The sequence below is a fragment of the Sodalis ligni genome, assembly GCF_016865525.2.
In the GTDB taxonomy this organism is placed as follows: domain Bacteria; phylum Pseudomonadota; class Gammaproteobacteria; order Enterobacterales; family Enterobacteriaceae; genus Acerihabitans; species Acerihabitans ligni.
The window spans coordinates 6,051,245-6,108,915 of sequence record NZ_CP075169.1; the positions used below are offsets into that span (position 1 = coordinate 6,051,245).

39 protein-coding genes, 5 tRNA genes, 5 rRNA genes, 2 other RNA genes, 2 pseudogenes and 1 riboswitch (2 of these 54 running past the window's edge) are annotated in these 57,671 nt (G+C 54.2%); of the genes and pseudogenes, 18 read left to right on the forward strand and 35 right to left on the reverse strand.

All coding sequences use genetic code 11. From position 1 onward, the window contains the following. Both GTU79_RS28100 and GTU79_RS28105 read left to right on the forward strand, forming a co-directional pair. Nucleotides 1–176, forward strand: partial view of an Ldh family oxidoreductase gene (locus GTU79_RS28100; protein ID WP_203523756.1) — the 3' portion only. The gene continues 916 nt to the left of window position 1, outside the view; the window shows 176 of its 1,092 coding nt (coding positions 917–1,092); its start codon lies beyond the left edge, outside the window; it ends in the stop codon at nucleotides 174–176. Nucleotides 177–190: 14 nt separating this feature from the next. Further along, the gene (locus tag GTU79_RS28105) at nucleotides 191–1,459 is read left to right on the forward strand and encodes a hydantoinase/carbamoylase family amidase (RefSeq protein ID WP_203523757.1); all 1,269 of its coding nucleotides are present in this window, start codon (nucleotides 191–193) and stop codon (nucleotides 1,457–1,459) included. Between the two features lie 100 nt (nucleotides 1,460–1,559). On the opposite strand, the gene GTU79_RS28110 is transcribed toward GTU79_RS28105, so the two are convergent. Further along, a complete protein-coding gene (locus GTU79_RS28110; protein WP_203523758.1) occupies nucleotides 1,560–2,144 on the reverse strand; it encodes a CGNR zinc finger domain-containing protein in 585 nt (194 codons plus the stop codon). 138 nt (nucleotides 2,145–2,282) lie between these two features. Between GTU79_RS28110 and GTU79_RS28115 the strand changes: the two genes are divergently transcribed. Further along, a complete protein-coding gene (locus tag GTU79_RS28115) occupies nucleotides 2,283–3,164 on the forward strand; it encodes an alpha/beta fold hydrolase (protein ID WP_203523759.1) in 882 nt (293 codons plus the stop codon). Between the two features lie 62 nt (nucleotides 3,165–3,226). Here the strand turns inward: GTU79_RS28115 and rrf (GTU79_RS28120) are convergent. From rrf (GTU79_RS28120) to GTU79_RS28135, 4 genes are all read right to left on the reverse strand, one after another. Beyond that, nucleotides 3,227–3,342: ribosomal RNA gene (gene rrf, locus GTU79_RS28120) — 5S ribosomal RNA — on the reverse strand. A gap of 124 nt (nucleotides 3,343–3,466) precedes the next feature. Next, nucleotides 3,467–6,556: ribosomal RNA gene (locus tag GTU79_RS28125) — 23S ribosomal RNA — on the reverse strand. A gap of 363 nt (nucleotides 6,557–6,919) precedes the next feature. Further along, nucleotides 6,920–6,995: transfer RNA gene (locus tag GTU79_RS28130), tRNA-Glu, on the reverse strand. Nucleotides 6,996–7,107: 112 nt separating this feature from the next. Continuing rightward, nucleotides 7,108–8,651: ribosomal RNA gene (locus tag GTU79_RS28135) — 16S ribosomal RNA — on the reverse strand. Together the 16S, 23S and 5S rRNA genes with 1 tRNA gene alongside form the textbook arrangement of a ribosomal RNA operon. A 551-nt stretch (nucleotides 8,652–9,202) precedes the next feature. Between GTU79_RS28135 and purH the strand changes: the two genes are divergently transcribed. Both purH and purD read left to right on the forward strand, forming a co-directional pair. After that, nucleotides 9,203–10,792, forward strand: coding sequence for a bifunctional phosphoribosylaminoimidazolecarboxamide formyltransferase/IMP cyclohydrolase (gene purH, locus GTU79_RS28140; protein ID WP_203523760.1), 1,590 nt, complete (start codon nucleotides 9,203–9,205; stop codon nucleotides 10,790–10,792). Between the two features lie 15 nt (nucleotides 10,793–10,807). Continuing rightward, the gene (gene purD, locus GTU79_RS28145) at nucleotides 10,808–12,097 is read left to right on the forward strand and encodes a phosphoribosylamine--glycine ligase (protein WP_203523761.1); all 1,290 of its coding nucleotides are present in this window, start codon (nucleotides 10,808–10,810) and stop codon (nucleotides 12,095–12,097) included. Nucleotides 12,098–12,162: 65 nt separating this feature from the next. Here the strand turns inward: purD and GTU79_RS28150 are convergent, their stop codons facing one another. The 6 genes from GTU79_RS28150 to nudC all read right to left on the reverse strand — a co-directional run bounded on the left by GTU79_RS28150 (nucleotide 12,163) and on the right by nudC (nucleotide 16,646). After that, the gene (locus GTU79_RS28150; protein WP_253073448.1) at nucleotides 12,163–12,834 is read right to left on the reverse strand and encodes a DUF1481 domain-containing protein; all 672 of its coding nucleotides are present in this window, start codon (nucleotides 12,832–12,834) and stop codon (nucleotides 12,163–12,165) included. 40 nt (nucleotides 12,835–12,874) lie between these two features. Next, the gene (hupA, locus tag GTU79_RS28155; protein ID WP_025246531.1) at nucleotides 12,875–13,147 is read right to left on the reverse strand and encodes a nucleoid-associated protein HU-alpha; all 273 of its coding nucleotides are present in this window, start codon (nucleotides 13,145–13,147) and stop codon (nucleotides 12,875–12,877) included. Between the two features lie 186 nt (nucleotides 13,148–13,333). Then, entirely contained in the window at nucleotides 13,334–13,924 is a 591-nt protein-coding gene (locus GTU79_RS28160) for a YjaG family protein (RefSeq protein ID WP_203523762.1), read from the reverse strand. 59 nt (nucleotides 13,925–13,983) lie between these two features. After that, nucleotides 13,984–14,679 (reverse strand): deoxyribonuclease V, encoded by a 696-nt coding sequence (nfi, locus tag GTU79_RS28165; protein WP_203523807.1) that lies wholly within the window; start codon nucleotides 14,677–14,679, stop codon nucleotides 13,984–13,986. Nucleotides 14,680–14,762: 83 nt separating this feature from the next. After that, a complete protein-coding gene (gene hemE / locus GTU79_RS28170) occupies nucleotides 14,763–15,827 on the reverse strand; it encodes a uroporphyrinogen decarboxylase (protein WP_203523763.1) in 1,065 nt (354 codons plus the stop codon). Nucleotides 15,828–15,845: 18 nt separating this feature from the next. Then, a complete protein-coding gene (nudC, locus tag GTU79_RS28175; RefSeq protein ID WP_203523764.1) occupies nucleotides 15,846–16,646 on the reverse strand; it encodes an NAD(+) diphosphatase in 801 nt (266 codons plus the stop codon). A gap of 94 nt (nucleotides 16,647–16,740) precedes the next feature. Here nudC and rsd point away from each other — a divergent pair, with 94 nt between their 5' ends. From rsd to thiH, 7 genes are all read left to right on the forward strand, one after another. After that, complete coding sequence (gene rsd / locus GTU79_RS28180) at nucleotides 16,741–17,262, forward strand: sigma D regulator (RefSeq protein WP_132924456.1); 522 nt, start codon at nucleotides 16,741–16,743, stop codon at nucleotides 17,260–17,262. Between the two features lie 110 nt (nucleotides 17,263–17,372). Then, nucleotides 17,373–17,486, forward strand: a riboswitch (TPP riboswitch). Nucleotides 17,487–17,588: 102 nt separating this feature from the next. Then, nucleotides 17,589–19,508: a phosphomethylpyrimidine synthase ThiC gene (thiC, locus tag GTU79_RS28185; protein WP_203523765.1), complete on the forward strand. Its 1,920-nt coding sequence runs from the start codon at nucleotides 17,589–17,591 to the stop codon at nucleotides 19,506–19,508. Further along, on the forward strand, nucleotides 19,505–20,158 hold the full coding sequence (thiE, locus tag GTU79_RS28190) for a thiamine phosphate synthase (protein WP_203523766.1): 654 nt from the start codon (nucleotides 19,505–19,507) through the stop codon (nucleotides 20,156–20,158). Before thiC ends, thiE begins: the two co-directional genes overlap by 4 nt. Next, the gene (locus GTU79_RS28195; RefSeq protein WP_203523767.1) at nucleotides 20,148–20,915 is read left to right on the forward strand and encodes a HesA/MoeB/ThiF family protein; all 768 of its coding nucleotides are present in this window, start codon (nucleotides 20,148–20,150) and stop codon (nucleotides 20,913–20,915) included. The genes thiE and GTU79_RS28195 overlap by 11 nt, the downstream gene beginning before the upstream one ends. After that, nucleotides 20,915–21,115: a sulfur carrier protein ThiS gene (gene thiS / locus GTU79_RS28200; RefSeq protein WP_132924449.1), complete on the forward strand. Its 201-nt coding sequence runs from the start codon at nucleotides 20,915–20,917 to the stop codon at nucleotides 21,113–21,115. Before GTU79_RS28195 ends, thiS begins: the two co-directional genes overlap by 1 nt. A 2-nt stretch (nucleotides 21,116–21,117) precedes the next feature. After that, the gene (locus GTU79_RS28205) at nucleotides 21,118–21,909 is read left to right on the forward strand and encodes a thiazole synthase (protein ID WP_132924447.1); all 792 of its coding nucleotides are present in this window, start codon (nucleotides 21,118–21,120) and stop codon (nucleotides 21,907–21,909) included. Continuing rightward, entirely contained in the window at nucleotides 21,909–23,045 is a 1,137-nt protein-coding gene (thiH, locus tag GTU79_RS28210; RefSeq protein ID WP_203523768.1) for a 2-iminoacetate synthase ThiH, read from the forward strand. Before GTU79_RS28205 ends, thiH begins: the two co-directional genes overlap by 1 nt. A 118-nt stretch (nucleotides 23,046–23,163) precedes the next feature. Here thiH and GTU79_RS28215 read toward each other — a convergent pair whose 3' ends face one another. The 17 genes from GTU79_RS28215 to GTU79_RS28295 form a co-directional block, all read right to left on the reverse strand. After that, nucleotides 23,164–26,775: an inverse autotransporter beta domain-containing protein gene (locus GTU79_RS28215; RefSeq protein ID WP_214513576.1), complete on the reverse strand. Its 3,612-nt coding sequence runs from the start codon at nucleotides 26,773–26,775 to the stop codon at nucleotides 23,164–23,166. Between the two features lie 539 nt (nucleotides 26,776–27,314). After that, nucleotides 27,315–28,709: a group II intron reverse transcriptase/maturase gene (ltrA, locus tag GTU79_RS28220; protein WP_203523770.1), complete on the reverse strand. Its 1,395-nt coding sequence runs from the start codon at nucleotides 28,707–28,709 to the stop codon at nucleotides 27,315–27,317. 508 nt (nucleotides 28,710–29,217) lie between these two features. After that, a complete protein-coding gene (rpoC, locus tag GTU79_RS28225) occupies nucleotides 29,218–33,441 on the reverse strand; it encodes a DNA-directed RNA polymerase subunit beta' (protein ID WP_132924442.1) in 4,224 nt (1,407 codons plus the stop codon). A gap of 213 nt (nucleotides 33,442–33,654) precedes the next feature. Beyond that, nucleotides 33,655–37,683: a DNA-directed RNA polymerase subunit beta gene (gene rpoB, locus GTU79_RS28230; RefSeq protein ID WP_203523771.1), complete on the reverse strand. Its 4,029-nt coding sequence runs from the start codon at nucleotides 37,681–37,683 to the stop codon at nucleotides 33,655–33,657. A gap of 355 nt (nucleotides 37,684–38,038) precedes the next feature. Then, entirely contained in the window at nucleotides 38,039–38,404 is a 366-nt protein-coding gene (gene rplL, locus GTU79_RS28235; protein ID WP_132924438.1) for a 50S ribosomal protein L7/L12, read from the reverse strand. A gap of 66 nt (nucleotides 38,405–38,470) precedes the next feature. Beyond that, nucleotides 38,471–38,968 carry a 50S ribosomal protein L10 gene (gene rplJ, locus GTU79_RS28240; RefSeq protein WP_132924436.1) on the reverse strand — a complete coding sequence of 166 codons (498 nt, stop codon included), beginning with the start codon at nucleotides 38,966–38,968 and terminating at the stop codon, nucleotides 38,471–38,473. 324 nt (nucleotides 38,969–39,292) lie between these two features. Continuing rightward, nucleotides 39,293–39,997, reverse strand: a complete 705-nt coding sequence (gene rplA, locus GTU79_RS28245; protein WP_132924434.1) for a 50S ribosomal protein L1 — start codon at nucleotides 39,995–39,997, stop codon at nucleotides 39,293–39,295. A gap of 3 nt (nucleotides 39,998–40,000) precedes the next feature. After that, on the reverse strand, nucleotides 40,001–40,429 hold the full coding sequence (gene rplK / locus GTU79_RS28250; RefSeq protein ID WP_132924433.1) for a 50S ribosomal protein L11: 429 nt from the start codon (nucleotides 40,427–40,429) through the stop codon (nucleotides 40,001–40,003). Nucleotides 40,430–40,596: 167 nt separating this feature from the next. Continuing rightward, a complete protein-coding gene (nusG, locus tag GTU79_RS28255) occupies nucleotides 40,597–41,142 on the reverse strand; it encodes a transcription termination/antitermination protein NusG (RefSeq protein WP_132924431.1) in 546 nt (181 codons plus the stop codon). A 1-nt stretch (nucleotide 41,143) separates the two neighbouring features. Beyond that, nucleotides 41,144–41,527, reverse strand: coding sequence for a preprotein translocase subunit SecE (gene secE, locus GTU79_RS28260; protein ID WP_132924429.1), 384 nt, complete (start codon nucleotides 41,525–41,527; stop codon nucleotides 41,144–41,146). Between the two features lie 265 nt (nucleotides 41,528–41,792). Then, complete coding sequence (tuf, locus tag GTU79_RS28265) at nucleotides 41,793–42,977, reverse strand: elongation factor Tu (protein WP_132923667.1); 1,185 nt, start codon at nucleotides 42,975–42,977, stop codon at nucleotides 41,793–41,795. A gap of 110 nt (nucleotides 42,978–43,087) precedes the next feature. Then, nucleotides 43,088–43,163, reverse strand: a tRNA-Thr gene (locus GTU79_RS28270). A gap of 4 nt (nucleotides 43,164–43,167) precedes the next feature. After that, nucleotides 43,168–43,242 (reverse strand) — tRNA-Gly (locus GTU79_RS28275). Between the two features lie 141 nt (nucleotides 43,243–43,383). After that, nucleotides 43,384–43,510, reverse strand: a non-coding RNA gene (locus GTU79_RS28280) — RtT sRNA. Nucleotides 43,511–43,552: 42 nt separating this feature from the next. Next, nucleotides 43,553–43,679: non-coding RNA, RtT sRNA (locus tag GTU79_RS28285), on the reverse strand. Nucleotides 43,680–43,721: 42 nt separating this feature from the next. Beyond that, a tRNA-Tyr gene (locus tag GTU79_RS28290) sits at nucleotides 43,722–43,806 on the reverse strand. Nucleotides 43,807–43,817: 11 nt separating this feature from the next. After that, nucleotides 43,818–43,893 (reverse strand) — tRNA-Thr (locus GTU79_RS28295). Nucleotides 43,894–44,353: 460 nt separating this feature from the next. Here GTU79_RS28295 and GTU79_RS28300 point away from each other — a divergent pair. Together GTU79_RS28300 and coaA are read left to right on the forward strand one after the other, a co-directional pair. Next, entirely contained in the window at nucleotides 44,354–44,902 is a 549-nt protein-coding gene (locus GTU79_RS28300) for a GNAT family N-acetyltransferase (protein WP_132924427.1), read from the forward strand. Between the two features lie 296 nt (nucleotides 44,903–45,198). Then, a pseudogene (coaA, locus tag GTU79_RS28305) lies at nucleotides 45,199–46,148 on the forward strand (type I pantothenate kinase). Between the two features lie 133 nt (nucleotides 46,149–46,281). Here coaA and birA read toward each other — a convergent pair. The 5 genes from birA to istA (GTU79_RS28330) form a co-directional block, all read right to left on the reverse strand. Continuing rightward, a complete protein-coding gene (birA, locus tag GTU79_RS28310) occupies nucleotides 46,282–47,241 on the reverse strand; it encodes a bifunctional biotin--[acetyl-CoA-carboxylase] ligase/biotin operon repressor BirA (RefSeq protein ID WP_132924424.1) in 960 nt (319 codons plus the stop codon). Further along, nucleotides 47,238–48,275: a UDP-N-acetylmuramate dehydrogenase gene (gene murB / locus GTU79_RS28315; RefSeq protein ID WP_203523772.1), complete on the reverse strand. Its 1,038-nt coding sequence runs from the start codon at nucleotides 48,273–48,275 to the stop codon at nucleotides 47,238–47,240. Before murB ends, birA begins: the two co-directional genes overlap by 4 nt. A gap of 151 nt (nucleotides 48,276–48,426) precedes the next feature. Next, on the reverse strand, nucleotides 48,427–49,245 hold the full coding sequence (locus GTU79_RS28320) for a hypothetical protein (protein ID WP_203523773.1): 819 nt from the start codon (nucleotides 49,243–49,245) through the stop codon (nucleotides 48,427–48,429). A gap of 270 nt (nucleotides 49,246–49,515) precedes the next feature. After that, nucleotides 49,516–50,298, reverse strand: coding sequence for an IS21-like element helper ATPase IstB (gene istB, locus GTU79_RS28325; RefSeq protein WP_162368808.1), 783 nt, complete (start codon nucleotides 50,296–50,298; stop codon nucleotides 49,516–49,518). Continuing rightward, entirely contained in the window at nucleotides 50,298–51,476 is a 1,179-nt protein-coding gene (istA, locus tag GTU79_RS28330) for an IS21 family transposase (protein ID WP_203522050.1), read from the reverse strand. The genes istB (GTU79_RS28325) and istA (GTU79_RS28330) overlap by 1 nt, the downstream gene beginning before the upstream one ends. Nucleotides 51,477–51,548: 72 nt before the next feature. Between istA (GTU79_RS28330) and GTU79_RS28335 the strand changes: the two genes are divergently transcribed. The 4 genes and pseudogenes from GTU79_RS28335 to istB (GTU79_RS28350) all read left to right on the forward strand — a co-directional run bounded on the left by GTU79_RS28335 (nucleotide 51,549) and on the right by istB (GTU79_RS28350) (nucleotide 54,669). After that, nucleotides 51,549–51,884, forward strand: a complete 336-nt coding sequence (locus GTU79_RS28335; RefSeq protein WP_275956942.1) for a helix-turn-helix domain-containing protein — start codon at nucleotides 51,549–51,551, stop codon at nucleotides 51,882–51,884. 58 nt (nucleotides 51,885–51,942) lie between these two features. After that, a complete protein-coding gene (locus GTU79_RS28340; protein ID WP_203520630.1) occupies nucleotides 51,943–53,151 on the forward strand; it encodes an IS256 family transposase in 1,209 nt (402 codons plus the stop codon). A gap of 38 nt (nucleotides 53,152–53,189) precedes the next feature. Further along, a pseudogene (gene istA / locus GTU79_RS28345) lies at nucleotides 53,190–53,917 on the forward strand (IS21 family transposase); the annotation flags it as partial. Further along, entirely contained in the window at nucleotides 53,914–54,669 is a 756-nt protein-coding gene (gene istB, locus GTU79_RS28350) for an IS21-like element helper ATPase IstB (protein ID WP_214513577.1), read from the forward strand. The pseudogene istA (GTU79_RS28345) and the gene istB (GTU79_RS28350), both read left to right, overlap by 4 nt. Before the next feature lie 440 nt (nucleotides 54,670–55,109). On the opposite strand, the gene rrf (GTU79_RS28355) is transcribed toward istB (GTU79_RS28350), so the two are convergent. Together rrf (GTU79_RS28355) and GTU79_RS28360 are read right to left on the reverse strand one after the other, a co-directional pair. After that, nucleotides 55,110–55,225 (reverse strand): 5S ribosomal RNA (gene rrf, locus GTU79_RS28355). A gap of 235 nt (nucleotides 55,226–55,460) precedes the next feature. Continuing rightward, nucleotides 55,461–57,671, reverse strand: a 23S ribosomal RNA gene (locus GTU79_RS28360); it runs 872 nt beyond the window's last position.

The following is a 57,671-nucleotide window of genomic DNA, read 5'->3' on the forward strand; positions in this document are numbered from 1 at the left end:
CGGGCAGAAGGATGCCTGGCGTCGATGAGATATTGATGCCGGGTGAACGCTCGGCCAGGGCCCGCACATACAATCTCAGGCAGGGAGTACCAATTCTGGCGGAGGTCTGGGACAGGATCTGCCGTTTCGCCGCGGATGCGGACGTGGCAATCCCCTCGGTAACAGGTGAACGATGATGAGTCAGCGCGAAATGAAATCCTTACAAGAGAGGGTGGATGCTATCACCCAAACCATCAAGTCCGGCAGATTATGGGACTCTATTATGGAAATGGCGAAATACGGCGCCACGGCCAACGGCGGAGTGAACCGGCTGGCCCTGACTGAAACGGACAATGCTGTGCGCATCATCCTCATGGAATGGATAAATCGGCCGAATTATCATTTTTTTGTCGATGCGATAGGTAACCTGTTTATCCGCCGCGACGGCGCCACGCCTTCCCTGGACCCGGTAATGACCGGCTCTCATCTGGATACCCAGCCCTCCGGGGGGAAATTTGACGGTATTTACGGCGTCCTGGCAGGCCTGGAGGTATTCCGTACCCTGGATGACCTGGATATGGCCACCGTCCGCCCGCTTGAATTAGCGGTTTGGGCCAATGAAGAAGGCTGCCGTTTTGTTCCGGGATGCATGGGGTCGGCCTGCTTTGCAAAGCCTGATGATTTGCCACACTGGCTGGCCATCACCGACGATGAGAGCATTACCGTCGCACAGGCGGTGGCGCGCTATCATAAGACACTGTCGGGGATCCCGCATCGTCCGCTGGGTACCCCTGTGCATGCCTATGTAGAAGCCCATATTGAGCAGGGACCGGTACTGGAAAATACATCAGCCACCATCGGCATCGTAAGCGGTATTCAGGGATGCAGGGATTTTCAGGTCACTATCAGCGGTATGGAGGCCCATGCCGGCACCACGCCGGCATCATCCCGCCAGGATGCCATGAAGACGGCGGTATTGCTGTTGCGCGATCTTTATACCGTTATGGATTCGGCCGGTGATGAGTGCCGTTTCACCGTCGGCGCTTTCCAGGTGTATCCCAACAGCAGCTCTGTCGTACCGGGCCAAGTTGTCTTTAACATCGATTTACGACACCCCTTGCAATCTTCATTGACGGCATTGGGCAATAAAGTCATAGAGTTATGCGATAAGCATACGGGCCGGTGCAGCATCCGGGCGAAAGAGCTCAGATGGCGTAAGCCCGTTGAATTCAGTAAAGTCCTGCCCGATTTGATTCAAAACGCCGCCCATCGTCTTAAGCTTCCGAATCGGGTATTACCCTCCGGTGCCAGCCATGATGCCGTCAATCTGCATTTGTGCTGTCCCACGGGAATGATCTTTGTCCCCTGCGAAAGAGGCATCAGTCATAATGAAAAGGAAAACGCTGCCCTTGCCGATCTGCACGCCGGCACACAGGTACTGGCGGAGGTGTTATATCGCCTGGCCGAAAATATCCCATGAAGCAAAGCTATTGAAAACGGAGCACAGCATGTGGGCTTTGCCGCTGTGCCTCCTGTTTTCCGTTTTCTTTTTGGGAGCAATTGGGCGGGATAATTGTTATTTATTCAGCGTCTTTCTGATTTTGGCGGAATTTGGCCACCTTATGCCGGTTTCCACAAACCGCCATGCTGCACCAACGACGCCGGTGGGACTTGGTTTTATCATAAAACCAAAGGCAGCATTCATGATTTTCGCATTCACGCACCAGGCCGAAATCAACATTGGCCAGTAAATCCGCCGCCTGTTCCGCCAACGGACCGAGCAGTTGTCCAGCGGTTTGAGGTTGATAAATACGCGCGGTGCTTAATACCCCTTCCTCACTTATCTTAAGCGCAGGATAGCTGCATGACTGCGCCAGATAATCATTCAATTTACTGATTGTTAAGGGTCGCCCGGCCTTTTTGCTTGCAACCAGTTCCCGTACCGTCTCGCGCAGAGTTCTGGCCTCATATAACAGGCTGTCCTGGATATCCATTTTTTCCGCATCAAGCAACAGACCGGCCTTTGACAACCAGAGTTTAACGTCATCACTGGTATGCCAAAGGTCGCATTGCTTTCCGTCAATCATCTCTACCGTATTGAGCAGATCCAGCGCCGTATGATCGGCGAGAAAACGCGGGATAGCGTTCGGCATGGCATTTTGCATAGTGATGTTGATCTCCGAAACTGACTCCCCACCATTGTAACCAATAAAAATCAACTTGACTAGTTACATAATGCAGGCATACTGCTTTCAGATAACTAGTAATAATACATTTTAACGGTTACAAAAAAGAGGTGCCATATGACTGTCAATACCCATTTCCCCGTTCATTATCAATTTATAAATGCCGATGGTGTCCGCGTTTTTTATCGTGAAGCAGGCAATGCCGATTCGCCAACCCTCCTGCTGCTGCATGGCTTTCCCAGTTCGTCCCACCAGTTTCGTGAGCTGATTCCCTTATTGGCGGATAAATTTCATCTTATTGCTCCCGACCTTCCCGGCTTTGGTTTCACCGAGGTTCCTGCCGAACGCAACTATGCCTATAGCTTCGATGCCCTGGGTAAAACGCTGGTCCATTTTGTAGATGCGCTTGGCTTAAAGAGCTATGCCTTGTATGTGTTCGATTACGGCGCGCCAGCGGGTTTGCGCCTGGCCTTGGCTTATCCCGAACGCGTGACGGGACTTGTTTCGCAGAATGGCAATGCCTACCTTGAAGGACTTGGGGATGCCTGGGCGCCGATTCAGGCTTATTGGGCCGATCCTTCTCAAGAGAACCGGCAGACTGTTCATGATGCGGCGTTGAACTTTGATGGGATTCGCTGGCAATATATTCACGGTGTGCCGGAGAAGACATTAAACCGTATTGCCCCGGAGTCCTATTTTTTCGATAACTTTCTGCTATCACGCCCCGGCAACACAACCATCCAGCTCGATCTGTTCCTGGACTACGCCAACAATCTGAAGCTGTATCCTGATTTCCAGGCGTTCTTTCGTAAAACCAAGCTGCCGACGCTGGTAATCTGGGGAAAACACGATCCTTTCTTTATTCCGCCAGGTGCCCATGCCTATAAATCAGACAATCCGAATGCGGTCGTCGAATTGCTGGATACCGGCCATTTCGCGTTGGAAACCCATGTGGAATATATTGCACAACGAATCCGTGAAACGATCGGTGGTGAGTAAGCCCGAAGGATTTAGCAGGCAGAAAGCCCTCTGTTTTCACAGAGGGCTTCGTTCAATTGGATGCCTGGCAGTTCCCTACTCTCGCATGGGGAGACCCCACACTACCATCGGCGCTACGGCGTTTCACTGCTGAGTTCGGCATGGGGTCAGGTGGGACCACCGCGCTAGTGCCGCCAGGCAAATTCGTTATCCAACCGTCATCTTTCAACGATGACCATTGGCCTTTATCCGGAACTTCGCTGAAAATTCTCTCATCGCCCTTGCGGACAACGCTCTCATCGCCCAAACACCTTAGGTGTTGTAAGGTTAAGTCTCACGGGTCATTAGTATCGGTTAGCTCAACGCATCGCTGCGCTTACACACCCGACCTATCAACGTCATCGTCTTTAACGTCCCTTCAGGTGGCCTTAAGCCACAGGGAAGACTCATCTCGAGGCAAGTTTCCCGCTTAGATGCTTTCAGCGGTTATCTCTTCCGCACGTAGCTACCGGGCAATGCCATTGGCATGACAACCCGAACACCAGTGGTGCGTCCACTCCGGTCCTCTCGTACTAGGAGCAGCCCCTCTCAATCTTCCAACGCCCACGGCAGATAGGGACCGAACTGTCTCACGACGTTCTAAACCCAGCTCGCGTACCACTTTAAATGGCGAACAGCCATACCCTTGGGACCTACTTCAGCCCCAGGATGTGATGAGCCGACATCGAGGTGCCAAACACCGCCGTCGATATGAACTCTTGGGCGGTATCAGCCTGTTATCCCCGGAGTACCTTTTATCCGTTGAGCGATGGCCCTTCCATTCAGAACCACCGGATCACTAAGACCTGCTTTCGCACCTGCTCGAGCCGTCACTCTCGCAGTCAAGCTAGCTTATGCCTTTGCACTAACCTCACGATGTCCGACCGTGATTAGCTAACCTTCGTGCTCCTCCGTTACTCTTTAGGAGGAGACCGCCCCAGTCAAACTACCCACCAGACACTGTCCTCGACCCCGATTAGGGGCCGGAGTTAGAACATCAAACATTAAAGGGTGGTATTTCAAGGTTGGCTCCATAAGGACTGGCGTCCCTACTTCACTGCCTCCCACCTATCCTACACATCAAGGCTCAATGTTCAGTGTCAAGCTATAGTAAAGGTTCACGGGGTCTTTCCGTCTTGCCGCGGGTACACTGCATCTTCACAGCGAGTTCAATTTCACTGAGTCTCGGGTGGAGACAGCCTGGCCATCATTACGCCATTCGTGCAGGTCGGAACTTACCCGACAAGGAATTTCGCTACCTTAGGACCGTTATAGTTACGGCCGCCGTTTACCGGGGCTTCGATCAAGAGCTTCTCCTTACGGATAACCCCATCAATTAACCTTCCGGCACCGGGCAGGCGTCACACCGTATACGTCCACTTTCGTGTTTGCACAGTGCTGTGTTTTTAATAAACAGTTGCAGCCAGCTGGTATCTGCGACTGGCTTCAGCTCGGGAAGCAAGTTCCTCCACCTAATGCCAGCGTGCCTTCTCCCGAAGTTACGGCACCATTTTGCCTAGTTCCTTCACCCGAGTTCTCTCAAGCGCCTCGGTATTCTCTACCTGACCACCTGTGTCGGTTTGGGGTACGATTCGATGTGACCTGGTGCTTAGAGGCTTTTCCTGGAAGCGTAGCATCAACCCTTCGCCACCGTGGTGGCTCGTCATCACGCCTCAGTGTTATAAGAGAACGGATTTTCCTGTCCTCTCCACCTGCACGCTTGAACCGGGACAACCGTCGCCCGGCCGGTCTAGCTTTCTCCGTCCCCCCTTCGCAGTCACACCCAGTACAGGAATATTAACCTGTTTCCCATCGACTACGCCTTTCGGCCTCGCCTTAGGGGTCGACTCACCCTGCTCCGATTAACGTTGAACAGGAACCCTTGGTCTTCCGGCGAGCGGGCTTTTCACCCGCTTTATCGTTACTTATGTCAGCATTCGCACTTCTGATACCTCCAGCAACCCTCACAGGCCACCTTCTCAGGCTTACAGAACGCTCCCCTACCCAACGGGCGTATCCTTAAGTCAACTCGACGTCATGAACGCATTGACGTCGCTGCGCTCCGTCAATCGTCTTTACCGCACAATTGTCTTAAGTGATACGCCCGCTGCCGCGGCTTCGGTGCATGGTTTAGCCCCGTTACATCTTCCGCGCAGGCCGACTCGACCAGTGAGCTATTACGCTTTCTTTAAATGATGGCTGCTTCTAAGCCAACATCCTGGCTGTCTATGCCTTCCCACATCGTTTCCCACTTAACCATGACTTTGGGACCTTAGCCGGCGGTCTGGGTTGTTTCCCTCTTCACGACGGACGTTAGCACCCGCCGTGTGTCTCCCGTGATAACATTCTTCGGTATTCGCAGTTTGCATCGGGTTGGTAATCCGGGGTGGACCCCTAGCCGAAACAGTGCTCTACCCCCGAAGATGAATTCACGAGGCGCTACCTAAATAGCTTTCGGGAGAACCAGCTATCTCCCGGTTTGATTGGCCTTTCACCCCCAGCCACAAGTCATCCGCTAATTTTTCAACATTAGTCGGTTCGGTCCTCCAGTTAGTGTTACCCAACCTTCAACCTGCCCATGGCTAGATCACCGGGTTTCGGGTCTATACCCTGCAACTATACGCCCAGTTAAGACTCGGTTTCCCTACGGCTCCCCTATGCGGTTAACCTTGCTACAGAATATAAGTCGCTGACCCATTATACAAAAGGTACGCAGTCACCCCATCACTAAGCCCCCTCTGCTTATTTTGTCGGTTGGGCGTCGCTTTCGCTCCGCCTACCGCACCTTTAGCAAAGGATGCATATGCAGCTTCACCACTGGCTTAGTGATGGGGCTCCCACTGCTTGTACGTACACGGTTTCAGGTTCTGTTTCACTCCCCTCGCCGGGGTTCTTTTCGCCTTTCCCTCACGGTACTGGTTCACTATCGGTCAGTCAGGAGTATTTAGCCTTGGAGGATGGTCCCCCCATCTTCAGACAGGATATCACGTGTCCCGCCCTACTCATCGAACCCACAACCTCTGCACCTTCGGATACGGGGCTATCACCCTCTGTCGCCGGACTTTCCAGACCGTTCTCCTGATGCAAAAGCTGATGGTGGTTCTGGGCTGTTCCCCGTTCGCTCGCCGCTACTGGGGGAATCTCGGTTGATTTCTTTTCCTCGGGGTACTGAGATGTTTCAGTTCCCCCGGTTCGCCTCATTGCGCTATGGATTCACGCAATGATAGTGCAACGAATTGCACTGGGTTTCCCCATTCGGACATCGCCGGCTAATAACGCTTCATATCAGCTTACCGACGCTTTTCGCAGATTAGCACGTCCTTCATCGCCTCTGACTGCCTAGGCATCCACCGTGTACGCTTAGTCACTTAACCTCACAACCCTAAAGTGTTTGTTCTGTCCGACCGGCTGCACGACTACATGGCCGCGTTGCTCCGGTACTCGAAATCCTCATGGACATACAGTCCACTCCGGTTTCTCCGTGCCGGGCGCCTTGCCCTGCAGTCGTTCGCTCAGTCTTGCTTCGGCGCGGCCTGTTACGGACATCGCCAGCGTTGGACAGAGGCTGTTATCGACATAACAGCATTCTAGGTTTGCTTGCTTTGAGAGACTCGCATACTGATTTTGCTCAGCATGTTTTTTTCAAATTTTCAGCTTGTTCCGGATTGTTAAAGAGCAGTATTTCGCAGCGCACTCTTTCAAATGCGCTCTGAAATTTATCAGACACGTAGGCTGTTTGGCGTCCCCTAGGGGGTTCGAACCCCTGTTACCGCCGTGAAAGGGCAGTGTCCTAGGCCACTAGACGAAGGGGACAAAAATACGCGTTCGCGAAGCTGCGCTTCACAAACAAAACCATACGAGCTGTTTGCTCATCACTTCTATCAGACAATCTGTGTGGACACGTCACTTGACGCGTATCTTTCGGTAAGGAGGTGATCCAACCGCAGGTTCCCCTACGGTTACCTTGTTACGACTTCACCCCAGTCATGAATCACAAAGTGGTAAGCGCCCTCCCGAAGGTTAAGCTACCTACTTCTTTTGCAACCCACTCCCATGGTGTGACGGGCGGTGTGTACAAGGCCCGGGAACGTATTCACCGTGGCATTCTGATCCACGATTACTAGCGATTCCGACTTCATGGAGTCGAGTTGCAGACTCCAATCCGGACTACGACGCACTTTGTGAGGTCCGCTGGCTCTCGCGAGTTCGCTTCTCTTTGTATGCGCCATTGTAGCACGTGTGTAGCCCTACTCGTAAGGGCCATGATGACTTGACGTCATCCCCACCTTCCTCCGGTTTGTCACCGGCAGTCTCCTTTGAGTTCCCACCATTACGTGCTGGCAACAAAGGATAAGGGTTGCGCTCGTTGCGGGACTTAACCCAACATTTCACAACACGAGCTGACGACAGCCATGCAGCACCTGTCTCACAGTTCCCGAAGGCACATTCGCATCTCTGCAAATTCCTGTGGATGTCAAGAGTAGGTAAGGTTCTTCGCGTTGCATCGAATTAAACCACATGCTCCACCGCTTGTGCGGGCCCCCGTCAATTCATTTGAGTTTTAACCTTGCGGCCGTACTCCCCAGGCGGTCGATTTAACGCGTTAGCTCCGAAAGCCACGGCTCAAGGCCACAACCTTCAAATCGACATCGTTTACAGCGTGGACTACCAGGGTATCTAATCCTGTTTGCTCCCCACGCTTTCGCGCCTCAGCGTCAGTAATCGTCCAGGAAGTCGCCTTCGCCACTGGTGTTCCTTCCGATATCTACGCATTTCACCGCTACACCGGAAATTCCACTTCCCTCTCCCGTACTCTAGCTATGCAGTCTCGAATGCAGTTCCCAGGTTGAGCCCGGGGCTTTCACACCCGACTTACATAAGCCGCCTACGCGCGCTTTACGCCCAGTAATTCCGATTAACGCTCGCACCCTCTGTATTACCGCGGCTGCTGGCACGGAGTTAGCCGGTGCTTCTTCTGCGGGTAACGTCAATGATTGAATCTATTCAACCCAACCCCTTCCTCCCCGCTGAAAGTGCTTTACAACCCGAAGGCCTTCTTCACACACGCGGCATGGCTGCATCAGGCTTGCGCCCATTGTGCAATATTCCCCACTGCTGCCTCCCGTAGGAGTCTGGACCGTGTCTCAGTTCCAGTGTGGCTGGTCATCCTCTCAGACCAGCTAGGGATCGTCGCCTAGGTGGGCCGTTACCCCACCTACTAGCTAATCCCATCTGGGTTCATCCGATGGTGTGAGGCCCTAAGGTCCCCCACTTTGGTCTTGCGACGTTATGCGGTATTAGCTACCGTTTCCAGTAGTTATCCCCCTCCATCGGGCAGATCCCCAGACATTACTCACCCGTCCGCCGCTCGCCGGCAAAGTAGCAAGCTACTTCCCGCTGCCGCTCGACTTGCATGTGTTAGGCCTGCCGCCAGCGTTCAATCTGAGCCATGATCAAACTCTTCAATTAAAAGCTTGATGCTCAAAGAATCTACTGTTTCATTCATTACTGAATTAACTGGTAAACACTCTAAGACTTGTATTGTTGTGTTTCGATACGGTCTTGTGAGTGCCCACACAGATTGTCTGATAAATTGTTAAAGAGCATGCGCCGCTATGATTCAGTCTGGCGCGAGGTGGCGTATATTACGCTTTCCCCTATCAGTGTCAAGCCCGTCAGGCTTGCTTCTGACTCGTTTTCGGTCCTTGTGAAGCTGCTCACAGTCCCGGTCGATGGAGGCGCATTATAGGGAATTCTAATGGAGCCGCAACAGGTATTTTGCCTGAATAGGCTCGTTCGCTGCTTTCCACAGCAAAACAGGGGGTTATACCCGTTTGTGCACAAACTTATCCACAGACATGCATGACAGGCAAAATTTGGCGAGCATCACGCAAACGTTTTCGCTACAATTCACGCCTATTTTATCAGCATCGGTATTCCATGCATCAGTGGCCTTTTATAAATGAACGCCGGTGCGTGTCAGTGTTATTAAAACTATCCAATCAAGGGATAACTTTGTTATGCAACAACCACGTCCTGTACGCCGTGCTCTGCTCAGTGTTTCTGACAAAGCCGGTATCGTAGAATTCGCCCGGTCCCTGTCGCAGCGCGGCGTTAAACTGCTGTCCACCGGCGGTACCGCGCGCCTTTTGGCGGAAGCCGGATTGCCGGTGACCGAGGTTTCAGACTACACCGGCTTCCCTGAAATGATGGACGGTCGGGTTAAGACGCTGCACCCCAAAGTGCATGGCGGTATTTTGGGTCGCCGCGGCCAGGATGATGCCATTATGCAACAGCATGCCATCGAGCCTATCGATATGGTGGTGGTAAATCTTTATCCGTTTGCCCAAACCGTGGCGCGGGAAGATTGTACCCGCGAAGATGCGGTGGAAAATATCGATATCGGCGGTCCCACCATGGTGCGTTCCGCCGCCAAGAATCATAAGGATGTCGCGATTGTGGTGAACAGCGCGGATTACCCTCGCCTGCTCAATGAAATGGACCAGCACGACGGTTCATTGACTTACGATACCCGCTTTGACCTGGCGATTAAAGCGTTTGAACACACCGCGGCATATGACAGCATGATCGCCAACTATTTCGGCAGCCAGGTCCCCCCCTATTATGGTGAGACTTCCGCCCCCGCCGGCCGCTTTCCCCGCACCCTGAATCTGAATTTTGTTAAAAAACAGGATATGCGTTACGGCGAGAACAGCCATCAGTTGGCGGCATTTTATATCGAAGAGCAGACCCGTGAGGCCTCTGTCGCCACCGCGCAACAGCTGCAAGGCAAAGCCTTATCCTATAACAATATTGCCGATACCGACGCCGCTCTGGAGTGCGTAAAAGAGTTTGCCGAACCGGCCTGCGTAATTGTAAAGCATGCTAATCCTTGCGGGGTCGCCATCGGCGATGGGCTTTTAGAAGCCTATGAACGGGCCTATAAGACCGACCCGACCTCGGCGTTCGGCGGCATTATCGCCTTCAACCGTCCCCTCGATGCCGTTACCGCCAAAGCCATTATCAGCCGCCAGTTCGTGGAAGTGATTATCGCACCGTCCATAACCGATGACGCCCTGGCCGTACTCAAGGCGAAACAAAACGTACGGGTATTAACCTGCGGGGCCTGGCAGGCACGGGTACCCGGTCTGGATTTCAAACGCGTCAACGGCGGCTTGCTGGTGCAGGAGAGGGACTTGGGTATGGTCGGGCCGGCGGATTTGCGCATCGTGACCGAACGTCAGCCAAGCGAAACGGAGCTGCGGGATGCGCTGTTCTGTTGGAAAGTGGCCAAATACGTTAAATCCAACGCCATCGTTTATGCCCGCGGCAATATGACCATCGGTATCGGCGCCGGCCAGATGAGCCGGGTCTATTCGGCAAAAATCGCCGGCATCAAAGCCGCTGACGAAGGCTTGGACGTGCGCGGATCGGCCATGGCCTCCGATGCGTTTTTCCCCTTCCGGGACGGTATCGACGCCGCGGCGGCCGTGGGGATCAGCTGTGTTATCCAGCCCGGCGGTTCCATCCGCGATGATGAAGTCATCGCCGCGGCCAATGAACATGGCATCGCCATGATTTTTACCGGCATGCGCCACTTCCGCCACTGATCCCAGGAGCATCCCATGAATATCTTGATTATTGGCAATGGCGGCCGTGAGCACGCCCTGGCGTGGAAAAGCGCACGTTCACCGCTGGCCGGCAAAGTGTATGTCGCGCCGGGTAATGCCGGTACCGCCATCGAACCCGCGCTGGAGAATGTCAATATCGCCGCAACCGATATCCCGGCGCTGGTGGAATTTGCCCAAGGCCATGATATCGGTCTGACCATCGTCGGCCCCGAGGCGCCGCTGGTGCTGGGCATCGTCGATGCGTTCCGCGCCGCCGGTTTGCGGGTGTTCGGCCCGACCAAAGCCGCCGCTCAGTTGGAAGGCTCCAAGGCGTTTACCAAGGATTTCCTGGCCCGGCATCATATTCCCAGCGCGTCATACGGTAATTTTACCGAAATCGAACCGGCGCTGGCCTACGTGCGTGAAAAAGGCGCGCCCATCGTTATCAAGGCGGACGGTTTGGCCGCCGGCAAAGGGGTTATCGTCGCGATGACACTGCCGGAAGCGGAAGCGGCGATTCAGGACATGCTGGCGGGCAACGCTTTTGGCGATGCCGGACACCGGATTGTGGTGGAAGAGTTCCTGGAAGGGGAAGAGGCCAGTTTCATCGTCATGGTGGATGGCGCACACGTGCTGCCCATGGCCACCAGCCAGGACCACAAACGGGTGGGGGATGGCGATACCGGGCCGAATACCGGCGGCATGGGCGCCTATTCCCCGGCCCCCGTCGTCACGGACGAGGTGCACCGGCGCGTTATGGATCAGGTTATCTGGCCGACCGTGCGCGGTATGGCGGCCGAAGGTAACGTCTATACCGGTTTTCTGTATGCCGGACTGATGATTGACCCTGAAGGCAATCCCAAAGTCATTGAATTCAACTGCCGCTTCGGCGATCCGGAAACCCAGCCCATTATGCTGCGCATGCGCTCCGATCTGGTGGCCCATTGCCTTGCGGCCACCGACGGCCGACTAGATCGCGAAACATCGTCATGGGATCAGCGTCCCGCCCTGGGGGTAGTGTTGGCGGCCGGCGGCTATCCGGCGGCATATCGCAGCGGCGATGAAATTACCGGTTTGCCGTCGCAGGAGGTGGAAGGGGAAAAAGTCTTCCATGCCGGTACCGCCCTCAAGGACGGCAAAGTGCTGACACAAGGTGGTCGGGTACTATGCGTTACCGCATTGGGGGATACCGTGGCGGATGCGCAGGCCAGGGCCTATCGCGGCGCGCGCGCTATCCATTGGCAAAACAGTTTTTATCGTACCGATATCGGCTATCGCGCCATCGAGCGGGAAAAATCCCTCTGAGGCATTCGGGAATCCAAAGAGACTCGTCAAACGCGGTGAGTCTACCTACCGGCGTAGCGAAAAGCCTAAAGATCGCTTTTCTTGGGTTGCCAGCGGCAAAAATCTTCGTTGGCGACCAATAATAACTGGGTTCCTTCGGGAGCCTCTAGCCACGCCACTCCCAGCGGCCGGGCTGAATGTGTTGATCGCGCCGCTATCCACGACTGGGATCGCCCGTCGAAATTGGGATTAACAGCCTTGTCCTGGCAGTTATACATTGCGCCGTCGCGCCACTGTCCTTGCACCAGATGCACATGGCCCACGCGTAATGAATGGCTGTCTTCAAGCAGACGATTGGCTTCGAACTGATAAAGGGCCAGTTCATCGTCACTGAGTTTTTCCCGCACGTTATCCTGCTGACGCTGCATAAAACTCACGTTGCCTTTGTCGTCAAAACGAATTTGCACGACCTGTACATGGGCACCGTTTTGCGTACGGTTGATTTGACGCACCTGGTCGTTGAGATACTGGTAGCGGGTAATAGTCGTATTATCCCCTTCATAGGGGCTGTAGACACTGAGAAGGGTGACCGCTTGCTGTGCCTGGTTGTCGTTGCGCCATAAACGCATCACGCCCCGGTCGGCAATATAGCCACTGGCGGTGAAGGAAGGCAGTGGGTCCTGGCGGTGATTGCAGGCGGTCAGCACAACGGCAAACAGACCCATCCAGCCCCACCGGCGCGCAAACAAAAGGGGCATGATAGCCCCTCCGCTTAATCTTTTCACCAACACACTGTGTTTACTTAACAGCGTCTTTCAGGGCCTTGCCAGAAACAAATGCGGGCACGTTGGCCGCAGCAATTTTGATTTCTTTGCCGGTCTGAGGATTGCGTCCAGTGCGTTCGCTACGATGATTAATTTTGAAAGTACCGAAACCAACCAATTGTACTGCATCACCCTCTTTTAGAGACTCAGTAATTGCCGCCAAAGTGGATTCCAATGCTGACTTTGCCTGTGCCTTGGAAAGATCAGCCTTATCAGCAATTACATCAATCAGTTGAGTCTTGTTCATATGTTATCCTTACAGTGTGTTTATCGCTTGCTAAGCATCGAGTGCGACGGATATGCCAAAATTTAGCGCTCTCCTGCAAACACGCACCGATAGCCACTTTTTATGCCCCCAAATGTAGACCAGACAGGGTGCAGATGTGAAGTCTTAAGACATGGCAAAACAGGTCTTAAATCACGTTTTATTGCCTTATTGCTGTAAATTTATCCCAATATTGCTAATTCCGGCTTCGCGCAGGTCTGCCCGCAGTCCTTTTATCAAATCTAGGTCGCGGTTTTCGCAGGCCGCCAACAAGCGAAAAATCTCCCATTGGATATCCCATTCTTGCTCAATGGCTGGTAATGCGCTCAGCTCTTCATCGGGCATTTCCCGTTCAGCTTCGGTCATTTCCAGCATTGCTACCGTATGGATGGAAGTTTCACTTACGGTGACGGCATGGACCAGCGTTTCACCACTTAAATACGAATGCAATAATTCGCTAAGCGCGACACAGGCATCGATCGCCGGGTAAACACCATAAAAATCGAAGTCATCAGCCGCGGGAATACAGTCTTCCAGCTTTTCTAATTGTAAATCAAAATTGACCTTAGCATCTTTAACTACCTGTGTCTCCCAAACCAGGTCGAGAATGCGACGATAAATCGCTGCTTCGCCAAAACCGGTTTGCGTACAGAACAAATGGTAGTTGGGATACATCCGCTCGCACAACGATGCCATAAAAATCACGTGTTGCCAGCTGTCCAGCTTCTCCAGACGCAAATGTATCGGATTACGTAACATCGCACTATCTCAATATTCTTAATATTGCGAAGCAGTGTACCCGAAATTGCCCGGTTCCCCTATTGCGGATTGAATAAGTCCGGACATTCCCGCCCTTGCTGCCAGCGCTGAAACGCCATGCGATTCGAGGCCACCGCGTCCGCCCAGCGGGTAGGTTCCGGCAAACGGTATCCCCCCATACACCGGCGTACCCAGTGCAGCGCGCTGTCCAAACCAACCCGATGCCCGGTGGAGATAAACAGCGGATTACAGCGTAATTTACTGCGCCAAACCCAGGCGACCTGTTCGCCCTTATCGATGAGAGGAGCCCTGGCGTCCGGCTCATCGCTAAGCGGCTCAAAACGACCGCACAAGCGGCGTTTCGCCACGCCGATGGTGGGCCGGTCAATCAATAGGCCAAAGTGACTGGCGACCCCCAAACGGCGCGGGTGTGAGATGCCGTGGCCATCCACAAAGACCAAATCCGGCTGCTGCGAAAGACGCTGCCAGGCGGCCAGCAGGGCCGGGTACTCCCTAAAGGACAAAAAGCCGGGAATATAGGGCATGGTAGTATTGATACGCGCCACCTGATACTCGATGAGCTCCAGCGACGGGAAGCGCAGCAGTGCGATGGCCGCACGGGTCACCTCGCCCCCTTGTTCAAATCCCACATCGGCGCCGGCGATGATTGACGGGGTCTCGAAATCAAACGCGTCATGGCGGATAATATTTCCCGCGGTGGCGATTTGCTGCGCACGTAATCCGGAGATATCCACAATGTCCATAATGCCGGCTCCTGCGGGTGATAACGTCAGCGTTAAAGAGTGATAACGCCGGCGACAACATGTGATAAGGACTACTAGGGGTGATAAGAACGCGACAGGCGGTGTACCGACTCCACCAATATGCCGGCGTTCTCCGGCGGCACATCCTGGTGAATACCATGTCCCAAATTGAAGACATGTCCGTCCCCGTAGCCGAAACCCGCTAATATTTCAGCGACTTCCAGCTCGATGCGCTGGGGTTGGGCGTAAAGTATCGACGGATCCATATTGCCTTGCAGAGCCACTTTATCTCCCACGCGGCGGCGGGCGTCGCCGATGTCGGTGCTCCAGTCAAGGCCCAGGGCGTCGCATCCGGTTTGGGCCATCTCCGCCAGCCACTGTCCGCCGCCCTTGGTAAACAAGGTCACCGGCACCCGGCGTCCTTCGTTCTCCCGCAAAAGACCGTCGATGATTTTATGCATGTAAGCGAGAGAGAATTCCCGGTAGTCCTTGCCGGTGAGCACGCCGCCCCAGGTGTCGAAAATCATTACCGCCTGGACGCCGGCGCGAATCTGGGCGTTGAGGTAGAGCGTGACGCTATCCGCCAGTTTGTCCAGCAGCAGATGCAGGCTTTTCGGTTCCGTATACATCAATTTTTTGATTTTGGTGAAGGACTTACTGCTGCCGCCTTCAACCATGTAGGTCGCCAGGGTCCAGGGACTGCCGGAGAAGCCGATTAGCGGTACCTCGCCGCGCAGGTTTTTCCTGATAGTGCGCACCGCGTTCATGACATACGCCAATTCCTGCTCGGGATCGGGAATGGGTAATTTTGTTATGTCGCCGAAAGATAAGAGGGGCCGCTCGAAACGCGGCCCCTCTCCCTGTTCAAAATAGAGTCCCAATCCCATGGCATCGGGGATGGTCAGAATATCGGAAAACAGAATCGCCGCATCGAGGGGATAACGCCTTAACGGCTGCAGCGTCACCTCGCAGGCCAATTCAGCGTTTTTGCACAGCGAGATGAAATCCCCGGCCTCGGCGCGGGTCGCCTGGTATTCCGGCAGGTAGCGACCGGCCTGCCGCATCATCCAGACCGGGGTCATATCCACCGGCTGGCGCAGCAGGGCGCGCAGGTATCGATCGTTTTTCAATTCATCCATGCTGGATTTCCTTTTTTATTAACGGGTTGTCGCAATAGAGCTGTCGGCATCCCGATCCGCGCGACATAGGGCCACCGTATCCTCGATTAACCGGCGGGCCACGGTGCCCGGCGGCGGCAATAACGGCAATGCATCGTAACGATACCAGCCGGCATCCAGGATCTCGCTGTGATCGGGGGTGATGTCGCCACCGTCATACTCCGCCATAAAAGCCATCATCAGCGAATGGGGAAAAGGCCATGGCTGAGAGGTGACATAGCGTACATTCTTCACCTTCACCTTGGTCTCTTCCATGACCTCGCGGGCCACCGTTTGCTCCAGCGTTTCACCCACTTCGACGAATCCGGCCAGCACGGTATAGATGCCGCCGCGATGGCGGGTATGCTGGGCCAGCAAAATTTCATCGCCCCGGCGAATCGCAACTATAATGCATGGAGCGATTTGCGGGTAATAGCGTTCATGGCAATGATCGCACAGGCAAGCCCACTCTTTGCCGCTAATGCGCATGGTATGTCCGCAGTAGCCGCAAAACCGGTGGGCCCGGTAGAATTCCGCCAGCTGGACACCCCTCCCTGCCAATTGGAACAGGCCGGGGTCTTGGTCAATGATCTGCCGGACCGATCCCATGTCCCTGGGCATGGTATGGCGTACCAGCCAGGCGATAGACCCTGCCCATTCGCCGATGGGGGTTGCAGTAAACCCCTGCAGCGACCAGGCGGAGGCCAAACCAAACGGCAATTCCCCTTGGGGTAACCACAATTTGCTGTTCTGGCTGACAACCCACCAGCCGTGTTCGTTACCGCTGAGTTCTTGTTCCATTTTAGTTGCACTACCCCTTTTTCACTGGCAATCTAGAATTTAGCTTTAAAAGATAAATAACGCAGCGTTACTTTTTATTACATCGGAGTCTGTCATGTTAAACCAGCTGGAAATCTTGGCTCAACGGGTTGGCGGCAGTAACGAACTTATTGACCAATGGCTGGTGGCCCGCCGGGGCTTACTGGTTGCTTATTACCATCTCATCGGTCTTAAGCCCAACAAAGAAAAGCATACTCCTCTGGATGAAAACGCGCTGGACGACTTTTGCCATCATCTCGTGGACTATCTGTCCGCCGGCCATTTTCATGTGTACGATCGTATCGTGCCGGAGGCGGACGAAAGCGGTCCCAACCGTCTTTTAATAACGCAGATCTACCAGGCTTTGCAGGAAAATACGCAACAAATCATGTCGTTTTATGACAGCCAATTTGAGACCGCCGTGGATCATGACAACTGCATGGAGTTCCAGGAAGCCCTTTCCGGCGTCGGCGAGGCGCTGGGCACCCGGTTTTCGCTGGAGGACAAGCTGATTCAAAAGGCGTTGGAGCACCGAGCGGACTATCGGCCCTCGGAACCCGCCGCCAATAATGACCCGGATGCCTCGCGCCTGGCTTAACGTCGGGTCTGAGCATCCTTTTCGGCTCATCTGAGCCGCAACGCTGACCAATCGCCCCGGCGTCAACGAGTAGGGGCACTTTGTCAGCAAACGTTGGCTCGTTATGAGCCGGTATCTTGTCGGAGTGCCTAGCGCGTACATTACGCCAGGCTGAGACCGTTAATTCGGGATCCGCGGAACCTGATCGGGTTAATACCCGCGAAGGGAACAAGAGTAATTCAACGCCACGAATCATCGTCAATCGACATATGATTCCAGCCCTGTCTTATTACTCCCGTAGCGCTCCGGACAAGCAATTTTCCCTAACTTCATTATGAGGAATTGCTATGTCTCTACCCACCACTCCGTCCCGCCGCGAACAGCGGGCACAGGCCCAGGATTTTATCAATCGCCTCAAAGGCGAGGCTTTCCCTAACTCACGCCGCATTTATTTGCAGGGCAGCAGTGCCGATATCCGGGTGCCGATGCGTGAAATAAAGCTCAGTCCCACCATGATCGGTGGTGATAAAAGCGCCCCCCGCTATGAACAGAACGAGCCGGTGCCGATATACGATACCGCCGGCCCCTATGGCGACCCGGAGATAACTATTGACGTACGCGCCGGTTTGTTTCCGTTGCGGGCTCGCTGGATCGCACGCCGGGCGGATACCGAAACCGTCAGTGAATTAAGCTCTCGTTACAGCGGGGAACGCCGTGCCGACGACGGTCTGGATGAAATCCGCTTTGCGCCGGGCCATATGCCGCAGCGCGCCAAATCCGGGCGCTGCGTCACCCAGTTACATTATGCCCGGGCGGGTATCGTGACGCCGGAAATGGAGTTCATCGCGCTGCGGGAAAACATGGGCCGTGAACGAATCCGCGGCGAAGTGCTGTTGCAACAGCATCCCGGCCATGGCTTCGGCGCTGAGCTGCCGGAAAATATCACGCCGGAATTCGTGCGGCGGGAGGTCGCCGCCGGCCGCGCCATCATCCCCGCCAATATCAACCATCCCGAATCAGAGCCGATGATTATCGGCCGCAATTTTCTGGTGAAGGTGAATGCCAACATCGGCAACTCGGCGGTGAGCTCCTCCATTGAAGAAGAAGTGGAAAAACTGGTATGGTCCACGCGCTGGGGCGCGGATACCGTCATGGATCTCTCCACCGGCCGCTATATCCACGAAACACGGGAATGGATACTGCGCAACAGTCCGGTCCCCATCGGTACGGTGCCCATTTATCAGGCGCTGGAAAAGGTCAACGGCGTGGCGGAGAACCTGACCTGGGAAACTTTCCGCGATACCCTGCTGGAGCAGGCGGAACAAGGGGTGGACTACTTTACCATTCATGCCGGCGTGCTGCTTCGCTATGTGCCTATGACCGCCAAACGGTTAACCGGCATCGTCTCCCGCGGCGGATCCATTATGGCGAAATGGTGCTTGTCCCATCACAAGGAAAGCTTTCTGTATGAGCATTTCCGCGACATCTGCCAAATCTGCGCCGCCTATGATGTCGCGCTGTCGCTGGGTGATGGCCTGCGACCCGGTTCCATCCAGGATGCCAACGACGAGGCGCAGTTCGCCGAACTCTATACCCTCGGCGAACTCACCAAAATCGCGTGGGAATATGACGTCCAGGTCATGATCGAAGGCCCCGGCCATATCCCCATGCATATGATTCGCCGCAATATGACCGAGCAGTTGGAGCACTGCCACGAAGCGCCTTTTTACACGCTCGGGCCGCTGACCACCGACATTGCCCCCGGCTATGATCATTTCACCTCCGGCATCGGCGCGGCGCTTATCGGCTGGTTCGGCTGCGCCATGCTGTGCTACGTCACGCCCAAGGAACATTTGGGCCTGCCGAACAAAGAGGACGTGAAACAGGGGCTTATTACCTACAAAATCGCCGCCCACGCCGCGGATCTGGCCAAAGGCCACCCCGGCGCGCAGATTCGCGACAACGCCATGTCCAAGGCGCGGTTTGAATTCCGCTGGGAGGATCAGTTCAACCTGGCTCTGGACCCCGCCACCGCGCGCGCTTACCACGATGAAACCCTGCCTCAGGAGTCGGGGAAAGTGGCGCATTTCTGTTCCATGTGCGGACCGAAGTTCTGTTCAATGAAGATTTCCCAGGAAGTCAGGGATTATGCCGCCGCCCAGGCCATCGACGTTCAGCAAAGCGGCATGGATACCATGTCAGCCGAATTCCGCGCCCACGGCGGGGAAATTTATCTGACGCCTACCGAAGCGGGGATAAATAAATGAGCCTACTTAATGCACCTTTTGCCCCCACCGCCCATCGGCTGGGGCTCTATCCGGTGGTGGACTCCCTGGCCTGGATAGTCCGTTTGCTGGACGCCGGCGTCACCACCCTGCAGTTGCGTATCAAGGACCAGCCGGACGAGGCGGTTGAACCGGATATCGAGGCCGCCGTCCTGCTGGGCCGGAAATACCAGGCCCGGATATTTATTAATGATTACTGGCGTCTGGCGGTAAAACACGGCGCTTACGGTGTGCATCTGGGGCAGGAAGATCTGGATACCGCCGATCTGTCGGTTATTCAGCGCGCCGGCCTACGTCTGGGCCTGTCCACCCATGACGATCGGGAACTGGCCCGGGCGCTGTCGTTCCAGCCCTCTTATATCGCCCTGGGCCATATCTTCCCGACCCAGACGAAAATCATGCCTTCCCAGCCCCAGGGACTGACGGATCTCAGGCGCATGGCGGCCAGACTGACGGATATTCCCACCGTGGCCATCGGCGGTATCAGTATCGATCGGGTAGACGCGGTGATGGACTGCGGCGTCGGCAGCGTGGCGGTGGTCAGCGCCATCACCAAAGCGCCGGACTGGCGAGCCGCCACCGCGGTCTTATTGCAGAAAACAGAAGGCCGGGAGGTGGCGGATGCTCAATGACCAGGCTTTTTTGCGCTACAGCCGGCACATGCTGCTGGAGGAGATAGGTCCCGAAGGCCAGGCAAGATTGATGGCCGCCACCGTGCTGATAGCCGGTCTTGGCGGCCTGGGTTCTCCCGCCGCCCTCTATTTGGCGGCGGCCGGGGTCGGCACCCTGCTGCTGGCGGATGACGACCGGCTGGACGTCAGCAATCTGCAGCGCCAAATCCTTTATCGAACCGGCGATATTTCCCGTGCCAAGGCCTTGCTGGCGCAACAGCACTTACAGGCGCTTAACCCGTTAGGGAAATATATTCCATTACAGCAGCGTCTGGCGGGCGAATCGCTGACACAGGCGGTAGCGCGGGCAGACCTGATCCTGGACTGCAGCGATAATATGCAAACTCGCCATGAGATTAACGCGGCCTGCGTCCGCCAGGCTAAAACCCTGATAAGCGCCAGCGCGGTGGGCTTCAGCGGCCAGTTATTGGTGCTGCAACCGCCCTACCGGCACGGCTGCTATGCCTGCCTGTTCCCTGGGGGCGCCGAACCCCATCGCAACTGCCGTACCGCCGGCGTCGTCGGGCCGGTGGTAGGGATTATGGGCACCTTGCAGGCATTGGAGGCGACGAAAATTCTCTGCGGCCTGCCCTCCGCGCTGAGCGGCCGGTTGCAGCTGTTCGACGGTAAATCCATGACCTGGCGCACACTTAAACTGACCCGCGCCGCCGACTGTGAACTGTGCGGCGCGCAGGTCAGCCAGGGAGAGCCGGTTTGATGAAAATCACCCTTAACGAACGGCCCATAGAGCTTTCACACCGGCTCTCGCTGGCGGAATTGCTGGATCAGCTGAAATATTCGTCGGAAGGCGCGGCCCTGGCAATCAATCAAACCATTATTCCCCGCAGCCAGTGGCCCCGGCATCTCATTAACGAAGGCGACGACATCTTACTTTTTCAAGCCATAGCAGGAGGCTGAACATGTTGAAAATAGCCGATACTACCTTTACTTCCCGGTTGCTTACCGGCACCGGAAAATTCTCTACCGCCGATATCATGCTGCAGGCGTTGGCCGCTTCAGGCAGCCAGTTGGTCACCCTGGCCATGCGCCGGGTGGATCTGCGCAACGGCAATGACGCTATCCTGCCCGCCCTGCGCCAGGCCGGCGTGAAATTGCTGCCCAACACCTCCGGCGCCAAGACCGCTGAAGAGGCGGTGTTTGCCGCACGTCTGGCCCGTGAAGCCTTGGGAACCCATTGGATCAAGCTGGAAATCCATCCGGATGTAAAATACCTGCTGCCCGACCCCATCGAAACGCTCAAAGCGGCGGAACAGCTGGTGAAAGAGGGCTTTGTCGTTTTGCCCTACTGCGGCGCGGACCCGGTATTATGCCGCCGCCTGGAAGAGGCCGGCTGCGGGGCGGTCATGCCGCTGGGCTCGCCCATTGGCTCCAATCAAGGTTTGAAAACCCGTGATTTCCTGCAGATTATCATCGAACAGGCAGGCATTCCCGTGGTGGTGGACGCCGGTATCGGCGCCCCGAGCCAGGCATTGGAAGCGCTGGAAATGGGGGCCGATGCGGTATTGGTGAATACCGCCATCGCCGTGGCCCGTGACCCGGTGGCCATGGCCCGCGCCTTCCGGCTGGCGCTGGAAGCCGGCGAGTCATGCCGGCACGCCGGCCTGGCGCCGCGTCAACTCCAGGCCAGCGCCACCAGCCCGTTAACGGATTTTCTGCGCCACAGCGAACAGCCTGTGGAAGGAGCGGCCTGATGGATTCTTTTATCAACCACTGGCAGCGCATCTCTTGGGAGGATGCCGGTCTTGGCATCAATGCCAAGCAAGCCCGGGATGTAGAGCACGCATTAACCGCCGAACGGCCCGGCCTGAATGATTTTATGGCGTTTCTGTCCCCGGCGGCCCAGCCCTACCTTGAGCCCCTGGCCCAGCGCGCCCAGCAGCTGACCCGTCAACGCTTCGGCAACGTGGTGAATCTGTATCTGCCGCTTTATCTCTCGAACCTCTGTTCCAATGATTGCACTTATTGCGGGTTTTCCATGAGCAATCGCCTCAAGCGTAAGACCCTGGATGAGCAGGAGATTATCGCCGAGTGCCAAGCGATTCGGGACCGGGGCTTTGAAAACGTGCTGCTGGTGACCGGTGAGCATCAAAGCAAAGTCGGCATGGACTACTTTCGACGTTATGTGCCGTTGATCCGCGACTATTTCAGCTCCCTCATGATGGAAGTACAGCCGTTATCCCAGGAGAATTACGCCGAGCTGAAAACCCTCGGCCTGGACGGCGTTATGGTTTACCAGGAAACCTACCACCAGCCAACCTATCAACGACACCATCTGCGCGGGCAGAAAATGGATTTTGCCTGGCGGCTGGAAACGCCGGATCGGCTGGCGCGGGCCGGGATCGACAAGATCGGGCTGGGGGCGCTGATAGGATTGTCGGATAATTGGCGCACGGACTGCTATAGGGTGGCCGAACATTTACTTTATCTGCAAAAAAACTATTGGCAGAGCCGTTATTCCCTGTCCTTCCCTCGCCTGCGGCCCTGCGCCGGGGGAATTACGCCGGCATCCATAATGGATGAATCGCAGTTACTGCAAGTGATGTGCGCCTTTCGCCTGTTGGCGCCGGATGTGGAAATCTCGTTGTCTACCCGCGAGTCTCCTTGGTTTCGCGACCATGCGGTACCCATCGTGGTAAATAGCGTTAGCGCCGGTTCCAAGACGCAGCCGGGAGGCTATGCCGGCGGCACGCCGGAGCTGGAACAATTCGAGCCTCATGATAACCGTTCGGTAAGGGAGGTGGAGCAAATGCTGTTGCAGTCCGGATTACAGCCGGTGTGGAAGGATTGGGACAGTTATCTGGGCAGGTCGCCGACGCTGATTGAATAAGCGATGGTGAGCACTTCAAAGGTATGCGCTTGATTTACCGGCGGGACAGTCATCTGTCCCGCCGCTGGTCTGGATTTTCCAACTTCTGTTTACTTTATTTTTCGTGGCGGAACCGTTTTCAACTGGCGCAGGCCACAAATCCCAAGTTCGCGCCGGATGTCTCCATGAGCAATTTCTGTCCGTTCTGGCTGTTTAGGGCCTCGACGCTCGGGCCAGTTAAAACAATTGAGGATGCCGTACCAGACCAAATAAAGCCGCCGGGCGATAAGGGCCATCCATTCGTACGCATTGAGCCATAGGCTGCCTCCAGAGAAGTAAAGGACGGCAATGTGCAGTATGGGCTTGCCACCGGATAGCGCGCCACTGCCCAATTTTCATTGTTTAATCTCGCGCTGCCGCTGCCGGTAAGTTCAGAGGCAAGTCTGGGTCGCTGGATAGCGTCAATGAACTCCGCCATATGGCCATAATAATTGGCGGCCGGGACGTCGGGGCTGGTGGCTACGGTAAAGATAACCTCTTTTGTCACCGTTTTTCCGCCACGCGCGGTGACCTCAACGGTGGTTTTAACCCCTTTACCCGTGGGATCGGTAATCGGGATGCGGATTTGACCCGTCTCCGGCACATTGACTTCATATTTTGACTCACCGTTAATCAATAGCGTGGCGATTTCCGGCCTGTTTTGCCGATTAGAGGCGCCATGTGAGTGAATATCGATGGTCACATCCCCGACCCGCGTACCATCTTCAAGCATCGCATCCACCGTCAACATAATCTGCTCGCCGGCTTTCGCCACCTCCTTGTCCACAGTGATTTTTAAATCAATGCTGGCGGCAGTGAAAGTCAGCTCTTTTACCCTTGTGCTGAACTCAACGCCATCCACTTTGGGGGTCAGACTGACCGAGCCGGGTTTGGTGCCCCGTACGATCGCGGTATAGGTGCCATCGCTCTCACTATGGGGTGAAATGATGACGCCAGCCTCCGCCGGCGAGGCGCTGAAAACGAGCCGGGCACCCAGGCCGGTTACTGCCTGGCCTTTGCTATCCTTGGCGCTGAAGGTCAACGTTGCGGTCTCGGTATTGTCCGCCGTCAGCGTAGCCTTATCGATATCAAGGGCGGATTTGGTCTCATCCACCACGGCAAGCAGAATAAGGGGTTGACTCAGATCAGCGATCTCATGGCCCCCAACCGACGGCGTTATCGTATAGTCTCCCGGCACGGTGCCGAACAGTTTGGCGACATAGGCCCCCTGGTCATCAAACCCTGCATCTTCCAGTCTGAAACCCGTTGCCGGTGAAGTGTGAAAATCGATAGTTTCTACTGTTGTGGTGATGTTGTCATACTCGTCGCGCGGTATCAGCTTGAGCTCTACGCTATCTTCATCATTGGCGTTAAGTTGCTTCCCGCTGATGCTGAATACGGAATGAAGCTCGCTGAACGGGCCCGCCGCCAAGGTGACCGTTTTCACCAGGCCGCTTAATGACTTGCCGTCGATTGACGGCGCCACCTCTACCTTGCCCGCCACGGTACCGCTCAACCGGGCGGTATAATTCCCGTCGGTTTCCACAATGTCTGAAATCGTGATCCCCGTTGATGGCGTAGCGATAAATGCCAGGCGCTCAGCCAACCCTTTGACCGGCTCGCCGCTTTCATCCTTGGCGCTGAAGCTCAGCATAGTGGAACCATCGCCCACCGTCAGCGTTTCCTCACCCACGCTGAAATCGGAGTGGTCTTCGTAGTCCAGGGCAGCGCGCAGGGTGATGGTTTTAGCTAAAGCGTCCATTTTCACGCCGTCCAGAATCGGGGTAATGGTCACCTTTCCGGGTTGAGTACCCTTCAGAGAACTGCTGTAGCTACCTTTATCTTCAACTATATCGGTCAACACGGCGCCCTCTAACGGCGTCATATCAAACACTAAACGCGAACCGAGACCGGTGAGGAGATTACCGGAAACATCCTTGGCGCTGAAGGTTACCACCGCGTGGTCGGTGCCGTCGGCAAGAATATTGTCGCTGCTGATATCAAGCGTTGAAAGGCCATGTTCCAAGCCGACCGGCTCCAGGATAACGTTGATTGGTTTCAACGCTTGTCCGAGGATCATCGGGGTAATAACCGCCCGTCCCGTGCCGCTGCCGGCGGTCAGGGTGGCCGAATAGACGCCGACGGCGGTTTCACTGATATCCCCCACCACCGGCGCGACACCGGATACGGCGGCGCTTGCCGCGACTGAGGGCTCGCCGTCACCGGCTTCGAACGTTATAGCCATCGTCAGCGCATCCGCCATTCCACTCACCGGCTTAAGGCTGTCATCTCTAAGAATGATTGATAGCAGGCTAGTGGAAATACCATCCGCCGTTAATCTGTCCGGCGTTGCCGTCGTGGGCGACGACGCCAGGCTGATGCCCTGGCCGGTCACCGTAAGCTGGGTATAAGCGGGGTTTGAGGCGTTGCCTTTTTTATCATAAGCCGTTGCGCCAATGGTATATTGATTTGTGGAGCCGGCGGGCAGATAGGGCGGCAGAGTCACCGACAGGACATGGGGCGCCGATTGCGTGATGGCACCGCCGGCGGCGATCAATTCCGCAGCGTCCCACTTCACACGGTCCAGGCCATGCTTGGCGGTAACCTGGGCGGCGATGGTGAGCAGTTGGCCGGACTTCCCGTTTAATTGCTCCGGCATCAGCAGGCGGATAACCTCCTGTTTTTTATAGTCCAGCACGATATGATTGTTGCGCTCCACCAGGTCATAACGGCTGCCTGCCAGGGTTCGCCCGGCCGCGACAGCCGATGGGTCCACCTGGGAGAGCCACGATTCACCCAAGCGGTAATTGATTTGCAGGCTGATACGGGAATCATGCTGCCCGCTCTTACCCTGGCGGTGCTCGCCGCCCAGGGTCAATAGCGGAAACGGCGTATAATTAAGTCCCAAGGTAAATGCATCAGGATTTTTTTGCCGATTGTTTTTGCCAAATAACGCTACCTCGTCGCCGCGATAGCTTTCATACATCAGCTTGCCGCCCAATTGCGGATGCGACGGCAGAAAAGCCTCGGCACGCAGGTCATAACCGTTGGCCGGTCGTTCGTTATAATCCTCGAAATCCCGCGATTGGCGCCAATTACTCAAGCGGAAATAGCTGTTGGCCGATAATTTCAGGTAATGGGTCCAGGCTTCCGCGCCGATTCCGGCCCGGCGATTTTTACCGGTGAAGTCATTATCATAAAAAGTATTTAGCCCGTACATCCAATCGCCGTGAAAGGTTCGCACGCCGCCGCCGATATTACCGGTATTGCGGTGATCTTTATTCCGTATCCCCCATTGGCTGAATACCATGGCATCCTGATTTTCATATAACGGCACCAAGAGATCCAGCGCACTATTGTCCAGTTTGAATCGCTCATTGAGATTGAGCTGTAACCGCACGGTGCCGAATTGATCAAACCAGTCTTTGGCATACTGGCCTGCTCCGCCTGCCAGCGCCGAACGCGCCATACCAAGCGCCGCTTTATCGCTCTGTTGCGCAGTCAGCAGGTGGCCTGCCGACATGGCTCCCCCGGCGATTTTATTTTCTATGGACTCTTGCGCGGTCGATGAATCGTCATTATTTAATAGAACGTTCTTGGCCGGCGTCTCTACCGAGGCGGCGACGGATGCCGCCCCCGCCGGAGCAAAAGCCACTCCGAGGGGTAACATGACCTGCGCCGCAATGATTGCCCAGGCGACAGGTCGCCACAAAGGGAAATCCTGACGACTTGAGGCAAATGGCCGGCACGAACCCGTATTATTATCGGATGAAGGATATGGAGGTTTACCTGGCATTAAATTCTCCTTTTAAGGATGTAGGGTGCCTTCTTCAATGCGCCCCGCAATCAAGAAATAACTTCACAAATATGAATTTTATTTATTTAAAAAATAATGAATCACGACTCACGTAATAGGAATATTTTCAGCTTTTGAAAATATATTATTCGTAATCACATTATCTAGATTGAAAATAAAAACATCTTGATGAAATTATGATATTTCTTAAAAGGAACTTGGGTGTTATTTTTCCAATGAGGCAATAGAACACCATAAAACAAGGGGTAAATTCAGGCGTTTTATATTTACTAAGTGTATATAATTACTTTTTAGCTTATTGTCTCATGATGAATATCTGCTTATATACAATAAGAAGCACGTTAACTTAAATAATCTTAACCTATCGAGTAGGAGGCGGTCTCACAACCGCCGTCCTCTCACACCACCGTACGTACGGTTCCGTATACGGCGGTTCATTTACAACACTGGAACTGCCTGTGCAACTCCAGCAGCGATAACAGACCTGCGCGATCGAAGAGTTTCTTCGGCAGCGCTTGGTTCATATGACTTGCCCCCGCGTTCCACCAGGGTCCGCGCTGGTTCGTCGCCGATATCCACGCCCTTTCTTCGCTCAGGCCGCCTTTCATCAGCATCCTTGCCCGTTTGTATGGCCTTTTCCAATGCCGCCACAGCAGACAACGCAGCTTACGGCGGACCCAGCCGTCCAGTTCTTCCAGTATCCCTTTGACTTCGGTCAGCCGGAAGTAACTTATCCAACCTCGCAGCACCGGAGCAAGCCCGTCGATAACCGCTTTCAGCGCTTTTGAACTGTTTCCCGTCGTCAGGCTGCGGATTTTCTCCTTCAGCCTGGACACGCTGCTCGCCGCTATCTTCAGTCTGGCCTGCCTGTGCCATGTCAGGCTATATCCCAGGAACTTGCGCTCCCAGGGCCTGGCCACCGCGCTTTTATCTCGGTTCACCGTCAACCGGAGGTGCTTTTCCAGATACCGGCTTATCGAGTTCATCGCCTGTTCTCCCGCCTTGCGGCTGCTCACGTAGATATTACAGTCATCCGCATAACGGCAGAACCGGTGGCCCCTGCGCTCCAGTTCACGGTCAAGGTCGGTCAACAGCAGGTTGGAGAGCAACGGCGATAACGGGCTGCCTTGCGGCATCCCTTCCCGCCGTTTTGTCACCACTTTGCCGCTGACCATGTCCGCTTCCAGATAACGCCTGATGAGCCTGAGCAGTCTGACGTCTTTGATTTTGCGGCTTAGCCACGACATCATGATGTCGTGGTTAACCCGGTCAAAGAACTTCTCCAGGTCCATATCCACCACCCAGCGCCGGCCGCCTTGCACGTAGGCTTGTGCTTGGCGCACCGCCTGCCAGGCATTGCGGCCCGGTCTGAAGCCGTAGCTGGATTCGGAGAACTCAGGTTCATAATAGGGGGTAAGGTGTTGCTGGATAGCCTGCTGGATAAGCCGGTCCACCACCGTGGGAATACCCAGGACCCTGACTCCGCCGTTAAGCTTGGGCAGTTCGACCCGGCGTATCGCCTGCGGCAGGTAGCTTCCGTCCAGCAGGGCCGCTTTCACCGTCGGCCAGTGCCGTTTCAGCCAGTCTTTAAGTTCGCCGACGCCCAGGTTATCTACCCCTGCCGCGCCTTTGTTCTCCAGGACCCGCTGATAGGCCAGCATCAGGTTGCTACGTGTTATCACCGCTTCGATTGACAAGGGTTGTTCCGCTTTCGTTTGCCCAGATTTCGCCGTGGGTATTTCAGCACCCAGGACCGGCTCTCGCGAATACTGTTCGCTCTTTCCTGTCCGGGCCGCAGTACTCTGCGCTTGTGCCTCATCAATACCCATCGAGATAACCTGTCCTAATCACGGTTGTACATGTTCAGCCCTTCGCGATGCCGGTTTTGCACCGCTACTACGGCCTCGGCTGACTTCTGCACGTTCATCCCGTCGCCTCTCGGCGCGCGGTAGCACCAAGGCAAACGTGCAGATCTCCCGGGGTAATTCGCGCGACCTTCCTGCTTATGCCTGTCGGATATACGTCGCAGCGTTTCGTGCAAGTATCGGGCTTTGGCGATATTGGACGCCTTACCCCGCTGCGCCGCCTAATCCACTTCCTGTTCGTCAGGCCAGCATTTTGCCTTCGGCTTCCTTCAGATCCCGCCTCGCGGTGGGCACCCTTGCCGTTCGGCTAGCACTTCCCCTTGCCGGGTGTGCAGAGGACTTGCACCTCCAAGTCGCCCCTTGACCACCACAATCCAGGGACAGCGCCCGTCAAGGCGCTACGCGCCATGCCCGGCGCACCCAAAAAAAAGCCGCCCCCTAAGGGACGGCTATTGCGTTGCTGCAATAACGATTATTTATCGTTATTACCGCCTAAGCCCGCATTCAGCAGTTCCGCCATATTGGCGGAGGCTTCATCAGCGGTGACCGACGGTACAACCGGCACTTCGCCCAGGGCGCGACGACGGGCACGATCCTGATGGTAGGCATAACCGGTCCCGGCAGGGATCAGTCGGCCGACAATCACGTTCTCTTTCAGACCGCGCAGTTCATCACGTTTCCCGGCAACGGCGGCTTCAGTAAGCACGCGCGTTGTTTCCTGGAACGATGCCGCGGAGATAAAGGACTCCGTGGCCAGGGATGCCTTGGTTATACCCAAGAGATCCCGGCTGAAGGTCATTTCGATCTTGTCGTCCTCCGCCAGCTGGCGGTTGGCAATCTTGACCCGTGAGTATTCAGCCTGTTCGCCTTCCAGGAAGTCGGTGCCGCCGGCGTTGACGATGGTGGCTTTACGCAACATCTGACGAACGATAACTTCGATATGCTTATCGTTAATCTTAACGCCCTGCAGACGGTAAACATCCTGCACTTCGTTAACGATGTAGCGGGTCACCGCATGCACGCCGCGCAGACGCAGAATGTCATGGGGCGATTCCGGTCCATCGGAGATCACGTCGCCGCGTTCCACGCGTTCGCCTTCAAATACGTTAAGCTGACGCCATTTCGGGATCATCTCTTCGTAAGCATCGCTGCCGTCCACCGGCGAAATCACCAGACGACGTTTGCCTTTGGTTTCTTTACCGAAGGATACGATACCGCTGATTTCCGCCAGGATAGCCGGTTCTTTCGGCCGGCGCGCTTCGAACAAATCGGCAACGCGCGGCAGACCACCGGTAATATCCTTGGTACCGCTGGATTCCTGCGGCAGACGCGCCAGAGTGTCCCCGCCGGTGATTTGCACACCGTCTTCCAACTGGACAATGGTTTTACCCGGCAGGAAGTACTGGGCCGGCATATCGGTGCCCGGAATCAGTACGTCATTGCCGCTGGCATCAACGATTTTCAGCGCCGGACGCAAGTCTTTACCGCCACCGGTACGTTCAGCCGTATCCAGCACCACGATAGAGGACAAGCCGGTCAGCTCATCGGTCTGGCGGGTAATGGTCTGGCCGTCGATCATATCGGTGAAGCGCATAAAGCCGCTTACTTCAGTGATAACCGGCATGGTATGCGGGTCCCAGTTGGCAACCGTTTCGCCGCCCAGCACTTCAGAACCATCACCTTTGCCCATGACCGCGCCGTAAGGCACTTTATAGCTTTCCTTGGTACGGCCGAATTCATCGATGAGTTTCAGTTCCGTGTTACGGGAAGTAATCACCAGTTTACCGGCGCCGTTGATAACGAACTTGGCGTTATTCAACCGCACGGTACCCTTGTTTTTCACCTGAATGCTCGATTCGGCGGCATTACGGGAAGCGGCGCCACCGATGTGGAACGTACGCATGGTCAACTGGGTGCCCGGCTCGCCGATAGACTGCGCGGCGATAACACCGATGGATTCACCCTTGTTCACCAGATGCCCGCGGGCCAAATCACGGCCGTAGCAGTTGGCGCAGACACCGAAGTCGGTTTCACAGGTCACCACCGAGCGAACCTTGATGGTATCCACGGAGTTCTCTTCCAGGACATCACACCATTGTTCGTTCAGCAGGGTATTGCGTTCCACCAGTATATCGGCGGTACCCGGTTTCAGTACGTCTTCAGCGGTAACACGTCCCAGCACACGTTCGCGCAGCGGCTCTTTAACATCGCCGCCCTCGATAACCGGGGTCATGGTAACACCGGCATGGGTGCCGCAGTCGTCCTCGGTCACCACCAGATCCTGCGCCACGTCCACCAGACGACGGGTCAGGTAACCGGAGTTCGCCGTTTTCAGCGCGGTATCCGCCAGACCTTTACGAGCACCGTGAGTGGAGATGAAGTACTGGAGTACGTTCAGGCCTTCACGGAAGTTCGCGGTAATAGGCGTTTCAATGATGGAGCCGTCAGGCTTGGCCATCAGGCCGCGCATACCCGCCAATTGGCGAATCTGTGCCGCCGAACCACGGGCGCCGGAGTCGGCCATCATAAAGATGCTGTTGAAGGAAACCTGGCGCTCTTCCACGCCGTCTCGGTTAATCACCGATTCGGTGGACAGGTTATCCATCATCGCCTTGGCAACGCGTTCGTTAGCCGCGGCCCAGATATCGATAACCTTGTTGTAGCGTTCGCCGGCGGTCACCAGACCAGACTGGAACTGCTCCTGGATTTCGGCCACTTCGGCTTCGGCTTCTTCGATGATCCCCGCTTTCTTGGCCGGGATAACCATATCATCGATACCTACCGACGATCCTGAACGGGCCGCATAGGCAAAACCGGTATACATGATCTGGTCGGCGAAGATAACCGTAGGCTTCAGGCCCAGCACGCGATAACAGGTATTCAGCATCTTGGAGATGGCTTTCTTACCCAGCGCCTGATTGACCAGGGCGAACGGCAATCCCTTCGGCACGATCATCCACAAAATCGCACGGCCTACGGTGGTGTCGACGATGTGGGTATTTTCAATAAGCTCGCCGTCTTCGTTCTTGGCATACTCGGTGATACGCACTTTGACGCGCGCATGCAGCTCGGCGATACCGCCCCGATAGATGCGTTCCGCTTCTTTCGGTCCGGTCAAGACCATGCCTTCGCCTTTACCGTTCACCCGGTCGCGGGTCATGTAATACAGACCCAGCACCACGTCCTGGGACGGAACGATAATCGGCTCGCCGTTGGCCGGCGACAGGATGTTGTTGGTGGACATCATCAGCGCACGGGCTTCCAACTGGGCTTCCAGCGTCAGCGGTACGTGAACGGCCATCTGGTCACCGTCGAAGTCGGCGTTGTACGCCGCGCACACCAGCGGGTGAAGCTGAATGGCTTTACCTTCAATCAACACCGGCTCAAACGCCTGGATACCCAGACGGTGCAGAGTCGGCGCACGGTTCAGCAGCACCGGGTGTTCGCGGATAACTTCATCCAGGATATCCCAGACCACGGCTTCTTCGCGTTCAACCATTTTCTTGGCGGCTTTGATGGTGGTGGCGAGGCCACGCAGCTCAAGCTTGCCGTAGATGAAGGGTTTGAACAGTTCCAGCGCCATCTTCTTCGGCAGGCCGCACTGATGCAGACGCAGGTACGGACCCACGGTAATCACGGAACGACCGGAATAGTCGACGCGTTTACCCAGCAGGTTCTGACGGAAACGCCCTTGCTTGCCTTTGATCATGTCGGCCAGGGATTTCAGCGGACGCTTGTTGGAACCGGTAATGGCGCGACCGCGACGGCCGTTATCCAACAGCGCATCCACTGCTTCCTGCAGCATACGTTTTTCATTGCGTACGATGATATCCGGCGCAGCCAGATCCAGCAGACGTTTCAAACGGTTGTTACGGTTTATCACCCGGCGATAGAGATCGTTCAGATCGGAGGTGGCAAAACGGCCGCCGTCCAGCGGCACCAGCGGACGCAGATCCGGCGGCAACACCGGCAGCACCGTCAGGATCATCCATTCCGGTTTATTACCGGACTGAACGAATGCTTCCAGCAGCTTGATACGCTTGGTCAGCTTCTTGCGCTTGGTTTCGGAGTTGGTTTCATTCAGCTCTTCACGCAGGGTTTCGCATTCCGCTTCCAGGTCCATGTTTTTCAACAGGGCCTGAATGGCTTCGGCGCCCATTTTAGCGTCAAACTCATCACCAAACTCTTCCAGGGCGTCCAGATACTGTTCTTCAGTCAGGATCTGGCGGCGCTCCAGGTTGGTCATGCCGCCTTCAACCACCACATAAGATTCAAAATACAGCACGCGCTCGATATCACGCAGCGGCATATCCAGCAACAAACCGATGCGCGAAGGCAACGATTTCAAGAACCAAATATGCGCTGTCGGCGAAGCCAGCTCGATATGGCCCATGCGCTCGCGGCGCACTTTGGTCTGGGTCACTTCAACACCGCATTTTTCACAAATCACGCCGCGGTGCTTCAACCGCTTGTACTTACCGCACAAGCATTCGTAATCTTTAACCGGCCCGAAAATACGGGCGCAGAAAAGCCCGTCGCGTTCAGGTTTGAACGTACGGTAGTTGATGGTTTCCGGCTTCTTCACTTCGCCGAACGACCAGGAACGGATCATATCTGGCGAGGCCAGAGCAATTTTGATCGCATCAAACTCTTCGGTCTTGGTTTGTGCTTTCAGAAACTTAAGTAAATCTTTCACGGATTGGCTCCTGTCGGAGTTAGACCTGTTAGGCGCCTGAAACGCTCAGGCGCCCTGATAACCGGTGCGAACGCACCCGAGCCGAACCCCCCGTCATCTTTCAAACCGCAGATGCGCCGGCTGTACTCGCTCACCCGAATCACTTACCTAGGTAAGCTCATCGGGCTCGCTCACTTGCCATCTTCCTGCGGCCGGAAAGCCATAGGGGTTAAATTACTCTTCTTCCAGCTCGATGTTGATGCCCAGAGAGCGGATTTCCTTCAGCAACACGTTAAAGGACTCCGGCATGCCTGGTTCCATCGTATGATTGCCATCCACGATGTTTTTGTACATCTTGGTACGACCGTTAACATCATCCGACTTGACAGTCAGCATTTCCTGCAGGGTATAGGCCGCGCCATACGCTTCCAGTGCCCATACTTCCATCTCACCAAAGCGTTGGCCGCCGAACTGCGCCTTACCGCCCAGCGGCTGCTGGGTGACCAGGCTGTAGGAACCGGTGGAACGCGCATGCATCTTGTCATCAACCAAATGGTTGAGTTTCAGCATGTACATGTAGCCCACGGTAACCTGCCGCTCGAACTGCTCGCCGGTACGGCCGTCAAACAAGGTAATCTGACCGGAAGTAGGCAGACCGCCCAATTGCAGCAATTCCTTGATTTCTTTTTCTTTGGCGCCGTCAAACACCGGTGTTGCGATGGGCATACCCTTCTTCAGGTTCTCCGCCAAACGCAGCACTTCGTCATCGCTGAAGGTGGCCAGATCCACTTTCTGGCGGACATCATCCCCCAGATCATAGGCTTTCTGGATGAACTCGCGCAGCTTCGCCACATCCTCGTGCTTTTTCAGCATGGCGTTGATCTTATCGCCGATACCTTTAGCCGCCATGCCCAGATGGGTTTCCAGGATCTGGCCGATGTTCATACGGGACGGTACGCCCAAGGGGTTCAGTACGATATCCACCGGCACGCCGTTTTCATCGTAAGGCATATCCTCGATCGGGTTGATCTTGGAGATAACACCCTTGTTCCCGTGCCGGCCGGCCATCTTGTCGCCCGGCTGAATCTGGCGCTTGACCGCCAGGTACACCTTGACGATTTTCAGCACGCCCGGAGCCAGGTCATCGCCCTGCGTGATCTTGCGGCGTTTCGCTTCCAGCTTCTTCTCGAACACGGTTTTCAGTTCGTCGTACTGTTCCGCCAGCTGCTCAAGCTGATTCTGCTTGTCTTCGTCGCCGAGACCCAGCTCCAGCCAACGCTCACGCGTCAGTTTGGACAGCTTCTCGTCTTCGATGCCGCCGGACACCAGCACGTCATGGATACGGGCAAACAGCCCGGCTTCAAAAATCTGCAGCTCTTCCGTCAGGTCCTTTTTGGCCTGCTTGAGCTGCATCTCTTCGATTTCCAGCGCACGTTTGTCTTTTTCCACGCCGTCGCGGGTAAAGACCTGCACGTCGATAACCGTACCGGATACACCGTTCGGCACTCGCAGCGACGAATCTTTGACGTCCGACGCTTTTTCACCAAAGATGGCGCGCAGCAGCTTTTCTTCCGGGGTCAGCTGGGTTTCGCCCTTCGGCGTCACTTTGCCCACCAGGATATCGCCGCCGGTCACTTCCGCGCCGATGTAGACAATCCCGGATTCATCCAGCTTGGAAAGCGCCGCTTCACCCACATTCGGGATGTCGGCGGTGATTTCTTCAGGCCCCAGCTTGGTATCGCGGGACACGCAGGCCAGCTCCTGGATGTGAATCGTAGTGAAACGATCTTCCTGGACCACACGTTCGGAAACCAGAATGGAGTCTTCGAAGTTGTAGCCGTTCCACGGCATGAACGCCACGCGCATGTTCTGACCCAGCGCCAGTTCACCCAGATCGGTGGACGGACCGTCGGCCAGCACATCGCCGCGTTCAACCGGTTCACCCAGGGACACGCACGGCATCTGGCTGATGCAGGTGTTCTGGTTGGAACGGGTATACTTGGTCAGGTTGTAGATGTCGATGCCCGCTTCGCCCGCCACCATTTCATCAGGATTAACGTTAATCACGATACGAGACGCATCGACATACTGAATGGTACCGCCGCGTTTGGCGACCGCGGTGACACCGGAGTCGACCGCCACGGCGCGTTCCATACCGGTACCTACCAGCGGCTTGTCGGCACGCAGCGTAGGAACGGCCTGACGTTGCATGTTCGCACCCATCAGCGCACGGTTGGCGTCATCGTGTTCCAGGAACGGAATCAGCGACGCACCCACCGAAACGATCTGCTGGGTTGAAACGTCCATATAGTCCACCTGATCGCGAGTGAACAGGCTGGATTCGCCTTTGCTGCGGCACGTAATCAAATCGTCAACGAAATGGCCTTCTTCGTCGAGATCGGTATTGGCCTGGGCAATAACGAAATTGCCCTCTTCAATGGCGGACAGGTAATGGATCTCATCGGTGACCACTTCTTCGCGCACCCGGCGATACGGCGTTTCAAGGAAGCCGTATTCATTGGTCTGCGCATAGACGGACAGCGAGTTGATCAAACCGATATTCGGACCTTCAGGCGTTTCGATGGGGCACACGCGGCCGTAATGGGTCGGATGCACGTCTCGAACTTCAAAGCCCGCGCGTTCACGGGTCAAACCGCCTGGGCCCAATGCGGAGATACGCCGTTTATGGGTAATTTCCGACAATGGGTTGTTCTGGTCCATAAATTGAGACAGCTGGCTGGAACCAAAGAACTCTTTCACCGCGGCGGAAATCGGTTTGGCGTTGATCATGTCCTGCGGCATCAGGGTATCGAGATCCCCCAGCGACAGGCGCTCTTTCACGGCACGTTCAACACGCACCAGGCCGACGCGGAACTGGTTTTCCGCCATTTCGCCCACGGAACGGATACGACGGTTGCCGAGATGATCGATATCATCCACTTCACCCTTGCCGTTACGGATATCAATCAGCTTCTTCATCACTTCGATGATGTCGAGCTTACTGAGGATTCCGGAACCTTCAATCTCTTCGCGCAGCAGCGAACGATTGAACTTCATACGGCCCACGGCGGAGAGGTCGTAGCGATCTTCGGAGAAGAACAGGTTCTCGAACAGGTTTTCAGCCGCTTCGCGGGTCGGCGGTTCGCCGGGACGCATCATGCGGTAGATTTCCACCAGGGCGCTCAGGCGATCGCTGGTAGGATCGACGCGCAAGGTTTCGGAAATATAAGAACCGTGGTCCAAATCATTGGTAAACAGCGTTTCAATACGCTTGTGTCCTGCCTGGCTCAGTTTCGCCAGCAGATCCAATGTCAGTTCCATGTTGGCGGGACAAATGATTTCACCGGTGTTTTCATCGATGTAATCTTTGACCACCACTTTGCCGATGATGTACTCAACCGGCACCTGGATTTTATCGATACCGTCTTTTTCCAGCAGGCGGATATGGCGCGCGGTGATACGGCGGCCTTTCTCAACGTAAACGGTACCGTTGGACTCGATATCAAACGAGGCGGTTTCACCACGTAAACGCTCAGGAACCAGTTCCATCTGCAGTTTATTATCGTGGATTTCATAAATGACTTTATCGAAGAACGTTTCCAGGATCTGCGCCGCGGAATAGTTCAAAGCCCGCAAAACGATCGTGGCGGGCAATTTGCGGCGGCGGTCGATACGGACGAATAAGTTGTCTTTCGGATCAAACTCAAAATCCAGCCAGGAACCACGGTAAGGAATGATGCGCGCGTTGTACAGCACTTTGCCGGACGAATGCGTCTTACCTTTATCGCTATCAAAGAAAACGCCGGGGCTGCGATGCAACTGGGAAACGATAACACGCTCCGTCCCGTTGATCACAAAGGTCCCATTGTCGGTCATGAGCGGTATTTCACCCATGTAGACTTCCTGTTCCTTGATGTCTTTTACCGTGCCTTCCGGGGCTTCGCGTTCGTAAATCACCAGACGCAGTTTAACGCGCAACGGTGCGGAGAACGTGACGCCGCGGATTTGACACTCTTTAACATCAAATACAGGCTCGCCTAGACGGTAACTGACATATTGCAGCTCCGAATTGCCGCTGTAGCTCTGAATGGGGAACACAGAACGGAATGCTGCTTCCAATCCGTACTGACCTTCCGGATCTTGCTCGATGAACTTCTGGAACGAGTCAAGCTGTATAGAAAGGAGATATGGGATGTCCAACACTTGGGGACGTTTCCCAAAATCCTTACGAATGCGTTTTTTTTCGGTATAGGAGTAAACCATAGGGTTCCTCAGCTCGCTGATCAGTGACCCACTCTGTCCGCCCTAATAGGACAGGTCATGCAACACTATTTTATACCCTGCAACTCGACATCTACCGGGTATGTATTCGTTCGGAAAGCGACGATGCCTTCCGCAATACCTGTTTCTATCACTCTTAAACCATTTCATTGCATTTTGTTAAACCAGGGAGGTTTTACAGGAGATGCAGTATATTAAGTCGTCGATAGAGAAAGATATTGAGGTTAATCAGTGGTTAAATAGTGTGAAATCCCACTGACGCCTTACAGCGCAAAAAGGCTGGTGACCCAAAAGTCACCAGCCATCAGCCTAGAATCAGGCTGCCGTACAAAAGGTCTTATTTGATCTCAACAGAAGCACCCGCTTCTTCCAGGGCTTTCTTAAGAGCTTCGGCGTCGTCTTTGTTAACGCCTTCTTTCATGGTCGCCGGAGCGGATTCAACCAGGTCTTTGGCTTCTTTCAGGCCCAGACCGGTGGCGCTACGAACGGCTTTGATAACGGATACCTTGTTACCGCCGATAGCGGTCAGGACAACGTCAAATTCGGTCTTTTCTTCAACAACTTCAGCCGGGCCGGCAGCAACAGCAACCGCGGTGGCGGCAGAAACGCCGAATTTGGTTTCCATCATGGAGATCAGTTCAACCACGTCCATAACGGACATTTCAGCAACTGCGTCCAGAATTTGTTCTTTAGTGATAGACATAACAATTATTCCTAAGATTCAGAAAGTGTTTATACGTTCGCAATAGCAACCGAAAGCCACCGGCAATTAAGCCGCTTCTTTCTGATCGCGCAGTGCAGCAAGAGTACGGACCAGTTTGCCTGCGGAGGCTTCTTTCATGGCCGACATCAGGCGTGCGATAGCTTCATCGTAAGTCGGCAGAGTTGCCAGGCGATCGATATTGGCCGCCGTGATAACTTCACCTTCAAAGGCTGCTGCTTTAACCTCGAATTTTGCGTTTTCTTTGGCGAAAGCCTTGAACAGGCGAGCGGCTGCGCCCGGGTGTTCGTTAGAAAATGCAATCAGGGTCGGACCGACAAACGTGTCTTTCAGGCATTCAAACGGAGTGCCTTCCACGACGCGACGCAGCAAGGTGTTGCGAACAACACGCATGTATACGCCGGCTTCACGACCTGCTTTACGCAGTTCAGTCATTTTACCTACTGTAACGCCGCGAGAATCCGCAACGACAGCAGACAGCGCGCCTTTGGCCACTTCGCTGACTTCAGCAACAATCGCTTGTTTGTCTTGAAGATTTAATGCCATTAGCTTGTGCTCCTGGATTTATCCGGGGGAAAATTCCCGGGGACTCACATCGTTTACTCCCCTTATGGGGTCAAACGTCGATACACGGTGAGCAGAATCCAGCAAACGAATATGTTATTCAGGCTCTGTCACCGTCTACGCAGGACGATTAAGTGTTTACCCGTCATCTTTAAAGGGCATAAACACACCTGCGGTCTTGGACGGAGGCTTGGATAGGCCAAGCTCCAACCGAAAATTCTTTATTCCATCCTGGCGTAAATCAGCCATTGATGAAACAACGGGCGTTCGATTCTAGACGAATCTTGCGCCCGGGTAAAGAGGCAATTAAGCAGTAACCGTTGCCAAACCGCTTTGATCCACAGCCACGCCAGCACCCATGGTGGTGGAAAGACTGATTTTCTTGATATAAATACCTTTAGCCTGAGTCGGTTTGGCTTTTTTCAGCGCAACCAGCAGGGCTTCCAGGTTTTCTCTCAATTTATCGGTATCAAAGTCAACTTTACCGATAGTGGTGTGGATAATGCCGTTTTTGTCGTTGCGATAACGCACCTGGCCGGCTTTAGCGTTTTTAACCGCTTCAGCGACGTTCGGGGTCACGGTACCCACCTTCGGGTTAGGCATCAGGCCGCGCGGCCCGAGGATCTGGCCTAATTGACCCACAACGCGCATGGCGTCAGGGGAGGCGATAACAACATCAAAGTTGAACTCGCCTTTCTTGATCTGATCGGCCAGGTCGTCCATGCCCACCAGGTCGGCGCCTGCTGCTTTGGCAGCTTCGGCATTGGGGCCCTGGGTAAACACGGCAACGCGAACAGTACGGCCGGTACCGTGCGGCAGCACCGTGGCGCCACGGACGTTCTGATCGGATTTACGCGCGTCGATGCCCAGGTTTACTGCAACATCGATGCTTTCGACAAACTTGGCGGTGGCGAGCTCTTTCAGCAAAGCAACGGCTTCATTGATTTCGTACTGCTTGGTGGAATCAATTTTGTCGCGGATAACACGCATGCGCTTGGTCAGTTTAGCCATTTCTTAATCCTCCACTACCAGGCCCATGGAACGAGCAGTACCTTCGATGGAGCGAGACATCGCTTCCACATCGGCACCCGTCATATCCGCCGCTTTGGTTTCCGCGATTTCGCGGATCTGGGCGTGCGTCACTTTACCGACTTTTTCTTTATTCGGCTTACCAGAACCGGATTTAACGCCAGCGGCTTTCTTCAGCAACACGGCTGCCGGCGGGGTTTTGGTAACGAAGGTGAAAGAACGGTCAGAATAGACGGTGATAACAACCGGAATCGGCAGGCCTTTTTCAACGCCTTCTGTTTTGGCATTGAACGCTTTACAGAATTCCATGATGTTAACGCCCTGCTGGCCCAGTGCCGGACCAACCGGCGGACTCGGGTTAGCCATGCCTGCAGCAACCTGCAGTTTCACATAGGCTTGTACTTTCTTGGCCATTTAAATTTCCTCTAGCGGGTGATAGCGCCGGTCAGGGCTCCCCATTGATAATTTTTTTTCTGTACCGAGGGCAGAAATACCGAGGGTACATAAAAAACGAAAGGCGCGAAATTCTAGTTCAATTCCGCACCTAAGGCAAGTTGTATGTGATTTGCGCCTGGACGTTATCAGCCTTTCTCAACCTGGCCGAAGTCAAGCTCAACCGGTGTGGCGCGACCGAATATCGACACCGAGACTTTCAAGCGGCTTTTTTCGTAATCCACCTCTTCCACAACGCCGTTGAAATCCGCAAACGGGCCGTCATTGACCCGCACCAGCTCACCCGGCTCAAACAAGGTTTTCGGCCGCGGTTTATCACCCACCTGCTGGAGGCGATTCATGATCGCGTCGACTTCTTTGTCGCTGATAGGGGCGGGACGATCCGAGGTGCCGCCGATAAAGCCCATCACGCGCGGCACGCTGCGCACCAGATGCCAACTGGCGTCATTCATGACCATTTGAACCAGTACATAACCCGGGAAGAATTTACGCTCGCTCTTGCGGCGCTGACCGCCGCGAATCTCAACGACTTCTTCCGTCGGCACCATGACTTCGCCAAACAGTTCTTCCATATCATGCAATTTAATATATTCGCGTAGGGATTGCGCCACGCGACCTTCAAAACCGGAAAACGCCTGAACGACGTACCAACGTTTCTTAGGAGCTTCGGACATCTTAGAACCTCAGGCCAGTAATAAACGATACCAGACGGACCAGAATACCATCCAGTCCCCACAGGATCAGTGACATCACGGCAGTCACCGCGGCGACGATTAACGTGGTATGTAACGTTTCCTGGCGGGTCGGCCAAATCACTTTACGTACTTCTGTACGCGCTTCTCGCGCAAACGCAACGGTCGATTTACCTTTCACCGTCATTAAGGCAACACCACCCGCAATAGCGATAATCAGCACGACAGCCAGCGCTCGCAGGGGTAAGCTAAAATCACGATAATAATAATTACCGACGATCGCAACCACCAGTAGTATAGCCACCGCTACCCACTTTAACACTTCCAGGCTGCGCCCGCTTCCTTGAGCTTCGGTATTCGCACTCATAAAAAAACCTGTCACGTAGGATTCATACAAACAACTAAGCCCCGCAGAGGGCGAGGCTACCAAGCGAAGATTGCCCTGGATTAGCAACAAAACTCCGAAGTTTCACGCCGCTGATGAAGAGCCCATCTCACCAATGATTATGACGTAAAATCGCTGATGAGATAGGTTCTCTGTCACAGCGTAGAAAAAAGGCATCAAATGATGCCCTTTTACTGCGCGCTACGTCAAATGTTATTCGATATCTTTCAAGACTTATACGGAAGTCTTAAGCGATAACCTTGGCTACCACGCCGGCGCCAACGGTACGGCCGCCTTCGCGAATAGCGAAACGCAAGCCGTCGTCCATGGCGATAGGGGCAATCAGGTTTACAACCATCTTGATGTTGTCGCCAGGCATCACCATTTCCACGCCTTCCGGCAGTTCGATGGTTCCGGTCACGTCAGTGGTACGGAAGTAGAACTGAGGACGGTAGCCTTTGAAGAACGGCGTATGGCGGCCGCCTTCATCTTTGCTCAGAATATAGACTTCTGATTCGAACTGGGTATGCGGATGGATAGTACCCGGTTTAGCCAGTACCTGGCCGCGTTCAACTTCATCACGTTTGGTACCGCGCAGCAGCACGCCCACGTTTTCACCGGCACGGCCTTCATCCAGCAGTTTACGGAACATTTCAACGCCGGTGCAGGTGGTTTTCACGGTCGGTTTGATGCCGACGATTTCAACTTCTTCACCTACTTTCACCACGCCGCGTTCCACACGTCCGGTTACCACGGTGCCGCGGCCGGAGATGGAGAATACGTCTTCGATCGGCAGCAGGAACGGCTTGTCAATGGCGCGAACCGGTTCCGGGATGTAGGTGTCCAGCGCTTCGGCCAGTTCCAGGATCTTGGAGGTCCAGGCTTCGTCGCCTTCCAGCGCTTTCAGGGCGGAACCGCGGATTACCGGCGTGTCGTCGCCCGGGAAATCGTACTGCGACAGCAGTTCGCGTACTTCCATTTCAACCAGTTCCAGCAGCTCTTCGTCATCCACCATGTCGCATTTGTTCATGAAGACGATGATGTAAGGCACGCCTACCTGGCGAGCCAGCAGGATGTGCTCGCGGGTCTGCGGCATCGGGCCGTCGGTTGCCGCTACCACCAGGATCGCGCCGTCCATCTGGGCAGCACCGGTGATCATGTTTTTCACGTAGTCGGCATGCCCGGGGCAGTCAACGTGCGCGTAGTGGCGGGACGGGGTATCGTATTCAACGTGAGAGGTGTTGATGGTGATACCACGGGCCTTTTCTTCCGGCGCGTTGTCGATCTGATCGAAGGCGCGGGCGCTGCCGCCGTAGGCTTTAGCCAATACGGTGGTGATGGCGGCGGTCAGGGTCGTTTTACCATGGTCAACGTGGCCGATAGTACCGACGTTAACGTGTGGTTTTGTACGTTGAAACTTTTCTTTAGACATCGATTGTCCCTCTAAGACACGAATAAATCGGTGGTATCACCACATCAACCAGGCAAACACCTGATAAATTTATTTTCTAACAGAAAGTGAATCAGGAGGGAGACTGAAAGTGGTGCTGATAGGCAGATTCGAACTGCCGACCTCACCCTTACCAAGGGTGCGCTCTACCAACTGAGCTATATCAGCACATTGGAGCGGGCAGTGGGAATCGAACCCACGTCATCAGCTTGGAAGGCTGAGGTAATAGCCATTATACGATGCCCGCAACTTGGAACTCGGCTACCTGATATTCCTGTAGATTGTTGAAAGGTCCAGTGGTTCCGAACCTTGTTGAAGGTTTTCACCTTCCCCCCGGTGCGCAATGTAACTTTGCATCAGGGATTGCCTTGGTTGCCCGCGGCGAATCTGGTGGTGGGGGAAGGATTATTCGTCACTTCGTTCCTCACCCTTCGGGCCGTCGCAAGCGACGTTGTCTCGCGTTGCTCGACTCGAACCTTGTCGAAGGTACTCAACCTTCCCCCCGGTGCGCAATGTAACTTTGCATCAGGGATTGCCTTGGTTGCCCGCGGCGAATCTGGTGGTGGGGGAAGGATTATTCGTCACTTCGTTCCTCACCCTTCGGGCCGTCGCAAGCGACGTTGTCTCGCGTTGCTCGACTCGAACCTTGTCGAAGGTTCTCAACCTTCCCCCCGGTGCGCAATGTAACTTTGCATCAGGGATTGCCTTGGTTGCCCGCGGCGAATCTGGTGGTGGGGGAAGGATTCGAACCTTCGAAGTCAGTGACGGCAGATTTACAGTCTGCTCCCTTTGGCCGCTCGGGAACCCCACCTGAATTTTTTTTGGTGCCGGCAGAAGGAGTCGAACCCTCGACCTACTGATTACAAGTCAGTTGCTCTACCAACTGAGCTATGCCGGCATTAAGTGCAGCGCATTCTAGGTAGAGCCGACGACCTATGCAACAAAAAAATTGCGTAAATCGAATTTTCGCTCAGAAAATGCCCAAATCTGTAAAAGGATTCACAAAGTTGGTTGGTTTTCAGTCCCGAAGACAAATGCCAAGGAGTTTTAAGACAATTTTATGACGGCTTTTGCCATGGCCACCGGACCCTTAGGCATGATATCGCAAGGCGGACGGCATCGAGGTCGTTAACATATCCCCTGAATGTACAATTGTCAAAAGCGTGATCGCCATCACTGCACTAAAAAGGTAAACCTGCCCCTTAAAGGCGCATCTTACTCATCAGCCATGTGATGAGTATTTGTCCAGGGGAAAAATCCAGATGCTAATCAATCAGTTCGGTGAAAATGGTTTTATCAAAATATTGGCATGACTATTGCCTGAATATACCTGTTATCAGCGACAAGAGGATGACATCATGAAAATAGTGCAACTCAATGCGTCTACACTTCCCGTTTACCGCAGCGAACTCGCCGGTTTACTGATGGATGCAGTCCTCCATGGCGCCTCGGTGGGATATAAACATCCCCTGGCTCAGGAAGACGCGGAAAATCATATTCGCGAACTGACCCCCGCAATCGCAAAGAATGAGTTATTGCTTTGGATTGCTCGTGATGAACGGGGCATCGTCGGTAGTATTCAATTAGCGCTTTGCCAAAAACCCAATGGACAAAATCGCTCGGAAATCCAAAAATTATTAGTCCATAGCGAAGGCCGTCGGCAGGGTATCGGGAAATCACTGATTACCGCCCTGGAACGCACCGCCTATGGACTACAGCGTGGTTTGCTTTATTTGGATACGCAAGCTGGTTCACCGGCGGAAGCATTTTATCGCGCCATGGGATATCGTAGTTTGGGAGAAATACCTGATTATGCCTGTACTCCCGACGGCTATTACCACCCTACCGTCATTTATTATAAGCGCCTGTTTGCGGCCAATCAGCAAATTCGAGCCCTCGCCAGCTAAAGCATGACTAAATAGCTTTTCATATTAGCGCTATACTTGCGGGAGATGACATCCCGCCAGCGCTGGCCCTGCACGATGAGAAGTGAAGCATTAATGCGCAAAGCTATTTAGACCGCAAAGTCAGATATTTTTTCCATTCCGGCCTTTGCGGTTGCCTGCCGCTTTCACAATTCAATACTCTAAGCAGAAAAAACACTCTACGATGCTAATGAAGCTGTCTATACTATGCAGCTTGTTTTCGTCCCGGGTGGGCTCGGCTGCCCCGGTTGGACCTGCTTAACAGGCTGGCTAAGCTTATGATAAATCGTGATCAATCACTTACCACCCCCTATCTCCAGTTCAACCGGAAGCAATGGGCCGCGTTGCGGGATACCGTGCCCTTAACGTTAACTGAAGAAGAGATTATCAAGCTCAAGGGAATAAATGAGGATCTCTCACTGGATGAAGTGACGGAAATTTATCTTCCCCTTTCGCGTTTACTGAATTTTTATATCAGTTCAAACCTGCGGCGCCAGGCAGTCTTGGAACAGTTTCTAGGCACCAACGGCCAGCATATTCCGTATGTCATAGGTATTGCCGGCAGCGTAGCTGTAGGCAAAAGCACTACGGCACGCGTACTTCAGGCGTTACTGAGCCGTTGGCCGGAACACCGTTCAGTGGAACTGGTTACTACCGATGGCTTTCTTTTTCCCAATCGCGTTCTAAAAGAACGGGATATAATGAAAAAGAAAGGATTTCCTCAATCCTATGATATGCGCAGCCTGGTCAACTTTGTTTCCGAGGTAAAATCAGGTGCTAAGGAAGTCAGCGCGCCAGTCTACTCCCATTTGATCTATGATATTATCCCGGAAGACAGGAAAGTCATCTCGCAACCCGATATCCTTATTCTGGAAGGACTAAATGTGCTGCGGAGCGGCATGGATTACCAGCATGCCTCACACCATGTGTTCGTATCCGATTTTGTCGATTTCTCGTTGTATGTAGATGCGCCGGAAAAACTATTAAAGAGCTGGTATATCAACCGCTTTCTTAAATTCCGTCAAGGTGCTTTTCAAATCCGGATTCCTATTTCCATAATTATGCAAAACTGTCGGAGGAAGAAGCCGTACACATTGCAACGCAAATATGGACGGAAATCAACGGACTGAATTTGAAGGAAAATATTCTCCCTACCCGCGAGCGCGCCAGCCTAATCCTGACCAAAAGCGCCAATCATGCGGTAGAGAATATTCTTTTGAGAAAATAATTTCTCCAATAGTTCAGCACTGTCCGGCCTGAGCATAAGTCTCAGGTCGGGTTTTGAGAGTCATAAAGCGTATTTTTTATTTATTGCAATAGCGTTAGCATTCTGTACTGCCAGGCAAGTTGAAATCTTATATTTAAAGCCCGCGCAATGAGATCTCCCCCCCCAAATAAGCTTTGACTGTATTATCCTGTTCCAGCAACAAGGCCCCCTGCATGTCGATACCATGGGCAATTCCCTTTATTTCACGATCGCCGATCAGGAGTTTCACTGGCCGGTTGTAATAATTATCCAGCACCTGCCAGCGTTGATGAAAGGCAGCAAATCCGTCACGCTCAAATACCGGCATTGCCTGCCTTAATTCTTTGATCAAACTTGCGGCCAAATCATTGCGATCAATTTTAATACCGGCTTCCTGCAGGTTAATCCATCCCTGGTCGATTACAGCATTTACCGGTTCGCGCATGGATAAATTAATACCCGCGCCAATAACCACATGGGCCGCATCACCTGCTTTACCGCTTATCTCTACGAGTATTCCGGCCAGCTTGCGATCGTGCAGATATAAATCGTTTGGCCATTTTACCCGCACATCCTGAGCGCCGAGGCGCTGGAGTACTTCCGCCATGATTATGCCGATGACCAGGCTTAAACCGATGGCGGCGGCAGGCCCTTGTTCGAGGCGCCAGTATAGCGACAGGTAAAGATTGGCGCCGAACGGGGAGAACCAGTGCCGCCCTCGACGCCCTCGTCCTTGTCCCTGATACTCGGCGACACATGCATCTCCGGAGCTGAGTGTTGCAATCCTGTCCATTAGATATTGATTGGTGGAATCAATAACCGGCAATACCGCAACCCGCCCTTCGGGCAGATGGGAAAGTATTATCTTCTCGTCAAGCAACTGCAATGGCCCATGCAAACGATATCCTTTGCCGGGAACGGTAAAAACATCCACCCCCCATTCGCGCAGAGTCTGTATATGCTTGTTGATAGCCGCCCGGCTCATGCCCAGCGTTTCCCCGAATTGCTCGCCGGAATGGAAATCGCCGTCCGCAAGCAGACTCACCAATTTCAAGGGAACAGTAATGTCTTTCATGACAGCACCTCTACCGCATCCACTTCGCCCTGTGCGGCAATAAACCTTACCTCGGGTTCGAGCCAAACCTTGAATTTTTCTGCTACCTGCCGCCTTACATGCCTGGCCAGGACCGCAATATCCCCACCGGTAGCCTGGCCCCTGTTAATGAGTACCAAGGCTTGTTTTTCATGCACCGCCGCAGCCCCATATCGGAAACCTTTCATAGCACATTGATCGATGAGCCAGCCCGCGGCGAGCTTCACTTCCCCTGTGGGCTGGGGATAATGGGGAGCATCGGAATACTTGCGCAGCAGATTTCGGGCAGTTTCGGCACTGACCAGCGGATTTTTAAAAAAACTGCCGGCATTACCCACTATGGCGGGATCGGGTAATTTCGCCCATCGCATGGCGCACACCGTATCGAAGATCTCGCGCGGCGTCACGCGTTCACTGTCCAGACGGGTCAACTCGCCATAGGTAAGCACCGGATGCCAGCTTTTGCTGAGAATAAAGCCAACCGCTACAATAGCGTAGCCGTCGCGATAATCACGTTTGAATATGCTGTCCCGATAGCCAAAGCAGCATTCGGCGGCAGAGAGACGTTTTTTAACGCCGCTGTTGAGCTCGAGCAGATCGACATATTCGCAGACACTCTCCACTTCGACGCCATAAGCGCCGATATTCTGAATCGGCGCCGATCCCGTACGCCCGGGAATCATCGCCAGATTTTCCAGCCCGGCCATGCCGCGATCCAGCGTAAACGATACCAGCCCATGCCAGTCTTCGCCTGCCCCCGCGTGGATATGCCAGAACTTTTCATCCTCAGTGACGCTGATTCCCATGATACGGTTAAGCAGCAGCATTCCGGCGAAATCCTCCAGGAACAAAACGTTGCTTCCCCCCCCCAGCAACAGAACGGGCAACGCTTTTTCCTGGGCTTCCTGCCAACGCGCCAGCAGATCCATCTCAGAACCGGCTGCCACAATTTCTCTCGCGGTAGCGTCTATGCCAAAGGTATTCAGGTGTTTTACCGGCACCGCGTGCGTCATCATTGTTTAACCCATATCGATCATTCATGCTTTTATTCTACCCGATTCCTCCGGCCTCGGGTGAGAGACATTTATCCTGACCCCGCTCAATGGGTATGCAGAGACAAGGCCAATAGCAAGCCGAACCGCGCAATCCTTAGCTTTACCAGAGCCGCTATGCCTCGGTGGAATTATCTTTATTAATATACAGTTGCCAATTTTTATTAATGTCTATCAGTGCAGATTCAAAAGCAACAGGGTTTTTCAAACCATTATCGGTACAATAGGCGTCAATCATGGCATTAATTTCACTATTAATTCTTTCTATATTTTTTTGATCTCTTGTTGCTATGGGATTATTTTTTTGCAGTATACTGAGTACCGCGTTCAATAAAGGATTGGCCCCTTCGCCTTTAGGAAAATAAATACCTTCTTTTTCGTTGCATGCCACACCCCAGTCATAGGCGGCTTGCCCCATGGTTTTCAGATATTCTCTGGGAAGGGACGATTCGTTTTCGCCAAGCACTCCTGGCTTATTATGAAAATAATGTATTTTGAAAGAGGTTTTAACGTCTCGATACACTGCCGCGAATATTGCGTCAATAACTTGTTCTTTATATTTTTCATCCTTTATTTTTTCTTGAAAGTCTTCCTTCAATTTTGTGAGCTGTTCAGCCATATCATTTTCAAACTGCTCGTGAGCATCCAAAATCGGTTTACATGATAGCAAAACAATCCCGTTATCTTCTGACTGGAGCGAAACGCCGCTGCGGCGTTTGTCGCTTCGCACTGATTTTATAGATGAAATCAGGTACTTTATGGATCTTGCATAACATGTTTTGGCATGCGTCAGATAGGCGATGGCATTATTCTTTACGGAGATACATTTTTCAAATATCCTTTTGTAACCTTCCGCCGGCTTTTTAGCCTCTGTTTTTTCCGACTGACTAATCCCCATTTTAGTTGATGAGCTTACATTTTTGATTATGATCATAATTAACCTAACCTCGTTAGAGAGTTATTTGTGCATTTATATAAACAGAAACTAAACTAATGGCGATTGCAAATATCGTCTATTTGATACTCCTTTGAAAAAGATAGGCAGGCTAAGTGTCGCTACCGATGTAATTATGACCCACCTACCAATGTAAATCTGACCCACCTGGGGTAACAATGGCAGCTTTAAGAAGCTGCCCATGCTGACATGTCAACATCGTGAAGCGGTGGCCCTTTTCAACGTTTCCGTTGTCCACTGTTTATCGTTTTAACGTCCGCTCATTATCGCGTCATCTGACGCACTCTTTGCCGATAACATTCCTGCCTTGCGTTTATCTTTCAGCCGGTAGCTTTGCCCCTTTATATTAACCGTGGTTGAGTGGTGCAGTAAGCGGTCCAGGATCGCCGATGCCAGCACGTTATCGCCGAACACTTCTCCCCAGTCCACGAAGCTTTTATTCGAGGTCAGTATGATGCTCGCTTTTTCATAACGCCGATTCAGCAGCCGGAAGAACAGGCTCGCCTCTTCCCGCGTCATCGGCAGATAGCCGATTTCATCGAGGATCAGCACCCGGCTATAGCTTAACAGTTGGATCTGCCTCTCCAGGCGGTTTTCTTGTTTTGCCTTAAGCAGTGTTGCCATCAGTTTATCCAGCGGCGTGAACAGCACCCTGTGTCCACCATCCGCTGCTTTGACGCCCAGGGCCACCGCCAGATGGGTTTTCCCCACCCCCGGCGGACCCAGCAAGATAACATTTTCATTGCGCTCCACGAACGCCAGTCCCGCCAACTCGCGGATCACTTTGCGATCTATTCCCGGCTGGAAGGTGAAGTCGAACTGCTCCAGCGTTTTTATCCAGGGTAACCGGGCCTGTTTGAGCCGTGATTCCAGGCCCCGGCTACGGCGCCCGTTCCATTCCTGTGACAAGGCGCGGATCAAGAACTCCCGGTAGTTCAGTTCTTCTTTCGTGGCCTGCTCCAGCAGGTTTTCCACCGCGCCGCTCAGATGGTCCATTTTCAGCCGGGTCAGTAGGTTTTCCAGTTCGTTCATCACTGTAGTCCCTCATAGGCATCCAGCGGTCGTTGCTCTACCTGGCAGGTCCGCTGCCACAGCGCCTGGTGATGTTCCGGCACCGTCTGCCATCCGGCGGTGGCCGGTGACAACGGATGGCGGGCGATAAGCTCGTCATTGCCGTAGACGCGTAACTCGTCGTCCAGGGTAATGCGTACCGTAACCTGGCGCCCGCACCAGGCTTCGGGCAGGCTGTAGCGGTTGCCCCGCACGTCGATGTAGCCATCCCAGGCCGCTTGGCGGATATCGTGATAACTCGTATCGAACGGACCGGCGGGCAACGGTTGCAGGGCGGTTTTTTCCGCCTCGAACCGTTCTGTCGGTGTCTGATGGAACTGGCGCAGGTCGCGTTGATCGGCCTCTTGCGCCAGCCACTGGGTCAGGAGCTGATTGACGTGCGCAAAACTGTCGAACCGGCGATAGTGAACGAAGAAGTTGTGTTTCACATAACCCACCATGCGCTCCACTTTCCCTTTGGTCCTGGGCCGGTGAGGCCGGCAGGCACGGGGGATAAAGCCGTAGTGCTTCGCCAACGACTGGAAGCCGGCGTTGAAGATAACCTCGCCGGTATTATCGTGTTTGAGTACCGCGGCCTTCTGGTTATCAACCAGCACGGTTTTCACGCTGCCGCCGAAGTAACCGAACGCCTGCACCAGCGATTCGTAAGTGTGCTCCGCATCCTGGCAGGGCGCGGCGAAGACATGGAAGCGGCGCGAGTAGCCCAGCGTATTGACCGCAAAGTTGATTTTACACGGCAGGCCCGCCACTTCGGCTTCCACTTCACCCCAGTCGTGCTGCAACTGATAACCGGGCTGCGTTTCGAAGCGGACGGTTTCACGACCATGCCGGAGTTGGCGTTTGGGCTGGATATATTCCCGCAGCACGGTGGTACCGCCATCATAGCCTTGCGCCTTGATTTCCTGGAAAATCACTTGCGCGTTCCAGACATGTTCGCTCAGGCGCATATCGATAAAAGCCATATAAGGTTCAAGTTTGCGCATACGCCGCCGTGAAGGCACTTGGCGAGGACATTCAGGCTCGGACAGGTGACGCCTGACTGTGCGTTCGGAGCAGCCAATCTGACGGGCAATGTCGATAATATAAGCGCCATGAATGCGCATTTGTTTTATCATTAGATGGTCCTCTCTGCTTAACATTGCTCTTCCTTTTTCGGTGTAGGAACCTTAAAGAAAGACCATGTTGGGTGGAGTGGACAACTTTTCCGATGAATTACGACCTTATATCAGCGATGCCGACAGACATTGGAGTTACGAGTGGAGATCGCAGTTCTTTTACGTCAGGGCATGTCTATACGTGGCATTGCTCGCCAACTTTCCTGTTCCCGGCAGACCGTCCGACGCTATATCCGTATGCTGGCGTCCCCTGCCAAGGCCAGCTACAAGACCCGGGCGCCGAGGCCCGGCAAGCTTGACCCTTATAAGCCTTATATTCTTGAACGTGTGTACGCCGCCAGACCGCATTGGATCCCCGGCAGCGTCATGCTCCGTGAGATACAACTTCGGAGATATTCCGGGGGCTACAGTATGCTCAGAGCCTGTACATAGATTTGTGTAATTGCCTGATTTTGATATCTTCTATCCAACATCAAAAACAGGTTAATTTATGGACGAAAAACAGTTGCAGGCTCTGGCTAACGAATTGGCCAAAAATCTTAAAACCCCGGAAGATCTCAACCAGTTTGATCGCTTACTGAAAAAAATCAGTGTCGAGGCGGCTCTAAACGCTGAAATGACACATCACCTCGGTTACGATAAAAATCAGCCCAGGACCGGCTCCAATGCCCGCAACGGCTACTCGGCTAAGACAGTAACCACCGGCGATGGGCCACTGGAACTGCGTACTCCGCGCGATCGAGAGGGGTCCTTCGAACCGCAATTGGTGAAGAAAAACCAGACCCGGATCACCGGCATGGACAACCAGATCCTGTCGTTGTACGCCAAAGGCATGACCACCCGCGAGATCGCCGCCGCGTTTAAAGAATTGTATGACGCTGATGTTTCGCCGGCGCTGGTATCGAAGGTGACTGATGCCGTGATGGAGCAGGTTGTAGAATGGCAAAATCGGCCACTGGATACTGTCTATCCCATTGTTTACCTTGACTGTATCGTACTTAAAGTTCGGCAAGATAGCCGCGTCATCAACAAAACCGTGTTCCTGGCCCTGGGCATCAATATCGAAGGGCAGAAAGAGTTGCTGGGGATGTGGCTGGCCGAAAATGAAGGGGCAAAGTTCTGGCTGAACGTGCTGACGGAGCTGAAAAACCGCGGTCTGAACGATATTCTCATCGCCTGCGTTGACGGTCTGAAAGGCTTCCCGGACGCCATCAATGCGGTCTACCCGCAGGCGCGTATCCAGCTGTGTATCGTGCATATGGTGCGCAACAGTCTGCGGTTCGTCTCCTGGAAGGACTACAAAGCCGTCACCCGGGACCTGAAGGCCATCTATCAGGCGCCTACGGAAGAGGCTGGCTTGCAAGCGCTGGAAGCGTTCGCCAGTGCCTGGGATAACCGCTATCCGCAGATAAGCCGCAGCTGGCAGGTAAACTGGGCGAATCTTGCCACGTTCTTTGGCTACCCACCGGACATCCGCAAGGTGATCTACACGACCAACGCCATCGAGTCGCTGAACAGCGTAATCCGCCACGCGATCAAAAAGCGTAAGGTGTTCCCGACAGACGACTCAGTGAAAAAGGTGGTGTGGCTGGCGATCCAGGCAGCATCACAGAAATGGACGATGCCGCTGAAGGACTGGCGTATGGCGATGAGCCGCTTTATTATCGAGTTCGGTGACCGCCTGGACGGTCACTTCTGAGGAAAGGCATTTACACAGAATCATGTACAGGGCCTATGCTCACCGCTTTTTTACTTCACCTTAAACAACAACCGGTTGACCCGGTGGTCCGTTTTGAGACCCAGCCCGGCGAACAGATGCAGGTTGATTTCACCGTGATAAGACAAGGCCGTCACCCGTTGTTGGCTTTTGTCGCCACCCTTGGCTGGAGCAGGGCAACCTTTGTACGTTTCTACGCCTGCCAGGATACCGCCGCTTGGTGTGATGGCATCGAGCAGGCGCTGTGCGCCTTTGGCGGTACACCGCAGCACCTTCTTTTTGATAACGCGAAGACCATTATCCTTGAACGCGATGTCTATGGCGTTGGCCGCCATCGGTGGAACCCGCCGCTACTGGCGCTCGCGGAGAAGTACGGTTTTACGCCCCGCGTGTGCCGGCCTTATCGCGCGAAGACCAAGGGTAAAGTTGAGCGATTCAACCACTATTTGAAGACCAGTTTTGTCGTTCCCCTGGCGACCACGTTTAAACAGGCCGGTTTAGTCCTTGACGTGGATTCTGCCAACAGCCGTATCGGGCCATGGCTTACCACCGTCGCCAACGCCCGCAAGCATGGCACCACCGGCATTCCCCCCGAGCAGCGGCTACAGCAGGAGATTGACGTGCTGCTCCCGTTGCCGCGCGAAGGCACAGAGGTACCGTTATCGGTTGATAACCACCGGGTTTTGCCCGTGAGAGTTTTCAACATCCGCTGTCGGTCTATCAGTCGCTGCTGGAGGTGAGGTCATGAGCCTTCAGCATCAGCGGATCAGCGAACTGTGCGAGTACTTTAAGCTTGACCGCATCGCCGCCGAGTGGCCTGGATTGGCACAGAAGACGCTGGATGATACCGGAACGTTCGGCGATTTTCTGGAGCAGTTGCTTCGCCTGGAGAATGACAGCCGCAACGAGCGGCGGCGCCAGACGCTGCTGCGCCTGTCGGGTTTGCCTGCGGTCAAGACGCTGGAGCAGTTTGACTTCAAGTTTGCCAGCGGCGCACCACGGGCACAGCTGCAGGAACTGGCTGGATTGGCGTTTATCGAAAGACAGGAGAACATCGTATTACTCGGGCCTTCCGGCGTTGGCAAGAGCCATTTGGCCTGCGCGTTGGCACATAAAGTCGCGATGGCCGGACTCAGCGTACGCTTCATTACGGCGGCGGATATGATGTTGCAACTGGTCGCCGCTCACCGTCAGGGCGATTTAAAAGGCTATTTAGGCCGGTGTGTCACCAAGCCCCGATTATTGGTGATCGACGAAGTGGGTTATCTGCCGTTCGGTAAAGAAGAAGCCAATTTATTCTTCCAGGTCGTGGCCCGCCGTTATGAAACAGGCAGCGTGATATTGACGAGTAACCTGCCGTTTACGCAGTGGTCTGGGACGTTTGGCGATGATGAGACGCTGACAGCGGCGATGTTGGATCGACTGCTGCACCATGCGCATATCGTCCAAATAACCGGCCAAAGCTATCGATTAAAGACAAGCTCAAAAGTGGTCAGCTAAGGAAACCAAAGCTGGCTGAACCACAACGATAACTCGTGGGGGGGTGGGTAACTTTTACTTTGGCATGGTGGGTCACAATTCAATCGGTATTGACAGCTAAGTCAACTTTATAAATAATATATCATTTTTGGTAAGGATTTCTTTTATTTATCTTTGCGAGATTAAGTGAGATGAACTGCCTGTTCAAAAAAATCGAGTAGGAGGCGGTATTACAACCACCGTCCTCTCACACCACCATACGTACGGCTCCGTATACGGCGGTTTCCGGGTGTGCAGAGGACCTTGCATCTTCCATCGACCCTTCACCGCCACGGTCCACAGACAGCGCCCGTCAAAGCGTTACGCGCCATGCCTGGAGCCTCTGACGGAATAGCGAACCGCCTGGTTTAGCAGGCAGAAAAAAGCCCTCTGTTTTCACAGAGGGCTTCGTTCAATTGGATGCCTGGCAGTTCCCTACTCTCGCATGGGGAGACCCCACACTACCATCGGCGCTACGGCGTTTCACTGCTGAGTTCGGCATGGGGTCAGGTGGGACCACCGCGCTAGTGCCGCCAGGCAAATTTCTCGTCTCTTCCTGAGACTCGCCCTGCGGGCCAGCGCTGTGCGCTGTACAAAATCGTTCCCGACGATTTTGTCATTTCCCCCGTGCAAGGCCAACGCTCCGCGTTGTTGACAGTCCGTCAGTGCTTCGACCGACTGTTTTGTATTCTTTAGGTCCGGAACAATCGCTGAAAATTCTCTCATCGCCCTTGCGGACAACGCTCTCATCGCCCAAACACCTTAGGTGTTGTAAGGTTAAGTCTCACGGGTCATTAGTATCGGTTAGCTCAACGCATCGCTGCGCTTACACACCCGACCTATCAACGTCATCGTCTTTAACGTCCCTTCAGGTGGCCTTAAGCCACAGGGAAGACTCATCTCGAGGCAAGTTTCCCGCTTAGATGCTTTCAGCGGTTATCTCTTCCGCACGTAGCTACCGGGCAATGCCATTGGCATGACAACCCGAACACCAGTGGTGCGTCCACTCCGGTCCTCTCGTACTAGGAGCAGCCCCTCTCAATCTTCCAACGCCCACGGCAGATAGGGACCGAACTGTCTCACGACGTTCTAAACCCAGCTCGCGTACCACTTTAAATGGCGAACAGCCATACCCTTGGGACCTACTTCAGCCCCAGGATGTGATGAGCCGACATCGAGGTGCCAAACACCGCCGTCGATATGAACTCTTGGGCGGTATCAGCCTGTTATCCCCGGGTACCTTTTATCCGTTGAGCGATGGCCCTTCCATTCAGAACCACCGGATCACTAAGACCTGCTTTCGCACCTGCTCGAGCCGTCACTCTCGCAGTCAAGCTAGCTTATGCCTTTGCACTAACCTCACGATGTCCGACCGTGATTAGCTAACCTTCGTGCTCCTCCGTTACTCTTTAGGAGGAGACCGCCCCAGTCAAACTACCCACCAGACACTGTCCTCGACCCCGATTAGGGGCCGGAGTTAGAACATCAAACATTAAAGGGTGGTATTTCAAGGTTGGCTCCATAAGGACTGGCGTCCCTACTTCACTGCCTCCCACCTATCCTACACATCAAGGCTCAATGTTCAGTGTCAAGCTATAGTAAAGGTTCACGGGGTCTTTCCGTCTTGCCGCGGGTACACTGCATCTTCACAGCGAGTTCAATTTCACTGAGTCTCGGGTGGAGACAGCCTGGCCATCATTACGCCATTCGTGCAGGTCGGAACTTACCCGACAAGGAATTTCGCTACCTTAGGACCGTTATAGTTACGGCCGCCGTTTACCGGGCTTCGATCAAGAGCTTCTCCTTACGGATAACCCCATCAATTAACCTTCCGGCACCGGGCAGGCGTCACACCGTATACGTCCACTTTCGTGTTTGCACAGTGCTGTGTTTTTAATAAACAGTTGCAGCCAGCTGGTATCTGCGACTGGCTTCAGCTCGGGAAGCAAGTTCCTCCACCTAATGCCAGCGTGCCTTCTCCCGAAGTTACGGCACCATTTTGCCTAGTTCCTTCACCCGAGTTCTCTCAAGCGCCTCGGTATTCTCTACCTGACCACCTGTGTCGGTTTGGGGTACGATTCGATGTGACCTGGTGCTTAGAGGCTTTTCCTGGAAGCGTAGCATCAACCCCTTCGCCACCGTGGTGGCTCGTCATCACGCCTCAGTGTTATAAGAGAACGGATTTTCCTGTCCTCTCCACCTGCACGCTTGAACCGGGACAACCGTCGCCCGGCCGGTCTAGCTTTCTCCGTCCCCCCTTCGCAGTCACACCCAGTACAGGAATATTAACCTGTTTCCCATCGACTACGCCTTTCGGCCTCGCCTTAGGGGTCGACTCACCCTGCTCCGATTAACGTTGAACAGGAACCCTTGGTCTTCCGGCGAGCGGGCTTTTCACCCGCTTTATCGTTACTTATGTCAGCATTCGCACTTCTGATACCTCCAGCAACCCTCACAGGCCACCTTCTCAGGCTTACAGAACGCTCCTACCCAACGGGCGTATCCTTAAGTCAACTCGACGTCATGAACGCATTGACGTCGCTGCGCTCCGTCAATCGTCTTTACCGCACAATTGTCTTAAGTGATACGCCCGCTGCCGCGGCTTCGGTGCATGGTTTAGCCCCGTTACATCTTCCGCGCAGGCCGACTCGACCAGTGAGCTATTACGCTTTCTTTAAATGATGGCTGCTTCTAAGCCAACATCCTGGCTGTCTATGCCTTCCCACATCGTTTCCCACTTAACCATGACTTTGGGACCTTAGCCGGCGGCCTGGGTTGTTTCCCTCTTCACGACGGACGTTAGCACCCGCCGTGTGTCTCCCGTGATAACATTCTTCGGTATTCGCAGTTTGCATCGGGTTGGTAATCCGGGGTGGACCCCTAGCCGAAACAGTGCTCTACCCCCGAAGATGAATTCACGAGGCGCTACCTAAATAGCTTTCGGGGAGAACCAGCTATCTCCCGGTTTGATTGGCCTTTCACCC

What these genes read in the sequence shown, in the direction of transcription:
- GTU79_RS28105 (WP_203523757.1), top strand. Translation starts at nt 191, where the DNA reads ATGAAATCCTTACAAGAGAGGGTGGATGCTATCACCCAAACCATCAAG.
- GTU79_RS28110 (WP_203523758.1), bottom strand. Translation starts at nt 2,144, where the DNA reads ATGCAAAATGCCATGCCGAACGCTATCCCGCGTTTTCTCGCCGATCAT.
- GTU79_RS28115 (WP_203523759.1), top strand. Translation starts at nt 2,283, where the DNA reads ATGACTGTCAATACCCATTTCCCCGTTCATTATCAATTTATAAATGCC.
- purH (WP_203523760.1), top strand. Translation starts at nt 9,203, where the DNA reads ATGCAACAACCACGTCCTGTACGCCGTGCTCTGCTCAGTGTTTCTGAC.
- purD (WP_203523761.1), top strand. Translation starts at nt 10,808, where the DNA reads ATGAATATCTTGATTATTGGCAATGGCGGCCGTGAGCACGCCCTGGCG.
- GTU79_RS28150 (WP_253073448.1), bottom strand. Translation starts at nt 12,834, where the DNA reads ATGCCCCTTTTGTTTGCGCGCCGGTGGGGCTGGATGGGTCTGTTTGCC.
- hupA (WP_025246531.1), bottom strand. Translation starts at nt 13,147, where the DNA reads ATGAACAAGACTCAACTGATTGATGTAATTGCTGATAAGGCTGATCTT.
- GTU79_RS28160 (WP_203523762.1), bottom strand. Translation starts at nt 13,924, where the DNA reads ATGTTACGTAATCCGATACATTTGCGTCTGGAGAAGCTGGACAGCTGG.
- hemE (WP_203523763.1), bottom strand. Translation starts at nt 15,827, where the DNA reads ATGGATGAATTGAAAAACGATCGATACCTGCGCGCCCTGCTGCGCCAG.
- nudC (WP_203523764.1), bottom strand. Translation starts at nt 16,646, where the DNA reads ATGGAACAAGAACTCAGCGGTAACGAACACGGCTGGTGGGTTGTCAGC.
- rsd (WP_132924456.1), top strand. Translation starts at nt 16,741, where the DNA reads ATGTTAAACCAGCTGGAAATCTTGGCTCAACGGGTTGGCGGCAGTAAC.
- thiC (WP_203523765.1), top strand. Translation starts at nt 17,589, where the DNA reads ATGTCTCTACCCACCACTCCGTCCCGCCGCGAACAGCGGGCACAGGCC.
- thiE (WP_203523766.1), top strand. Translation starts at nt 19,505, where the DNA reads ATGAGCCTACTTAATGCACCTTTTGCCCCCACCGCCCATCGGCTGGGG.
- GTU79_RS28195 (WP_203523767.1), top strand. Translation starts at nt 20,148, where the DNA reads ATGCTCAATGACCAGGCTTTTTTGCGCTACAGCCGGCACATGCTGCTG.
- thiS (WP_132924449.1), top strand. Translation starts at nt 20,915, where the DNA reads ATGAAAATCACCCTTAACGAACGGCCCATAGAGCTTTCACACCGGCTC.
- GTU79_RS28205 (WP_132924447.1), top strand. Translation starts at nt 21,118, where the DNA reads ATGTTGAAAATAGCCGATACTACCTTTACTTCCCGGTTGCTTACCGGC.
- thiH (WP_203523768.1), top strand. Translation starts at nt 21,909, where the DNA reads ATGGATTCTTTTATCAACCACTGGCAGCGCATCTCTTGGGAGGATGCC.
- ltrA (WP_203523770.1), bottom strand. Translation starts at nt 28,709, where the DNA reads ATGGGTATTGATGAGGCACAAGCGCAGAGTACTGCGGCCCGGACAGGA.
- rpoB (WP_203523771.1), bottom strand. Translation starts at nt 37,683, where the DNA reads ATGGTTTACTCCTATACCGAAAAAAAACGCATTCGTAAGGATTTTGGG.
- rplL (WP_132924438.1), bottom strand. Translation starts at nt 38,404, where the DNA reads ATGTCTATCACTAAAGAACAAATTCTGGACGCAGTTGCTGAAATGTCC.
- rplJ (WP_132924436.1), bottom strand. Translation starts at nt 38,968, where the DNA reads ATGGCATTAAATCTTCAAGACAAACAAGCGATTGTTGCTGAAGTCAGC.
- rplA (WP_132924434.1), bottom strand. Translation starts at nt 39,997, where the DNA reads ATGGCTAAACTGACCAAGCGCATGCGTGTTATCCGCGACAAAATTGAT.
- rplK (WP_132924433.1), bottom strand. Translation starts at nt 40,429, where the DNA reads ATGGCCAAGAAAGTACAAGCCTATGTGAAACTGCAGGTTGCTGCAGGC.
- nusG (WP_132924431.1), bottom strand. Translation starts at nt 41,142, where the DNA reads ATGTCCGAAGCTCCTAAGAAACGTTGGTACGTCGTTCAGGCGTTTTCC.
- secE (WP_132924429.1), bottom strand. Translation starts at nt 41,527, where the DNA reads ATGAGTGCGAATACCGAAGCTCAAGGAAGCGGGCGCAGCCTGGAAGTG.
- tuf (WP_132923667.1), bottom strand. Translation starts at nt 42,977, where the DNA reads ATGTCTAAAGAAAAGTTTCAACGTACAAAACCACACGTTAACGTCGGT.
- GTU79_RS28300 (WP_132924427.1), top strand. Translation starts at nt 44,354, where the DNA reads ATGAAAATAGTGCAACTCAATGCGTCTACACTTCCCGTTTACCGCAGC.
- birA (WP_132924424.1), bottom strand. Translation starts at nt 47,241, where the DNA reads ATGAAAGACATTACTGTTCCCTTGAAATTGGTGAGTCTGCTTGCGGAC.
- murB (WP_203523772.1), bottom strand. Translation starts at nt 48,275, where the DNA reads ATGATGACGCACGCGGTGCCGGTAAAACACCTGAATACCTTTGGCATA.
- GTU79_RS28320 (WP_203523773.1), bottom strand. Translation starts at nt 49,245, where the DNA reads ATGATCATAATCAAAAATGTAAGCTCATCAACTAAAATGGGGATTAGT.
- istB (WP_162368808.1), bottom strand. Translation starts at nt 50,298, where the DNA reads ATGAACGAACTGGAAAACCTACTGACCCGGCTGAAAATGGACCATCTG.
- istA (WP_203522050.1), bottom strand. Translation starts at nt 51,476, where the DNA reads ATGTTAAGCAGAGAGGACCATCTAATGATAAAACAAATGCGCATTCAT.
- GTU79_RS28340 (WP_203520630.1), top strand. Translation starts at nt 51,943, where the DNA reads ATGGACGAAAAACAGTTGCAGGCTCTGGCTAACGAATTGGCCAAAAAT.
- istB (WP_214513577.1), top strand. Translation starts at nt 53,914, where the DNA reads ATGAGCCTTCAGCATCAGCGGATCAGCGAACTGTGCGAGTACTTTAAG.